This window comes from Dinoroseobacter sp. S375 (assembly GCF_049800775.1).
Taxonomy (GTDB): Bacteria; Pseudomonadota; Alphaproteobacteria; order Rhodobacterales; family Rhodobacteraceae; genus Dinoroseobacter.
The window spans coordinates 697990-753400 of sequence record NZ_JBNAFR010000001.1; the positions used below are offsets into that span (position 1 = coordinate 697990).

Annotated in this window: 57 protein-coding genes (1 of these 57 cut by a window edge); 15 read left to right on the forward strand and 42 right to left on the reverse strand. The window is 65.6% G+C overall.

The annotated features are described in order from the left end of the window. Positions 1–100: 100 nt before the first annotated feature. On the forward strand, positions 101–1492 hold the full coding sequence (lpdA, locus tag ACP150_RS03365; RefSeq protein ID WP_424965128.1) for a dihydrolipoyl dehydrogenase: 1392 nt from the start codon (positions 101–103) through the stop codon (positions 1490–1492). 101 nt (positions 1493–1593) lie between these two features. On the opposite strand, the gene ACP150_RS03370 is transcribed toward lpdA, so the two are convergent. Then, a complete protein-coding gene (locus ACP150_RS03370; protein ID WP_424965129.1) occupies positions 1594–3072 on the reverse strand; it encodes an NAD-dependent succinate-semialdehyde dehydrogenase in 1479 nt (492 codons plus the stop codon). 81 nt (positions 3073–3153) lie between these two features. On the opposite strand from ACP150_RS03370, the gene ACP150_RS03375 reads away from it, so the two are divergent. After that, positions 3154–3927, forward strand: a complete 774-nt coding sequence (locus ACP150_RS03375; protein ID WP_424965130.1) for an alpha/beta hydrolase — start codon at positions 3154–3156, stop codon at positions 3925–3927. Here ACP150_RS03375 and ACP150_RS03380 read toward each other — a convergent pair. From ACP150_RS03380 to ACP150_RS03425, 10 genes are all read right to left on the reverse strand, one after another. Further along, the gene (locus ACP150_RS03380; RefSeq protein ID WP_424965131.1) at positions 3924–4910 is read right to left on the reverse strand and encodes a P1 family peptidase; all 987 of its coding nucleotides are present in this window, start codon (positions 4908–4910) and stop codon (positions 3924–3926) included. The genes ACP150_RS03375 and ACP150_RS03380 overlap by 4 nt on opposite strands. Beyond that, positions 4907–5218 (reverse strand): hypothetical protein, encoded by a 312-nt coding sequence (locus ACP150_RS03385; RefSeq protein ID WP_424965132.1) that lies wholly within the window; start codon positions 5216–5218, stop codon positions 4907–4909. Before ACP150_RS03385 ends, ACP150_RS03380 begins: the two co-directional genes overlap by 4 nt. After that, positions 5215–5943 (reverse strand): glucose 1-dehydrogenase, encoded by a 729-nt coding sequence (locus tag ACP150_RS03390; protein WP_424965133.1) that lies wholly within the window; start codon positions 5941–5943, stop codon positions 5215–5217. Before ACP150_RS03390 ends, ACP150_RS03385 begins: the two co-directional genes overlap by 4 nt. 109 nt (positions 5944–6052) lie before the next feature. Beyond that, positions 6053–6517, reverse strand: coding sequence for an Hsp20 family protein (locus ACP150_RS03395; protein WP_424965134.1), 465 nt, complete (start codon positions 6515–6517; stop codon positions 6053–6055). 137 nt (positions 6518–6654) lie between these two features. Further along, complete coding sequence (locus ACP150_RS03400; protein WP_424965135.1) at positions 6655–7473, reverse strand: trypsin-like serine peptidase; 819 nt, start codon at positions 7471–7473, stop codon at positions 6655–6657. Between the two features lie 62 nt (positions 7474–7535). Further along, positions 7536–8840 (reverse strand): glycolate oxidase subunit GlcF, encoded by a 1305-nt coding sequence (glcF, locus tag ACP150_RS03405; protein ID WP_424965136.1) that lies wholly within the window; start codon positions 8838–8840, stop codon positions 7536–7538. 21 nt (positions 8841–8861) lie between these two features. Further along, complete coding sequence (locus tag ACP150_RS03410) at positions 8862–9998, reverse strand: FAD-binding protein (RefSeq protein ID WP_424965137.1); 1137 nt, start codon at positions 9996–9998, stop codon at positions 8862–8864. Positions 9999–10082: 84 nt separating this feature from the next. Further along, on the reverse strand, positions 10083–11531 hold the full coding sequence (locus ACP150_RS03415; protein WP_424965138.1) for an FAD-linked oxidase C-terminal domain-containing protein: 1449 nt from the start codon (positions 11529–11531) through the stop codon (positions 10083–10085). Between the two features lie 184 nt (positions 11532–11715). After that, complete coding sequence (locus tag ACP150_RS03420; RefSeq protein WP_424965139.1) at positions 11716–12183, reverse strand: DUF302 domain-containing protein; 468 nt, start codon at positions 12181–12183, stop codon at positions 11716–11718. Positions 12184–12361: 178 nt separating this feature from the next. Continuing rightward, positions 12362–14521, reverse strand: coding sequence for an esterase-like activity of phytase family protein (locus tag ACP150_RS03425; RefSeq protein ID WP_424965140.1), 2160 nt, complete (start codon positions 14519–14521; stop codon positions 12362–12364). A gap of 157 nt (positions 14522–14678) precedes the next feature. Here ACP150_RS03425 and ACP150_RS03430 point away from each other — a divergent pair, with 157 nt between their 5' ends. Continuing rightward, the gene (locus ACP150_RS03430; protein WP_424965141.1) at positions 14679–15053 is read left to right on the forward strand and encodes a hypothetical protein; all 375 of its coding nucleotides are present in this window, start codon (positions 14679–14681) and stop codon (positions 15051–15053) included. A gap of 94 nt (positions 15054–15147) precedes the next feature. Here the strand turns inward: ACP150_RS03430 and ACP150_RS03435 are convergent, their stop codons facing one another. Genes ACP150_RS03435 through ACP150_RS03450 form a run of 4 tightly spaced genes read right to left on the reverse strand, consistent with a single transcriptional unit; the run spans position 15148 to position 21903 of the window. Further along, positions 15148–17226: a hypothetical protein gene (locus ACP150_RS03435; protein WP_424965142.1), complete on the reverse strand. Its 2079-nt coding sequence runs from the start codon at positions 17224–17226 to the stop codon at positions 15148–15150. Beyond that, positions 17223–19997 (reverse strand): DUF4159 domain-containing protein, encoded by a 2775-nt coding sequence (locus ACP150_RS03440; protein ID WP_424965143.1) that lies wholly within the window; start codon positions 19995–19997, stop codon positions 17223–17225. The genes ACP150_RS03435 and ACP150_RS03440 overlap by 4 nt, the downstream gene beginning before the upstream one ends. Further along, positions 19997–20899 (reverse strand): DUF58 domain-containing protein, encoded by a 903-nt coding sequence (locus ACP150_RS03445; RefSeq protein ID WP_424965144.1) that lies wholly within the window; start codon positions 20897–20899, stop codon positions 19997–19999. Before ACP150_RS03445 ends, ACP150_RS03440 begins: the two co-directional genes overlap by 1 nt. Beyond that, positions 20896–21903 (reverse strand): AAA family ATPase, encoded by a 1008-nt coding sequence (locus tag ACP150_RS03450; RefSeq protein WP_424965145.1) that lies wholly within the window; start codon positions 21901–21903, stop codon positions 20896–20898. The genes ACP150_RS03445 and ACP150_RS03450 overlap by 4 nt, the downstream gene beginning before the upstream one ends. Positions 21904–21964: 61 nt before the next feature. On the opposite strand from ACP150_RS03450, the gene ACP150_RS03455 reads away from it, so the two are divergent. Further along, positions 21965–22570 carry a DUF1285 domain-containing protein gene (locus ACP150_RS03455; protein WP_424965146.1) on the forward strand — a complete coding sequence of 202 codons (606 nt, stop codon included), beginning with the start codon at positions 21965–21967 and terminating at the stop codon, positions 22568–22570. 19 nt (positions 22571–22589) lie between these two features. Here ACP150_RS03455 and ACP150_RS03460 read toward each other — a convergent pair whose 3' ends face one another. Next, entirely contained in the window at positions 22590–23291 is a 702-nt protein-coding gene (locus ACP150_RS03460) for a hypothetical protein (protein WP_424965147.1), read from the reverse strand. Between the two features lie 422 nt (positions 23292–23713). On the opposite strand from ACP150_RS03460, the gene ACP150_RS03465 reads away from it, so the two are divergent. Next, positions 23714–23941: a DUF2798 domain-containing protein gene (locus ACP150_RS03465; RefSeq protein WP_424965148.1), complete on the forward strand. Its 228-nt coding sequence runs from the start codon at positions 23714–23716 to the stop codon at positions 23939–23941. Here ACP150_RS03465 and ACP150_RS03470 read toward each other — a convergent pair. The 5 genes from ACP150_RS03470 to ACP150_RS03490 form a co-directional block, all read right to left on the reverse strand. Further along, positions 23938–24504 (reverse strand): YdeI/OmpD-associated family protein, encoded by a 567-nt coding sequence (locus tag ACP150_RS03470; RefSeq protein ID WP_424965149.1) that lies wholly within the window; start codon positions 24502–24504, stop codon positions 23938–23940. The genes ACP150_RS03465 and ACP150_RS03470 overlap by 4 nt on opposite strands. Then, the gene (locus ACP150_RS03475; RefSeq protein WP_424965150.1) at positions 24491–25027 is read right to left on the reverse strand and encodes a pseudouridine synthase; all 537 of its coding nucleotides are present in this window, start codon (positions 25025–25027) and stop codon (positions 24491–24493) included. The genes ACP150_RS03470 and ACP150_RS03475 overlap by 14 nt, the downstream gene beginning before the upstream one ends. A 10-nt stretch (positions 25028–25037) precedes the next feature. Further along, complete coding sequence (polA, locus tag ACP150_RS03480; protein WP_424965151.1) at positions 25038–27839, reverse strand: DNA polymerase I; 2802 nt, start codon at positions 27837–27839, stop codon at positions 25038–25040. Positions 27840–27916: 77 nt separating this feature from the next. Then, positions 27917–28582, reverse strand: coding sequence for a PAQR family membrane homeostasis protein TrhA (gene trhA / locus ACP150_RS03485; protein ID WP_424965152.1), 666 nt, complete (start codon positions 28580–28582; stop codon positions 27917–27919). Between the two features lie 176 nt (positions 28583–28758). Beyond that, a complete protein-coding gene (locus ACP150_RS03490) occupies positions 28759–28947 on the reverse strand; it encodes a zinc-finger domain-containing protein (RefSeq protein WP_424965153.1) in 189 nt (62 codons plus the stop codon). A gap of 128 nt (positions 28948–29075) precedes the next feature. Here ACP150_RS03490 and ACP150_RS03495 point away from each other — a divergent pair, with 128 nt between their 5' ends. Further along, positions 29076–30029 (forward strand): ABC transporter ATP-binding protein, encoded by a 954-nt coding sequence (locus ACP150_RS03495; protein WP_424965154.1) that lies wholly within the window; start codon positions 29076–29078, stop codon positions 30027–30029. Here the strand turns inward: ACP150_RS03495 and ACP150_RS03500 are convergent. After that, positions 30026–30802 carry an esterase/lipase family protein gene (locus tag ACP150_RS03500; RefSeq protein WP_424965155.1) on the reverse strand — a complete coding sequence of 259 codons (777 nt, stop codon included), beginning with the start codon at positions 30800–30802 and terminating at the stop codon, positions 30026–30028. The two genes, ACP150_RS03495 and ACP150_RS03500, sit on opposite strands and share 4 nt — an antisense overlap. A 75-nt stretch (positions 30803–30877) precedes the next feature. Here ACP150_RS03500 and ACP150_RS03505 point away from each other — a divergent pair, with 75 nt between their 5' ends. Then, a complete protein-coding gene (locus ACP150_RS03505; protein ID WP_424965156.1) occupies positions 30878–31327 on the forward strand; it encodes an NUDIX domain-containing protein in 450 nt (149 codons plus the stop codon). Here ACP150_RS03505 and ACP150_RS03510 read toward each other — a convergent pair. The 6 genes from ACP150_RS03510 to ACP150_RS03535 form a co-directional block, all read right to left on the reverse strand. Beyond that, on the reverse strand, positions 31324–32184 hold the full coding sequence (locus ACP150_RS03510; protein WP_424965157.1) for a DMT family transporter: 861 nt from the start codon (positions 32182–32184) through the stop codon (positions 31324–31326). The two genes, ACP150_RS03505 and ACP150_RS03510, sit on opposite strands and share 4 nt — an antisense overlap. A gap of 83 nt (positions 32185–32267) precedes the next feature. Beyond that, the gene (locus ACP150_RS03515; RefSeq protein WP_424965158.1) at positions 32268–33413 is read right to left on the reverse strand and encodes an alpha-D-ribose 1-methylphosphonate 5-triphosphate diphosphatase; all 1146 of its coding nucleotides are present in this window, start codon (positions 33411–33413) and stop codon (positions 32268–32270) included. Positions 33414–33479: 66 nt separating this feature from the next. Then, entirely contained in the window at positions 33480–34004 is a 525-nt protein-coding gene (locus ACP150_RS03520) for a GNAT family N-acetyltransferase (RefSeq protein WP_424965159.1), read from the reverse strand. A 161-nt stretch (positions 34005–34165) separates the two neighbouring features. Further along, positions 34166–35809, reverse strand: coding sequence for a chaperonin GroEL (groL, locus tag ACP150_RS03525; protein WP_424965160.1), 1644 nt, complete (start codon positions 35807–35809; stop codon positions 34166–34168). Between the two features lie 44 nt (positions 35810–35853). Continuing rightward, positions 35854–36141 carry a co-chaperone GroES gene (gene groES / locus ACP150_RS03530; RefSeq protein WP_424965161.1) on the reverse strand — a complete coding sequence of 96 codons (288 nt, stop codon included), beginning with the start codon at positions 36139–36141 and terminating at the stop codon, positions 35854–35856. A gap of 269 nt (positions 36142–36410) precedes the next feature. Continuing rightward, positions 36411–36851 carry a hypothetical protein gene (locus ACP150_RS03535; RefSeq protein WP_424965162.1) on the reverse strand — a complete coding sequence of 147 codons (441 nt, stop codon included), beginning with the start codon at positions 36849–36851 and terminating at the stop codon, positions 36411–36413. Positions 36852–36938: 87 nt separating this feature from the next. On the opposite strand from ACP150_RS03535, the gene ACP150_RS03540 reads away from it, so the two are divergent. Then, on the forward strand, positions 36939–37352 hold the full coding sequence (locus ACP150_RS03540; protein WP_424965163.1) for a MarR family winged helix-turn-helix transcriptional regulator: 414 nt from the start codon (positions 36939–36941) through the stop codon (positions 37350–37352). Positions 37353–37432: 80 nt separating this feature from the next. On the opposite strand, the gene cynS is transcribed toward ACP150_RS03540, so the two are convergent. From cynS to ACP150_RS03565, 5 genes are read right to left on the reverse strand one after another with little or no spacing between them, the layout of a single operon-like run. Then, positions 37433–37903, reverse strand: a complete 471-nt coding sequence (gene cynS, locus ACP150_RS03545) for a cyanase (protein WP_424965164.1) — start codon at positions 37901–37903, stop codon at positions 37433–37435. A gap of 27 nt (positions 37904–37930) precedes the next feature. After that, positions 37931–38410, reverse strand: a complete 480-nt coding sequence (locus ACP150_RS03550; protein WP_424965165.1) for a DUF1348 family protein — start codon at positions 38408–38410, stop codon at positions 37931–37933. 12 nt (positions 38411–38422) lie between these two features. Beyond that, entirely contained in the window at positions 38423–39328 is a 906-nt protein-coding gene (locus tag ACP150_RS03555; RefSeq protein ID WP_424965166.1) for an ABC transporter ATP-binding protein, read from the reverse strand. An 11-nt stretch (positions 39329–39339) separates the two neighbouring features. Next, entirely contained in the window at positions 39340–40173 is an 834-nt protein-coding gene (gene ntrB, locus ACP150_RS03560; RefSeq protein WP_424965167.1) for a nitrate ABC transporter permease, read from the reverse strand. Then, entirely contained in the window at positions 40173–41546 is a 1374-nt protein-coding gene (locus tag ACP150_RS03565) for a CmpA/NrtA family ABC transporter substrate-binding protein (RefSeq protein ID WP_424965168.1), read from the reverse strand. Before ACP150_RS03565 ends, ntrB begins: the two co-directional genes overlap by 1 nt. 193 nt (positions 41547–41739) lie before the next feature. Between ACP150_RS03565 and ACP150_RS03570 the strand changes: the two genes are divergently transcribed. Next, positions 41740–43593, forward strand: a complete 1854-nt coding sequence (locus tag ACP150_RS03570) for a sigma-54 interaction domain-containing protein (RefSeq protein WP_424965169.1) — start codon at positions 41740–41742, stop codon at positions 43591–43593. A 9-nt stretch (positions 43594–43602) separates the two neighbouring features. Here the strand turns inward: ACP150_RS03570 and ACP150_RS03575 are convergent, their stop codons facing one another. Continuing rightward, on the reverse strand, positions 43603–44286 hold the full coding sequence (locus ACP150_RS03575; protein WP_424965170.1) for a DUF2161 domain-containing phosphodiesterase: 684 nt from the start codon (positions 44284–44286) through the stop codon (positions 43603–43605). A 145-nt stretch (positions 44287–44431) separates the two neighbouring features. On the opposite strand from ACP150_RS03575, the gene ACP150_RS03580 reads away from it, so the two are divergent. Continuing rightward, positions 44432–45352, forward strand: coding sequence for a manganese-dependent inorganic pyrophosphatase (locus tag ACP150_RS03580; RefSeq protein WP_424965171.1), 921 nt, complete (start codon positions 44432–44434; stop codon positions 45350–45352). A gap of 125 nt (positions 45353–45477) precedes the next feature. Here the strand turns inward: ACP150_RS03580 and ACP150_RS03585 are convergent, their stop codons facing one another. Further along, the gene (locus ACP150_RS03585; RefSeq protein ID WP_424965172.1) at positions 45478–46149 is read right to left on the reverse strand and encodes a VPLPA-CTERM sorting domain-containing protein; all 672 of its coding nucleotides are present in this window, start codon (positions 46147–46149) and stop codon (positions 45478–45480) included. Between the two features lie 354 nt (positions 46150–46503). Between ACP150_RS03585 and ACP150_RS03590 the strand changes: the two genes are divergently transcribed. From ACP150_RS03590 to ACP150_RS03605, 4 genes are all read left to right on the forward strand, one after another. Beyond that, positions 46504–47376, forward strand: coding sequence for a TIGR01459 family HAD-type hydrolase (locus ACP150_RS03590; protein WP_424965173.1), 873 nt, complete (start codon positions 46504–46506; stop codon positions 47374–47376). A gap of 124 nt (positions 47377–47500) precedes the next feature. After that, positions 47501–47944 (forward strand): MaoC family dehydratase, encoded by a 444-nt coding sequence (locus ACP150_RS03595; protein WP_424965174.1) that lies wholly within the window; start codon positions 47501–47503, stop codon positions 47942–47944. A gap of 52 nt (positions 47945–47996) precedes the next feature. Continuing rightward, complete coding sequence (locus ACP150_RS03600) at positions 47997–48947, forward strand: bifunctional riboflavin kinase/FAD synthetase (RefSeq protein WP_424965423.1); 951 nt, start codon at positions 47997–47999, stop codon at positions 48945–48947. Positions 48948–49021: 74 nt separating this feature from the next. Further along, on the forward strand, positions 49022–49429 hold the full coding sequence (locus ACP150_RS03605; RefSeq protein WP_424965424.1) for a YcgN family cysteine cluster protein: 408 nt from the start codon (positions 49022–49024) through the stop codon (positions 49427–49429). Here ACP150_RS03605 and ACP150_RS03610 read toward each other — a convergent pair. Both ACP150_RS03610 and ACP150_RS03615 read right to left on the reverse strand, forming a co-directional pair. Next, a complete protein-coding gene (locus tag ACP150_RS03610) occupies positions 49402–50229 on the reverse strand; it encodes an alpha/beta fold hydrolase (RefSeq protein ID WP_424965175.1) in 828 nt (275 codons plus the stop codon). The two genes, ACP150_RS03605 and ACP150_RS03610, sit on opposite strands and share 28 nt — an antisense overlap. Next, on the reverse strand, positions 50229–50828 hold the full coding sequence (locus ACP150_RS03615) for a 2-hydroxychromene-2-carboxylate isomerase (RefSeq protein WP_424965176.1): 600 nt from the start codon (positions 50826–50828) through the stop codon (positions 50229–50231). The genes ACP150_RS03610 and ACP150_RS03615 overlap by 1 nt, the downstream gene beginning before the upstream one ends. 135 nt (positions 50829–50963) lie before the next feature. Here ACP150_RS03615 and ACP150_RS03620 point away from each other — a divergent pair, with 135 nt between their 5' ends. Next, positions 50964–51986, forward strand: a complete 1023-nt coding sequence (locus ACP150_RS03620; protein ID WP_424965177.1) for a ribose-phosphate pyrophosphokinase — start codon at positions 50964–50966, stop codon at positions 51984–51986. A 39-nt stretch (positions 51987–52025) separates the two neighbouring features. On the opposite strand, the gene ACP150_RS03625 is transcribed toward ACP150_RS03620, so the two are convergent. From ACP150_RS03625 to ACP150_RS03645, 5 genes are all read right to left on the reverse strand, one after another. Then, a complete protein-coding gene (locus ACP150_RS03625; protein ID WP_424965178.1) occupies positions 52026–52433 on the reverse strand; it encodes a DUF6228 family protein in 408 nt (135 codons plus the stop codon). Between the two features lie 39 nt (positions 52434–52472). Further along, on the reverse strand, positions 52473–52823 hold the full coding sequence (locus tag ACP150_RS03630; protein ID WP_424965179.1) for an H-type lectin domain-containing protein: 351 nt from the start codon (positions 52821–52823) through the stop codon (positions 52473–52475). Positions 52824–52956: 133 nt separating this feature from the next. After that, on the reverse strand, positions 52957–53352 hold the full coding sequence (locus ACP150_RS03635) for a F0F1 ATP synthase subunit epsilon (RefSeq protein ID WP_424965180.1): 396 nt from the start codon (positions 53350–53352) through the stop codon (positions 52957–52959). Between the two features lie 9 nt (positions 53353–53361). After that, a complete protein-coding gene (gene atpD / locus ACP150_RS03640) occupies positions 53362–54786 on the reverse strand; it encodes a F0F1 ATP synthase subunit beta (RefSeq protein WP_424965181.1) in 1425 nt (474 codons plus the stop codon). An 18-nt stretch (positions 54787–54804) separates the two neighbouring features. Next, a protein-coding gene (locus ACP150_RS03645; RefSeq protein ID WP_424965182.1) for a F0F1 ATP synthase subunit gamma crosses the window boundary here: on the reverse strand, positions 54805–55411 show its 3' portion. The gene runs 269 nt beyond the window's last position; the window shows 607 of its 876 coding nt (coding positions 270–876); the start codon falls outside the window, past its right edge; it ends in the stop codon at positions 54805–54807.

Genomic DNA, 55411 nt, shown 5'->3' on the forward strand with positions numbered 1-55411 from the left:
TCTCTTTTTTTTTCTTTTCCCCTTCTCCCGGGGGGGGGGGGCGCCGGGGCGGGGGCCCCCCCCCCCCAGGACCCCGCCCGCCCCATGAAAGGACCTCTCCATGGCAAGCTATGACGTTATCATCATCGGTTCCGGCCCTGGCGGCTATGTCTGCGCCATCCGTTGCGCGCAGCTCGGCCTGAAAACCGCCTGCGTCGAAGGGCGCGAAACTCTGGGGGGTACCTGCCTGAATGTGGGCTGCATCCCGTCCAAGGCGCTGCTCCATGCCTCCCACCAGCTGCACGAGGCAGAGCATAACTTTGCCAAGATGGGCCTCAAGGTCGCGCCCAAGGTCGACTGGAAACAGATGCTCACCTACAAGGACGATGTGATCGGCCAGAACACCAAGGGCGTCGAATTCCTGTTCAAGAAGAACAAGATCGACTGGCTCAAGGGCTGGGGCTCGATCCCCGAGGCTGGCAAGGTCAAGGTCGGCGACGAGGTCCATGAGGCCAAGCACATCATCATCGCCTCGGGCTCCGAGGCGGCCTCGATCCCGGGCGCCGAGGTGACCATCGACGAGAAGGTCGTCGTGACCTCCACCGGTGCGCTTGAACTGGGCAAGATCCCCAAGCGGATGGTCGTTGTCGGCGGCGGCGTGATCGGGCTGGAGCTCGGATCCGTCTATGCGCGCCTCGGCACCGAAGTGTCGGTCATCGAGTTCATGGATGGCATCACCCCGGGTCAGGACATGGAAGTGGCGCGCCAGTTCCAGAAGATCCTGACCAAGCAGGGGCTGAAATTCATCCTCGGCGCTGCCGTGCAGAAAGTGGCGGCCACCAAGACCAAGGCGACCGTCACCTACAAGATGCGCAAGGATGACAGCGAGGAGAGCCTCGAGGCCGATGTGGTGCTCGTCTCCACAGGTCGCAAGCCCTTTACAGAGGGGCTGGGCCTCGACGCGCTCGGCGTGCAGATGACCGATCGCGGCCAGATCGCCACCGATGGCAGCTACCGCACCAGCGTGGCCGGCATCTATGCGATCGGCGATGTGATCGATGGCCCGATGCTCGCGCACAAGGCCGAGGATGAAGGCATGGCCGTCGCCGAGATGATCGCCGGTCAGCACCCCCACGTGAACTATGATGTCATCCCGGGCGTGATCTACACCCATCCCGAGGTCGGCAGCGTCGGCAAGACCGAAGAGCAGCTCAAAGCCGAGGGCGTAGAGTACAAGGTCGGCAAGTTTTCCTTCATGGGGAACGGGCGGGCCAAGGCGAATTTCGCCGCCGAGGGCTTCGTGAAGCTGCTGGCGGATGCCAAGACGGATCGGATCCTCGGGGCCCATGTGATCGGTCCCATGGCAGGCGATCTGATCCACGAGGTTTGCGTGGCCATGGAATTTGGGGCCGCGGCCGAGGATTTGGCCCGGACCTGCCACGCGCATCCGACCTATTCCGAGGCCATGCGCGAGGCCGCCCTTGCCTGTGGCGACGGGGCGATCCACGCCTGAGCGACGCGCAAACCGACCAAAGACAAAGCCCCGCGCCATGGCGCGGGGCTTTGGATTTCTGGCCTCCGGCGGGGATATTTCCGGACTTAAGTCAGACCGGCTCAAACCGACAGGCAGATATACTTCATCTCGAGATACTCCTCGATCCCATGATGGGAGCCTTCGCGCCCCAGACCAGATTGCTTGATCCCACCAAAGGGCGCGCTCTCGGTCGAGATGATGCCCGTGTTCACGCCGACAATGCCGTATTCCAGTGCTTCGGACACCCGGGTGATCCGACCAACATCGCGGGCGTAGAAATAGCCTGCGAGGCCGAAGATCGTGTCATTGGCCATGGCGATGGCCTCCGCATCGGTCTCGAACCGGAAAAGCGGGGCGACCGGGCCAAAGGTCTCTTCCTGCGCGACCTTCATCTCCTGGGTGACCCCGGTGACCACGGTCGGCGTGAAGAATGTGCCGCCCAGCGGGTGCGGCTCGCCTCCGGTGATCACGTCACCACCCTTGGCACGCAGATCGTCCAGATGGTCCTGCACCTTTTCCACAGCGGGCATGTTGATGAGCGGGCCGATGGTCACCCCTTCCTCAAAGCCATCCCCGACCTGCAGCGCCTCGACCGCCTTGGCGAGTTTCTCGGCGAAGGCGTCATAGACCCCGTCCTGGACATAGATCCGGTTCGCGCAGACGCAGGTCTGCCCCGCATTGCGGAACTTGCAGGCCATGGCGCCCACCACCGCCGCATCCAGATCCGCGTCATCAAACACGATGAACGGCGCGTTGCCGCCCAACTCCATGGAGCATTTCTTGACCTGATCCGCCGCCTGCGCGAGCAGGATCCGCCCGACCTGGGTCGAGCCGGTGAAGGTCAGCTTGCGCACCGTATGGTTCTCGCAGAATTCCTTGCCGATGGCGGCGGAATCGTTGCTCGGCACCACCGCAAAGAGCCCTGCCGGGATGCCCGCGCGCTCTGCTAGCACCGCGAGTGCCAGCGCCGAGAGCGGCGTGTCCTCGGCGGGCTTCGAAATGAACGCACAGCCCGCCGCCAGCGCGGGGGCGGCCTTGCGGGTGATCATCGCCACGGGGAAATTCCAGGGCGTAATGGCACCCACCACCCCTACGGGCTGCTTGATCACCTGGATCCGCGCATCGGGCAGATGGGCCGGGATGGTCTCACCATAGATCCGCTTGGCCTCTTCAGCGAACCACTCGACAAAGGAGGCGCCATAGCCGATCTCGCCCTTGGCCTCGGCCAGGGGCTTGCCCATCTCGGCTGTCAGGATCCGCGCCAGATCCTCGGTGTTCTCGGTGATCAGGTCGAACCAGCGGCGCAGCACGTTGGCGCGGTCCTTGGCGGTGCGCGCGGCCCAAGCCTTTTGCACCGCATCCGCGGCGACGATGGCACGGGCGGTCTCGGCGCGGCCGAGATCAGCCACCTCGGCGATCAGATCGCCCCGGGCCGGGTTGCGCACGGGGAATGTCGCGCCATTGTCGGCCTCGATCCAGTCGCCGCCAATATAGGCGCGCGTTTCCAGCAATGTCGCATCGCTGAGCTGCCCGCGCAGATCAGTCACGGTATCAAGCATTCTGGACCCTCCCTCGTCACTTGTGCCAGACCAAGAGCTAGCCGCGCGACGCGGTAAGGACAAGAGCGAGGAGCAGAGCCGATGGATTGGAACGCCGCTTATGACAATGCCGGGTTCATCCCCGAGGCCGCCGGCTATCTGACCCGCTGGCCGGCGGAGGCGGCGGCGTTTCGGGAGACGGCGCAAGCGCGGCTCGACATCCCCTATGGCGATGAGCCGCGCGAGGCGTTCGACCTTTTCCTGCCCGAGGGGGCGCCCGAGGGGCTCGTGGTGTTCGTCCATGGCGGCTACTGGCGGCGGTTTGACCGGACGGACTGGTCGCATTTCGCCGCCGGCTCCCTCGCGCGGGGTTGGGCCGTGGCCATGCCGAGCTATCCGCTCTGCCCCGAGGTGACGATCCCCGAGATCACGGAGTGCACACGGCGCGCGATCGAGGCTGCAGCGGCCGAGGTTCCGGGGCCGATCCGCCTCACCGGGCATTCGGCGGGCGGGCATCTGGTCGCGCGCATGCCTGCCGCGGGCCTTGCGCCCGAGGTGCTGGCGCGGGTCGCGCGGATCCTGCCGATCTCGCCAGTGAGCGATCTGCGGCCTTTGCTGAAGATCGATCTGGTCGAGACCCTGCGGCTGACACAGGAGAGCGCCGCAGCCGAGAGCCCGCGCCTCGCGCCCGCGCCGGGCATCCCCGTGGATGTCTGGGTCGGGGCCGAGGAGCGCCCGGTGTTTCTCGATCAGGCGCGCTGGTTGGCCGAGGCCTGGAGCGCGCGCCATCACGTCGCCACGGGTCGGCACCATTTCGACGTGATCGATGATCTGCGCGCGCCGGACAGCCCCCTCATGGCCGCGCTATTCGCCTAGTCGCTCTGCTCGATCCAGCAGGGCAGCACATCCTCGGGCGCTGGTCGCGCCGCATGAACGCCCCGGGCAATGGCGCGCGCCAGACAGAGCGAGGCTGCGTGCCCCAGAAGCAACGGGTCGGACATCCGTGTGCCCAGCGAGGCCGCGAAGACCAGATCCCCGTCCATTGGCGTGTGCGAGGGCACAAGCGCACGGGCCATCCCGTCATGGGCCGCCACCGCCATGCGCGTCGCCTGGGCCTGGGACAGCGCGGCATCGGTGGCCACGATGGCGATGGTCGTCGCGGTCCGCGCCACGCCCTTGACCGGCGGCAGGGCGGTCGGATCCGCAGCGCCGGTCCCCAGCCCGCCGAACTCATCCCCGATCTCGAAAGCTGCGGCCCAGAAATGACGGCTGCCGGGGATCGTCGCTGAGCCCAGCGCGTTCACCGCCACCAGCGCCCCGACCGTCGCCCCATTGGGCAGCACCAGCGAGGCCGACCCGAGCCCGCCCTTCAGCGTCGCCGTCAGTGCCCCGGTCCCGGCCCCGACGCTGCCCAAGGCAAACTCCGGCGCAGCGGCCTCCAGCGCCTCGCGCCCGAGCCAGTTATAGGGGTTCATCATCCAGTCCTTGTCGCCGCCATTGAGCAGATCGAACAGGATCGCGGCGGGCACGATCGGCACGCGCTGTCCCCCGACATCGAACCCCCGCCCCTTGGCGCGCAGGGCGTCCGCCACGCCCGAGGCCGCATCGAGCCCGAGGGCCGAACCACCGGACAGGACCAGCGCATCCACCTGCTCCACCGTCTTGTCGGGGGCGAGCAGGTCCGTCTCGCGCGTGCCGGGCGCGCCGCCCATGACATGGACCCCGGCGACGAACGGCGCGGCGGCCGTCACCACCGTGACACCGGATTTCAGCCCGTCATCCTCGGCATTGCCCACCAGAAGTCCCGGAACATCCGTGATCAGGTTGCGCGCGCCCGGGCGCAGGGCCCCCGCACTCATGCCCGCCTCAGGGTGCCTTGGGCAAAGCCCAACGGGGTGAGGCGCGCGCTGCCCGGAAAGACGCCCGCATCGGGCATCAGGAGGACCAGCGTGTCGTCTTCATCCAGCGCCACCAGCAATCGCGTCACCGTCTCGGGTGGAAAGAACCCTTCGAGCCGCTTGCGGATCCCGCGATCCTGCAGCACCTCGATCTGGTCGAAATCGAGATTGGGCGCCTCGTCGAGCAGATGCGCAAAGACCAGCGGCTGGCTCTCGAAGGTGCCGGCAAACACCGCGATATCCGCGGGCAGGTCCTGCGGCGCGCTCATATGCAGCGCCCGCCATCGACTTCCATGGCGACACCCGTGATCATGCTGGCCTCATCCGAGCAGAGGAAGGCCGCCGCATTGCCCAGATCCTCGGGCTGCGAGAACCGGCCCAGCGGGATGGTCGACAGGAACTTGGCGCGCATCTCGGGCGTGTCCTCGCCCATGAAAGAGGCCAGCAACGGCGTCTCCCCGGCCACGGGGTTGAGCGCATTGACCCGGATGCCATGGGGGGCCAGCTCGACCGCCATGGCCTTGGTCGCCGTGATCATCCAGCCCTTGGAGGCGTTGTACCAGTTCAGGTTCGGACGCGGGCTGACCCCGGCGGTTGAGGCGATGTTGAGGATCGCGCCCGCCCCCCGCGCCTTCATGCCGGGCACGAAATGCCGCGCGGTCAGGTAGACGGATTTCGCATTCACCGCCAGCACCCGGTCGAACTCGGCTTCGGTCACCTCTTCCATCGGTTTCGGCAGATGGGTGATGCCCGCATTGTTCACGAAGATATCCGGCGCGGGATGGGCTGCGGCCAGTGCGGCGACACTGGTCCCATCGGCCACGTCCACCTCGGCAGCGATGCCCCCGAATTCCGCAGCCACGTCGCGCGCCGCCTGCAGATTGATATCCGCCACGATCACCGCAGCCCCTTCGGCCGCGAATTTCCGGACGATCCCGGCCCCGAAGCCGGAGCCTCCGCCGGTGACGATTGCGGTTTTTTCGGCCAAACGCATAGTGGTCCCTCCCCTTGGGACCAAGGTGCTCAGGAACCCGCGACCGCGCAAGCCGAAACGCAAAACGGGCGCGCAAATGCACGCCCGTTCGGTGTCGACTGGTCAGCCGTCAGGCGGCAACGGTGCCTTCCACGGCCTGCGCCGCGCGGCCGGAGCCGATGGCGATCCGGCGCGGTTTGAGGGCTTCGGGCACCTCGCGCTTGAGATCGATGTCGAGCATGCCGTTCACGAGGCTCGCCCCGGTCACACGGACATGGTCGGCCAGATGGAAGCGGCGCTCGAAGGCGCGGGTGGCGATGCCACGGTGGAGATAGCTGCGCTCAGCTTCGTCCTCGGGCTTCTTGGCGGTCACGACGAGGGCGTTCTCGCGCACCTCGATGCTCAGATCCTCTTCGCCGAAGCCCGCGGCCGCGATCGAGATGCGATAGGCATCCGCGTCGGTCTTTTCGATGTTGAACGGGGGGTAGCTCGGCTGGTTGCCGGCATCAGTCCGCATGACCCGGTCCACAAGATCGGCGAAGTGGTCAAAGCCGACGGTGGCGCGGTAGAGCGGGGACATATCAATAGATCGCATGGTCATCCTCCTGGAGCGATGTGCGTGGTTCAGGCCCCCCATCCGGGGCGACCCTGGTTGAAATACCGGACCCGTTTGGCGTCCGATGACATTGATCTGGGGATGTGGATTTGGGCTTTCAAGAGGGGTGCTGCGCCTCAAGGACGCAGAAATTTCGCCCCCGCCCCCTGCATGGCGCGGTCCCGCGTCAGGGTGCGGACCTTGGGGGCCTCGCGCTTGAAGACCCCGTCGGTCTCGGCCAGATGACCGCGCAGATCCTCGACCGCCGTCTCGACCTTGACCGCCAGGGCCACACGCTCCTGCTTGTAGAGCGATTTGGCCGAGATCACCGAAACCACCCGTGGCACCCCATTGAGCCAGGCCAGCACCGGTGCTCCGGAGGAGCCGAAATCCACATCGCAGGACAGGACCTGCACCGTATCCTCGCGCTCCAGCACACGGCAGGACGACTGCAGCGAGGGCACCTCCTCCCGGTCGCGGGCATAGGAGACCAGCGCCACCTCGTTGAGCCAGCGCGGGGTCTGGTCCACCACCAGCGGCGTGATGTTGGACTGCCGGATCGGCTGGGCCAGTTCCAGGATCGCCAGATCCGTGGCCACCCGGTGCAGGGTATCCGGCTCGCCGAAGATGTAATCGGGATGCACCGCCGCGCGGCGGATGCTGCGATAGGCCGCCGCCCGACCATTGCGTAGCCCGGGCTTGAAGGTGATGTCCTGCGCCCGCACCCGCTCACCGCTCTGCTTGTCATAGAGGCAATGGGCCGCCGTCAGCACGAGATCCATGCTCACCAGCGTGCCGGTGCAAAACCCCGTCCCGCCGATATCGAGCCGCCCGACCGCCTGATAGGCGCGCACGGCATCCGCCGTCTCCAGCGCCTCGAGCGGTTCGTCGGCCCGGGCGGTCCCGCCCAGAGCCACCAACAGGGCCAGACCACAGGCCTTCAGAAATGATGCCACACCAAACTCCGTCCTCGACCGACACAGGGTGGGCCCACCCTAATGCCGGTTTGGGGCGGAATTCAGGCAGCCTCCGCCGCGGTCAGGGCCCGCGGCTTGGGCCCCCCGGTCGCCCAATCGATCAGCTCGACCGTATGCACGATCGGGACCTGCGTGCCAGAGCCGATCTGCATCATGCAGCCGATATTGCCCGCGGCGATCAGATCCGGCGCCTTGGCCTCGAGCGTCTCGACCTTGCGCGCCTTGAGCTGGCCCGAAATCTCGGGCTGCATCAGGTTATAGGTCCCCGCCGAGCCACAACAGAGATGGCTGTTCTCCGGCTCGACCACCTTGAACCCGACCCGGCGCAGCAGGTCCTTGGGATAGGTCTTGATCTGCTGGCCATGCTGCAGTGAACAGGCCGCGTGATACGCAACCGTCAGCCCCTGGCTGAATTTCTCATGCTCGGGCACCTCGAGACTGATCAGAACCTCGGAGATGTCCTTGGCGATCCCGGCGACGGCCTCGGCTTCGGCAGCCAGCGGTTCATTGCGGAACATATGCCCGTAATCCTTGACCGTGGTGCCACAGCCCGAGGTGTTGATGACAATCGCATCGAGCCCCTCGCCCTGCATCTCGCGGTGCCAGGCCCGGATGTTATGGGCCGCCGTGGCATGGCTCTCGGCGGTCTTGCCCATATGGTGGGTGAGCGCCCCGCAGCAACCCTGACCCTCGGCGATCACCACCTCGCAGCCCAGCCGCCGCAGCACCCGGATGGTGGCATCGTTGATGTCGGTGTTCAGCGCCTTCTGGGCACAGCCCGTCATCAGCGCGACGCGCTTCTTGCGCGGCCCGATGGCCGGAAAGACCTGCGGGTCATCGTTGCTGCTGACCGGCGGGATGGTCTTGGGCGCCATCTCCAGCATGGCGCGCAACCGGGCATCGGGAACAAACCGCTTGAAGGGTTTGGCGATCTTCGCGCCCAGCATCGCCACCCGGAACCGCATCGGATAGGGCAGGATCCGCGCCAGGGTCCAGCGCAGGACGCGCTCGGTCAGGGGCCGCTTGTAGGTTTCTTCGATATACTCGCGCGCATGATCCACCAGATGCATGTAATTCACCCCCGAAGGGCAGGTGGTCATGCAGGCCAGACAGCTCAGACAGCGATCCACATGCTTGACGGTCTTCTCATCCGCCGGGCGCCCGGTCTCGAGCATGTCCTTGATCAGATAGATCCGCCCGCGCGGACTGTCGAGCTCATCGCCCAGCACCTGATAGGTCGGGCAGGTCGCCGTACAGAACCCGCAATGGACGCAATTGCGCAGGATGCCGTTGGAATGGGCCGTGGCCGGATCCTCGAGTTGCTCGGGGGTGAAATTGGTTTGCATGGTGCTTTCCCTGCTCTGCGGTCAGGCCATCAGGCCGGGGTTGAGGAGGCCCTTGGGGTCGAATTGCGCCCGCAGGCGGGTCTGGATCGCCGCAAGCGGGGCCGGTTCGGGCTGGAACACGGGCCGTGCCGCCCGGGTCTCCTCCCGGGCCCGGATCAGGGTCGCATGACCGTGGAACGGCTCCGCCCGAGCCGCAAGCTTGGCGCGCAGGTCGAGCCCGTCCGGCACCCGCGCCCAGATCAGCCCCCCTCCCCAGTCGTAGTAGACCGCTCCGCCAAGACCCGAGATCAGCGTACCCAGCGCCGGCCCGTCCGAAGGCTTGACCGAGATCCGCCAGATATCGCCCTCGGACCCGCTGAGCGGGGCGACGTCCCGCACAGCCTGCCAGAGCGCCGGTCCATCGCCCGACAGAGTAACCTCGCCATAACTCCCCAACAGCGCGCGCAGCTTGTCGCTGCGATAGCGCACCGAGGCTTCGAACCCCTCGATCCGCACGCAGGTTTCCGGCCCCGACGCCCCGGCAGGCAGATGCGCCGCGCCGGTCACCTCGTAAGGCGCGCCCAGCGCTGCCGACAAGGCCGCGACGGCGGCCGCGTCGGACAGGCCATGCACCACCAGCGTCGCCTCGGTCTCGGGCTGGGGCAGCACCTTGAAGCTCACCTCGGTCAACACCCCGAGCGTGCCATAGCTGCCCGCCATGAGCTTCACGAGATCATAGCCCGTGACATTCTTCATGACGCGCCCGCCATTCTTGATGACCTCGCCCTCGCCCGAGACAAAGCGCACCCCGATCAGGCTGTCGCGACAGGCTCCGGCCTGGATGCGGCGCGGGCCAGAGATATTTCCGGCCACTACGCCACCAATCGTCGGCGCGCCCTCTTGTCCAAAAAGCCCCCGGTGATCCATGGGCTCAAAAGGCAGGCGCTGACGCTCTGCCGCCAAAGCCGCCTCGATCTCGGCCACCGGCGTGCCCGCCTGCGCCACGACCGTCAGCGCGCCCGGCTCATAAAGCCCGATCCCCGACAGCGCGGCAGTGGACAGAACCTCCCCCGCCACGGGTTTCCCGATGGGTCGTGTCCCGCCCCCGCGCACGCGCAAGGGTGCCTCTGCAGCCGCAATCATTCCGGCCAATTCGGCCTCGCTCGTCGGTGCCAGCATGGGCCCGCCCCCTCATTGTTCTTGAAATACTCCGGGGTGAGGCGCGCATGCGCCGAGGGGCAGCGCCCCTTCCCCCTGCGGATCTCAGGCTGCGGCGTCCGGCTTCATGCGCCGCGCCTCGGTCACGTCCAGCGGAAACACCTTGGACGGGTTCAGCAACCAGGCCGGGTCGAACACGTCCTTGACCCGCAGCTGCATCTCCATATCCGAGCCGGTGAACTGGGTGTTCATCAGATCGCGCTTCTCGATCCCGACCCCGTGCTCCCCGGTCAGACAGCCGCCCACCTCGACGCAGAGCTTCAGGATCTCGGCCCCAAACGCCTCGCAGAGCTCCAGATCCCCCTCCTTGTTCGCATCAAAGAGGATCAGCGGATGCATGTTCCCATCCCCCGCATGAAACACATTGCCGACCTTCAGCCCGAACTCCTCGGACATCTCGCCGATCCGACGCAGCACGTAAGGCAGCTCCGAGACCGGGATGGTCCCGTCGAGGCACATGTAGTCATTGAGCTGCCCGATCGCGCCAAAGGCCGATTTCCGCCCCAGCCAGATCTTGGCGCTCTCTTCGGGCGACTGGCTCTGACGCAACTCCACCGGGTTATGCTTGCGCGCGATCTGCAGGATGACGCCCAACTGCTCATCGATCTCCGCCTGCGAGCCCTCGACCTCGACGATCAACAGCGCCTCGCAATCGGGATAGCCCGCCTTGGCGAAGTTTTCTGACGTCTCGATGCAGAGCTTGTCCATGAACTCGATCGCCACGGGCAAGACGCCCGCCTTGATGATGTCGGCGACACAGGCCCCGGCCACCTCGTTATCGTCAAAAGCGATCAGCGCCGGGCGCGCGCCCTCGGGCTTGCGCAGGATCCGCAGGGTCGCCTCGGTGACAACCCCCAGCTGCCCTTCGGAGCCGCAGATCACCCCCAGCAGGTCGAGCCCGCCCGCATCCAGATGCGCGCCGCCAATCTCGACCACGGTGCCATCCATCAGGACCATGGTCACACCCAGCAGGTTGTTCGTCGTCACCCCGTATTTCAGGCAATGGGCCCCGCCGGAATTCATGGCGATATTGCCCGCAATCGCACAGGCCAGCTGCGAGGACGGATCGGGCGCATAGAAGAAATCCTTTTCCTCGACGGCCCCGGTCACGCTCAGATTGGTGCGCCCGGATTGCACGCGGATGATCCGGTTCTCGTAATCGGTCTCGAGAACCTGGTTCAGCTTGGCCACCCCGAGGATCACGCTATCTGCCGTGGGCAGCGCACCGCCCGCCAGCGAGGTGCCCGAGCCGCGCGGCACGACGGGCACGCCCTCCGCATGGCAGATCTTGAGCACGGCAGCCACCTCCTCGGTCGTGGCAGGCAGAACGGCCGCGAGGGGCGGGCATTTATAAGCGGTGAGCGCGTCGCATTCATAAGCGCGCGTCTCATGGGGCTCGTGGATGACGGCGTCGGTCGGCAGAACCTCCTGCAAGAGCGCGACGATCCGGCTCTTCTTGGCCAGCACAGCCGCATCCGGCGTTGGCATCTCCATCAGATTTCCTCCTGATCCACGGGGCTCGCGCCCAATTGGTAATAATTTATAACCAATTTCCGCGATCCGGCAAGGTGTTTCTCATCTGATGCCCCAAAACGCAAACCGCGCGGAGGGGACCCCGCGCGGCTCGGTTCTCGTGATCCCCGCGGCACGCGCGCCGCGGGACAATCAATTTAAGGACTTACTCGGCTGTGGCCGCCTCGACCAGACCGCTGAGCATGGCGCTCATCCCGGCCTGGGCTTTCGCGGGCATCTCGAGCCCATGGCGCGCCATCACCGTCTCGGCCAGCCATTCACCGGAGTTATAGGCCACAAAGACCTCCCCTTCGCCGGTTTCATAGACAAGAGCGCGCAGGGGCAGATCGATGGCCAGCGTCGGCGCCTTCAGGAACATCGGCGTGCCCGCCTTGGGCACCCCGAAATAGAGAACCGTCGCCGCAGGCATCTGCAGATCAACGCCCGCTGCGGCCGCCTGATGGTCGATCTTGGCCAGCAGGGTCAGGTTCCGCGTCGCCATTTCGGCTTCGAGCTTGGCGATGGTCTCGGCGGCGGAATGGGCGCTCGGAACGGTGACGGGCGCGATGTCATCGGCCAGGGCGGGCCCGCCGAACCAGGCAAGGCAGAGGATCACGAGGGCGCGAATGGTCATGGGTCAGGTCTCCTTCAGGACTGTCTCTGAACCGACGCTATCGGCTCGGGCCCAGCGGCCACAACGGCCCCCACCGGAACGTGATCCAGCGTGGGCGAGCCCTTGCCGATGCGGCGTCTTTCCCATGAAAAAGGGGCACGTGTCGCCACGCGCCCCGGTCCTGAAAATGTCTTGTGGGTTAATGCGCCATTCCGATCGAGAGGAACAAGGTCTCGCCCGAATGGTCATCCACACCGTCATTGTCGGTGGAGATGAAAATCTCGCCCGCCTGCGTGATGGCCAGCCCCTCGACCTTGTCGAGCACATAGCCCCCCGTCGCGGTCAGATCCGGAAGCAGGTCGCGGACCAGCTCCTTGGATACGGTGGGGATGTCATCCCCGCCGAGCTTGCCGGGCACCATTTCGGCCACAGGCACCCGGTAAACCTTCTTGGTCACGGCCGCGCGCCCATGCTGGTTGTCGCGCTCGACGATGTAGACGTGATCGCCATGGGCGGTGATCTCGGACAGACCGACCCAACCCTCCGCCGGTGCCGCCTTGGGATAGAGCACCGCGCCCCAGTCGCCGGTTTCGAGATTGTAGGACACGAGCTTCACGTGATGCTCGGGATCATCCCGCCACTCGCGCTGCACCGCCATCCAGAGCGTCTCTCCAATCTTGGTGATCCCCTCGAAGCCAAAGCGCCGCTCCACCGCCATCAGTTCGGGCGGCAGGCCGATCTCGGCCTCGATCTCGCCATCCGCGCCGATGTGATAGAGCGCATGGGGCGTGACCCGGTCCGTGCGCCCTTCGGAGGCCACCCAGAACCCGCCTTCGCCATCCAGCGTGATGCCCTCCAGGTCCAGCTTCTGCGCCGGACGGCCCTTGCGCGTCACGGGCAGGGCCGAGGTGATCCGCGCCGGCGTGGTCGAGGCGTCGATGGTGTAGATGGTCGGCTGATAGCTGTAGAAGCTGTCATTCACCGCATAGATCGTGCTGCCTTCACCCGCGACCATGCCCGAAAGCGCGCCCCAACCGATCAGCTCATCCGCGCCAGCAGAGGTCAGATGCGGATAGGACGCGGGTGCGTCGGAATACTGGTAGAGCATCACATGGGCCCGGGCCGCCCCATCCTCGAGCCCGTCATACTCGTTCGCCGTCGCCAGCAGGCCGCGCGACGGGATCGCCACCGCGCCCTCGGGCGAGATCCCCGACGGCAAAAGCTGCGCCAGCACCGGCGCGGTCGGATCCGTCACGTCATAGACGCCCACGACCGAGGCCCGCTCGGCCATCACGAACACATAGGGCGTGCCGTCAAAGCTGCCGAACTCCATCCCCTCGGGCTCCACGCCCTTGGCGTCCGAACGCTTGTCCGGGTAATGGCCGATCTGCACGATGGCATGCTCAAGGGTCGCCCCGGTCTCGAAGAGCTCGGTACCGTCCTTGGCAAAGATCGTCATGCCGCGTGCGCCGCCATCCATGTCGCCTTCATTGGCGATGGCGAAATGGGTGGCGTCGATCCACTGGATCCCGTCCGGCTCGCGCAGACGGCCCGGCTGGCGCTCGGTGAAGATCAGCGCGCCGCGCTCGTCGGTGGTGTCAATCCTCTCAAGATCCACAGCCCCCGCCGAGAAATGCGACAGGATAGACCCATCGCGCGCCACCACGGCGATATGGTTGTTCTCCTGCAGGGTCACGACCGTCTCGCCTAGGCTGTTGATGTCGACGAACTCTGGCTCGGGATCCTCCCCGGCGATCTCCGCCAACCCGGTCAGGTCCGCACGGATCAGGCTGTCGCAATCAAGGCTGCCCTCCACCACATCGATCATCACCAGATCGCCCGCGGGCATCTGCGGCACGCGTCCGTCGCCCAGATCCTCGTCGCGCTCATTCTCGATCGCGATAGAGATGAAAGACCCGTCCGGCGCCTTGGCCGTGCTGTCGGGCTGCCCGCCCAGATCGCAGCGGGCAATCTCGGTCATGGTGGTCAGGTCGATGGCCTTCACCAGCCCCGAGGGCGCCGTATAGCTCTCGGAGGTGTTGATCCCCACGAACGCCGTGCTCCCGATGATCGAGACGGCGGTAGGCTCCCCGTCCATCGCCATGGTGCCCAGCGGTCTGGGGTTGGAAGGATCCGTGATATCGATTGCGCCGATCACCCCGGCGGGGCTGTCCGTATAGACCAGCGTCATGCCATCGGCGGTGGCATCGATGATCTCGGCAGAGGTTTCCTTCGGCACATCGCCGTCAAAATTCTCGGTGACCGGAAAGGACGCGATGCGGTTGAAATTCATATCGGCAGAGGCGGCACCTGCGACCAGGGCGAGGGCGGCGCTGCTCAGAAGACCAGTTTTTGTCATGACATTCCCCAAGGTTTGCGCCCCCGGGCATGCAACAGCTGTGTAACAGCCCCGCGTCAAAGCCATGTCACTTCTGTAAAAGCCGCACTGGCGCAGAAGTGACTGCCGCCGCACCACGCCTTGTGCAAAACTGGCGCGACGGGCAAAGGAGCACCCCATGACACGACATCCCCTTCGCGCGGCCCTCCTCGCTGCCGGCCTGAGCCTTGCAAGCGGCGCAGCACTTGCCAGCCCCTCGGTGATCGAGCGGGTGGAGGCGCAGCGCTCCGGCGACAGCTATCGGATCTCGGTCACTCTCAGCCATGCGGATACGGGCTGGGACCACTATGCCGATGGATGGGAGGTCCAGACCCCCGATGGCACGGTGATCGGCACCCGTGTCCTCTATCACCCCCATGTCAATGAACAGCCCTTCACCCGCAGCCTCAGCGGCGTGATCGTCCCGCCCGGCGTGACCGAACTTGTGATCCGCGCGCGCTGCAATGTGGACGGCTATACCGGCACGCCCTACCGGTTGCGCCTCACCAACTAGGGCCCCGCGCGGATCCGCGCGACGCCCGTTTCATTGTTCCAAAAATACTCACGGCGCGCGATCTGCCAGCCATGACCGCCGCAGGCAGCAGCGCTCAGCCCGGCGTGCTGCGCCGCCCTTCGCGCAGCCAGGCCGCAATGGTCAGAAGCGCCACCAGCGCGAGGAACAGCCAGGCCGCGATCAGCGGGCTGATCCGCAGATCCGTGGTCAGGGCCGCCTCGCGCGGGGTCAGGCCGATCCAGCCGCGCCCGGCCGCGTTGCGCCCCTCGCCCACATCCCGCAGGCGCGGCACGCCATTCTCCAGCGTCAGCACCCCGCCCCGCGTGGCAATCACCGCCGGGGCGAGCTTGTCGCCGCTGGCAAGGGTCTCTTCGAACTCGCGCGGCGCGGCGGGCCCGAGCGCCACAACGGCCTCCAGATCGCCCTCCGCAAGCCGATAGAGCCCCGGCTCCGCACCGGTGAATTCCGCGCTCCAGCGGCCGGGGGCGATCTCGGTCAGCGGCACCACGGTTTCCACCCCATCGGGGCCGACAATCGTCACCTCGCGCTCCCCATCAGTGAGCGCACGGCGCGTGATCGTCATGGTCTGCCCCTCGGCGGTCGCGGTCAACGCGTCCTCCTCAAGCTCGGGCTCTTTCATCATCCAATGGGCCAGACGGCGCAGCAATTCGAGCTGCGGCCCGCCCCCCTCATAGCCCCGCGACCAGAGCCAGGCGTGATCCGAGGCCAGCAGCGCCACGCGCCCCTCGCCCACGCGGTCCAGCAACAGTAATGGCCGGTCCCCGGGACCGGTCATCACCACATCGCCCGCCATGGGCTCCACCTCGATCAGGCGGAACCAGCGGCCCCAGGGGGTCTCCCCCTCTGCCAGGTCCGCGGGCGCGAGCCCCGCCGTCACCGGATGCCGGTCGCCCACATCGCTGATCGCGGGGGTGAAGCCCTCTTCGATGACCTGCGCCGTAGGCTCTCCGGGCAGGATATCGGCCAGCGGCGAGCGGTAGATCGAATTGGCAGACGCAAAATCAGGCCCCGCCGCCACCAGAACCGCCCCGCCGGATTCCACATATTGCGCGATATTGGCGAGATAGATCTGCGGCAGGATTCCGCGCCGCCGATACCGGTCGAAGATGATCAGGTCGAAATCATCGATCTTCTCGAGAAAGAGCTCGCGGGTCGGAAAAGCAATCAGCGACAGTTCCGAGACCGGCACGCCATCCTGCTTTTCAGGCGGGCGCAGGATCGTGAAATGCACCAGATCCACCGCCGAATCCGACTTCAGAAGGTTGCGCCATGTCCGCTCGCCCGCATGGGGCTCGCCCGAGACCAGCAGCACCCGCAGCCGGTCGCGCACGCCGTTGATCTGCACCACGGCCGCGTTGTTGCGGTCGGTCAGCTCGCCCTCCGCCTCGGGCACCGAGAGCTGCACGACATTCATCCCGCCATGCTCCAGCATCAGCGGCACGGTGATGTCGCGCCCCACCGGCACGTCCACGGCAAAGCCCTCGCCGCCATCGATTGCAATCTGCAACGAGACCTGCCCCCGGGCGGCTTGCGGGACATCGCCCTGATCCTCGATGCTGAGCGTCAGCTCCACCTCTTCGCCCAAGATTCCGAAGGCAGGTGCGGTCTTGACCACGAGGCGGCGATCCCAATCGCCCTCCCGCCCGGTCAGCAGCAGGTGCAGCGGCGCCGGCAGGGTCGGCATCGGGCCCAGATCATGGACCTGCCCGTCGCTGAGAAGGATCGTCCCCGCCAGTCGCGCCTGAGGGATTTCCGTCAGCGCCTCGGTCAACGCACCGGTCAGCAGCGTGCCCGCATTGCCCGGCCCGTCGCCCACGCGCACCACTCGCAGCTCGGTGTTGGAGCGCGCCTCGATTTCCGCCGAGAGCTCGGCCAGCGCCGCCTCGGTCTGCTCCGCCCGGTTCGAGATCCGCTGGCTGGCCGTGTCATCCACCACCACCAGCACGATATCCGTCAGCGGGCTGCGATCCTCCTCCTGCAGGGACGGGTTGGCGAGCGCCACAAGCAGGGCAGCCGCCGCTAGCCCCCGGATCCACGCGCCCAACAGGCCGCGCGCCCCGGCAAAGAGGAGCAGGCCCGCCATGAGCACCGTCAGCACCGCCAGCGCGACCCAAGGCAGGTAGGGGTCGAAGATCACAGTCCCCGTGGTCATTGGCCGAGCCTTTCCAGCAGAGCAGGCACATGGACCTGATCGGATTTATAGTTCCCGGTCAGCACATGCATGATCAGGTTCACGCCAAACCGATAGGCCAGCTCGCGCTGCTGACGCCCCGAGAAGCCGCGCCCGATGGGCACCATGGCGCGCCCGTTTTCATCCGTGGCCCAGGCCGCCGCCCAGTCATTGCCGCCGATCACCACCGGGGTCACACCGTCATTGAGGTTGCGGAAGGGCATCCCCTCGACCTGCTCGGCATCCGGCGGGGCTGCCTCGACCCAAAGGGTCCGCCCCTGATGGCGCCCCGGGAAATCCTGCAGCAGGTAGAAGGTCCGCGTCAGCACATGATCCGCCGGCAGCGGCTCCAGCGGGGGCACATCCAGAGGGGCCGCGAGCGCGCGCAGAGTGCGCATGCCCTGACTGTCATTCCCGAAGCGCGAGACATCCGCATCGCGCGTGTCGAACAGGATCATGCCGCCACCGCGCAGATACCGGTTCAGCTTGGCATAGGCCTCGGCAGAGGGCAGCGGCTGACGGTCGGTCACGGGCCAGTAGAGGAACGGGAAGAAGGCGAGCTCATCGGTTTCGAGATCCACGGTGATCGGCTCGGCGGGTTCGATCGAGGTGCGCTGGGTCAGCACACGCGACAGACCGCGCAACCCGGCCAGCGCCGTGGCGTCGAGCTGGGTATCGCCTGTCCGCACATGGGCAAGGACAACTGCGCTCGTGGCCTCGAGGGCCAGCACGTCATCCGGGACGCCCTGAGCCTGCCCTGGCGCCGGGGTCATGGCCAGCAGGGCCGCAAGGATTAGCGCCGCGGGGGCCGCGCGGTGGCTCTGGCGCAAACGGCCCGAGAGCCAGAGCGCGGCCAGAATATCCAGCGCCAGCAGCATGAGCGCCGCCGTCAGAAGCCACCCGGCCAGCGGCTGATCCTGCTGCGCCTCCATGCCCTCGACCGTGATCGAGGCGGGCCAGACCGCCGGGGCCAGCGCGGCCTCCGGACCCAGAACATTGCGCGCCAGACGGCGGTCGCCGCCCGCATAAAGCCCCGGGGGCACATCCGCGCTGAGCGGGGCCTCGGCGAGGTCTTCGCCCGGAATGCCCGCAAGCTGCCCGGCATCCTCCAGCGTGCCATAGGGCCCGAGCACCTGCTCGGCGACCCATGTGGTGCCCGAAAGCGCCTCGGCGGTCAGCGCTGCGGGGCGCGACGACACGGCCAGACGCTCCAGCATCTGCACGAAAAGCCCCGAGAGCGGCAGGCTCGACCATTCCGCATTCGCGGTCACATGGATCAGCACCACCTGGCCCTGTCCCAAAGCCTTGCGCGTGACCAGCGGCGTGCCATCGGTCAGCGCCGCGATCACCCGGTCCGGCAAGCTGGGGTCCGGCTGGGCCATGACCTGTGCGGTGACGGTGACATCCTCGGGCAGAGGCAGACCAAAGAAGGGGGAGGTTTCCGCAAAGGGCCGCAGGGATTTCGGCTCGCCCCAGCTCATGGCGCCGCCGACCGAGCGTCCGCCCGCGCGCAAGCGCACGGGCATCAGCGGATCCTCGGAGGTGCGCGAAACATCCGACGCGGCCAATCGCGGCCCGGCAAAGCGCAGCAGCAGCCCCCCGTTTTCAACCCATGCCTCAAGGCCCTCGGCCTCGCTCGGCGCGAGCTGGGCTACATCGGCCAGAATGATCACATCCGGGTTGGCGGGCAGCGCATCGACCAGCGGCACCTCAAGGATATCCGCCGTAGGCGTGAGCGCCCGGCGCAGGTAGTGCAGCGGCGTGAGCAGCTCCAGCCCCTCGCGGTCATCCCGACCGGAGAAGAGCGCGATCTCACGGCGGCGCAGGGCGTCATCGGCAAGGCTGACCGCGCCCGCCGTGGTCTGGCCGGGGATCTCGAAGCGGGTGATGCGGTTGCGCAGCTCCGGCGGCAGGTCGAAGGCGGCCTCGGCGGATGTAGCACCCGCCTCAAAAGTGATCTCGGAACGGCCCAATTCCCGCGTGATCCCGTTGGGCCCGGGGCCACGGGCGATCACCGTCAGCGCACGCTCGCCCGCAGCCGGGCTGCGCAGAACCTGCGCCGTGACATCGCCATCGCTGATCTGTGCCGGGGTCAGGCCGAACACGGCACGCGGGCTTTCGAACACCCGCACGGTGCCGCGCGCCTCCAAAGCGGCGAGCACATCTGCGCGCCCCTCCCAGTCGAGCCCGTCGGACATCCAGAAGGTGTCGAACGCCCCCTCGACCGCCGCGAGCCAGTCCAGAACCTCCGCGCCGTGGACCGGCCAGGGTTGCGGCTGCACGCCTGGCAGGCGCGCGCGTTCGGCTTCGGGGGCACCGAAGGCGATCTCCGCAGGTGGCAGGTCGGTCAGTGTCACCAGTGCCACCGGGCGTCCGTCGCGGGCCGCTTCGGACAAAAGCGCCTCGAGCCGGTCCTGCCGCGCGGACCAGTCCCGCGCCGAAGCCCAGCTCGCATCCGCCGCGATGAGCAGCGGGCCGTTGCCCGGTGTGCGCTCATCCGGGTTCAGGATCGGCCCGGCAAAGCCGAGGATCATCGCCGCCACCGCCAGCGCCCGCAGCAAGAGCAGCCACCAAGGCGTCTTGTCGGTCTCGCTCTCGGGGTCGTTCAGCCCCAGCAGCAGCGCGACGCCCGGAAACCGCCGCGTGATCGGCGCCGGGGGCACCGCCCGCAGGATCAACCACAGGATCGGCAGCGCCAGCAGAAGCAGCAACAGCCCGGGAGAGGCAAAGGCGATGGGTCCGAGGGAAAACATCAGCGCACCTGCTCCAACGCGTGATAGAGCCAGAGAAGCGGGTCCTCGGGCGGGTGGTCCGTATGGTGAATGTCGAGCCGCCAGCCCGTACGCCGGGCCAGCATATGCAGCCAGTCCTTGCGCTCGGCCAGCCGTTCCAGATAGGCCTCGCGCAGGCCTTTGGCCTTCAGCGTCTCGAACCGGATCGCGCCCGACATGCTCTCGAAGACGGTGCGCCCGTCATAGGGAAACGCCTCTTCATCCGGGTCGAGAACCATCACCAGCGCGCCCTTGACGCCCCGGTCGGCCGCCGTGGTCAGGGCCTTTTCGATCGGCGCGGTCTCGCCCAGAAAATCCGACAGGAACGCCGCCCTCGCGCCCGAGGGCATCACGCGGGGCACCGGCACGCCGTAATCCTCGGGATCCTTGGGATCCATAAGCGCGGCCGCCAGCCGGATAAGCTGAGTGTTCCCGGCCTTGGGCGGCTCCGGCAGGGTCATCAGACCCACGCGCTCACCCGCGCGCACCGCGAGGATCGCCAGCGCCATGCCAATGGTCTGGGCCCGGCGCAGTTTCGAGGGGCGATTGCGCCCGCCGGTAAAGCCCATGGATTGCGCATCATCGACCCAGAGCATCAGGCTCTGCGCCGCCTGCCATTCCTTTTCGCGCACGAAGGGGCTGTCGGCCCGCGCCGAGCGGCGCCAGTCGATGGCGCGCACGCCGTCTCCGGCCTCGGCAGGGCGGTATTGCCAGAACTCATCGCCCATACCTGCCCGTTTACGCCCGTGATTGCCGAGCATGATCGAGGCCGCCAGATGCTCTGCCGCCACCATGAGCGGTGGCAGGCTGCCCGAGACGGTCTCGGAGCGGTGGCGCAGGCTGTCAGGAGTGTGGAGCGCCTCGGAAAATCCGGATCGGCTCACGCGGCCTGCTCAATCCGGGTGACCCCGTGGGTGACGCTGTCGATCACCTCTTCGAGCACCACGCCCTCGGCGCGTGCCGCAAAGCTGAGCGCCATGCGGTGGGACAGGATCGGACGCGCCAGAGCCGCCACATCCTCGGCAGAGGGTGCAAGCCGGCCATCCAGCAGGGCGCGCGCCCGAACGCAGAGCATGAGCGATTGCGCAGCCCGGGGGCCCGGCCCCCAAGAGACCGAGCGTGACACGGCGTCATGGGCTTCGGGTTCATTCGGGCGGCAGGCCCGCACCAGATCGAGGATCATCTCGACCACCGCATCGCCCACGGGCATGCGCCGGACGACGTCCTGGGCGTGGATCAACTCAGGCCCGGTGAAGACCGGATGGGCCTTGGCGCTTTCCGAGCCGGTGGTCGCCATCAGGATCCCCTTTTCCGTCTCGCGATCCGGATAGTCCACATCGATCCGCAAGAGGAACCGGTCGAGCTGCGCCTCTGGCAGGGGGTAGGTCCCCTCCTGCTCGATCGGGTTCTGCGTGGCGAGCACATGGAACGGCGCGGGCAGCGGGCGTTCCTCACCCGCGATGCTCACATGCTTCTCCTGCATCGCCTGCAACAGCGCGGACTGGGTCCGCGGCGAGGCGCGGTTGATCTCGTCGGCCATCAGCAACTGGCAAAAGATCGGCCCCTCAAGAAACCGGAAGGAGCGCGCGCCATCGGCCGCCGTCTCCAGCACTTCGGAGCCGAGAATATCCGCAGGCATCAGGTCGGGCGTGAACTGCACCCGGTTGGCGCTCAGCCCCATCACCGTGCTCAGCGTGTCCACCAGCAGGGTCTTGCCCAGTCCCGGCAGGCCCATCAACAGAGCATGTCCACCCGACAACATTGCATTGAGGGACAAGTCCACAACCGTGGGTTGTCCGATGATCTGGGTCGCGATGCTGGCCTTGGCCTCGGCGAGTTTTTCACCCAGCGTCTCGATATCTTTCACCAGGGTGTCTGCGTCAGACATGTCCGCTCCTTGCCGTTGCCTTATATAGTCTCATTAAAGGGAAGTATGGCCCGTCTGACAAATGGCAAAAACTATGAGCGCACAAAACATCGTGACCCCGACCGCGGATGACCTCGCCGTCTCGGCTCAGGCCGCCTCGAAACAGGGGCCGCCGCCCGTGCATCTGTGGAACCCGCCCTTCTGCGGCAACCTGGATATCCACATCGCCCGGGATGGCAGCTGGTCCTATCAGGGCTCGCCGATCAGCCGGGCGCCGCTGGTGCGGCTCTTCTCGTCGATCCTGAAGCTGGAAGACGGCAAATACTATCTCGTCACCCCGGTCGAGAAAGTCGGGATCACGGTCGAGGACGCGCCCTTCGTGGCCACGGATTTCGAGGTCAGCGAGGAAGACGGCGCACAGGTGCTGACCTTCACCACCCAAGTGGGCGATACCAGCCGCGCCGGGGTCGAGAACCCGATCCGCGTCTCCCGCGACCCGGAGACGGGCGAGCCGGCGCCCTATATCCATATCCGCCGCGGGCTCGAGGCGCTGATCGACCGCAAGAGCTTCTATAGATTGGTGGAATTGGGCGAAACCGCCGAGATCGAAGGCACCGAATGGTTCGGTCTGCGCTCAGAGGGTGTGTTTTTCCCCATGATCCCGGCGGCGGAGTTGCAGGGCGTCTGACGCGCCCTGCCCTGTGGTGTCAGGCCGCGCGACGGCGGCTCAGGCCGAGCCCGCCCAGCGCGCAGAGCAGCAAGAGCCCGCTCATCGGCAAGGGGATGACCGCCGGTTGCGGCAACCCGCTCAGACTGCGCGTGGTGTCGCCGAAGCTGTCGATCTCGATCACGACCTCGCCCTCCCCCATCAGGTCGAAGGTATCCGCATCCGTCTTGAACAGGATCGTCTCAATGAGATCACTCTGAGTGTCGCGAGGATCCAGGTAAGTGACCGTGATGGTATCACCATCCGCCGACCGCTCGATCAGGGGCACGTAGGGATCGAAGTCGAGGATCCAGCCCACATCCACCTCAAAACCGGCAAAGCCGGAAACGCTGAACACACGCGCGCCATTCAGGAGCCCGGCGAGGCTGTCATCGATCGACCGGAAATCGTAGCCAAAGGTGGTATGGCCCGAGCTGGTCTCGAAGACGGCGAAATTGATCTGACCGGTCACGGTGTAGAGGTCATCGACGACCCCGCCCCCGCTGAACCCGTCGCGCTGCTCGGTCGCCGACACAGATCCCGAGGCGACTTGGGTCCCCAGAAAATCCGGGTCCCCGGCAACGACCTTGCCCGTATCGAAATAGGCCAGTTGATCGAGGGTTGTCCCCGGCAGCAAAGGCACGGCCTGAGCCGCACCAGCGGCCAGAAGTGCGCCAGAAAAAACAAGAGATTTCAAGAACATGAAATTGAACTCCGTAACTGAGAATACATCATACCGCAAAAGGTTAACACGACCTCGGCGACCTGCCTAGTCGCATTGGTGGATCACCTCAGACCCTAGCCACGGGCGTTGTGATCGGGGGAGTCGAGCAACATGGCCGGCCCAGATGCGGAGGAACCTGCTAGCATATCATGCACAGCGACGATGGCATGCGCGCGCTGTTTTCGCTGCGCAAGACGTCCATCGCGGCTGCGTCCGGGTCCACTGGCAGCTGCAAGGTTCGGAGGGGATGCTGAGCGCGGGTCTGTACCTCCCCTCGCCACCAATGGCGGCACGCGGTCGGTTTTTCGCCAAGGGATGGGCCCTTCGGTGACTTTGTCGCTGACGCGGCGGGGCGGACGCGTTAGACCCCGCGCATCTGCCCCTTGCGCGAGAGTGCTGCGATGCTGCCTGCCCGATTTGCCCCTTATCTCTTTGCCCTGATCCTGTCAGGCGTGATGTCGCTGATCGTGTCGGGCGTGGTGACCTTCAAGGCCCTCGGGATGCCGCCGGGCTTTGTCGGGCTCTGGTTGAACGCGTGGCTTTTTGCTTGGGCCGTGGCCTTCCCCAGCGCCCTGTTCGCAGGGCCGCTCGCGCGCAAGCTCGTGGCGCGCCTGACCACGCAGGGCTAGCGACGGAAGGGGCTCGGGCGCAGGCCTGCTGCCGCGCTTTGGGTCACATCCGAGATGCGTTTCGCACGGGTCGGCGCGGTTTTCGCAGTCTTGATCCATTCCAGCGTGCCGCGCTTGACTGAGCGGGGCCAAGCCTCCCAGACCGAGACAAGATCCCCCAGAGCCGCGTCCAGATCCTCGGGGCGCTCCAACCGCTCCACATCGTCAAGAAAGACCCACATGCCATTCGCCTCAGCCTGCGCGATCACCGCCTCGCCCGGGGGCTGCATGAGACCGGCGGCGCGCAGTCGCGCGACCTTCTCCTTGTTGACCCGCGACCAGGCGGATTTCGGATTGCGCGGGCTGATGCGCAGCTTGGCCCGGTCCGCGTCCACGCGCCCGGTGACGGAATCCACCCAGCCCCAGCAGAGCAGCTCGTCAATCGCCGCGTCATAGCTGAGATAGTGGTCCGTGTGCTTCTTGTAGGTGATCATCCAGACCGACGCCGTTTGCCCGTGATGGGCCGCGAGCCAGTCGCGCAGATCCGCGCGGCTGCGGATCTCGATCTCTTCAAGGCTGCTCATGGCGCCACTCACCGGGGGCCAGATCGTTCAGCTGCCACGCGCCGATCTGGGTTCGGACCAGGCGCAGGCAGGGCAGTCCCACAGCGGCACACATGCGCCGCACCTGCCGGTTCTTCCCTTCCGTGATCGTCAGCCGCAGCCAGGCATCGGGCACGGTTTTTCGGACGCGCACGGGCGGGTCCCGGGGCCAGAGCCAGTCCGGCTCCGGCACTTGCGCCACCTTGGCCGGGCGGGTCGGCCCATCCTTGAGGGTCACGCCCCGGCGCAGACGCTCCAACGCGTCGGGCCCGGGGGTTCCCTCGACCAGCGCGTAATAGGTCTTGGGCATCTTGGCGCGCGGTTGAGTGATCCGCGCCTGCAGCTTGCCATTGTCCGTCAGCAGGAGCAGCCCCTCGCTGTCGCGGTCCAGCCGCCCGGCCGCATAGACACCGGGCAGATCGATCCAGTCCTTCAACCCGCGCCACTGCCCCTCGGGTGTGAATTGCGACAGGACGTTCATCGGCTTGTTGAAGGCGATCAGCATGACGCGCGACCTAATGCGCCTCGGCCCAGCTCGCCCCCTGCCCTGCATCCACGGTCAGCGGCACGTCGAGCCGTACGACCGGCTCTGCCGCGCCCTCCATGATGTCGCGCACCACGGGGATGACCGTCTCCACAGCCTCCTCGGCGACCTCGAAGATCAGTTCGTCATGGACCTGCAAGAGCATCCGCGCGGGCAGATCGGCAATCGCGCCCGGCATACGCACCATGGCGCGGCGGATGATGTCCGCCGCCGTGCCCTGGATCGGCGCGTTGATCGCCGCGCGCTTGGCGAAGCCGGCCTGCGGTCCCCGCGCGCCGATCTCGGGCGTGTGAATCTTACGGCCGAACAGGGTCTGGACGAATTTGTTCTCTTTCGCGAAGGCGACCGTGTCGTCCATATAGGCGCGGATCCCCGGGAAACGCTCGAAATAGGTATCGATGAAGGCCTGCGCCTCGCTGCGCGGAATGCGCAGGTTCCGCGCGAGGCCGAAGCCCGAGATGCCGTAAATCACCCCGAAATTGATCGCCTTGGCCTGACGGCGGATCTCGGGTGTCATCTCGTCGAGCGGCACGTCGAACATCTCCGACGCGGTCATCGCATGAATGTCGAGCCCGTCGCGGAACGCGGTTTTCAGCGCGTCGATCCCGGCGATATGGGCGAGGATCCTGAGTTCGATCTGCGAATAGTCGAGACTGACCAGCACATTGCCCGGCTCGGCCACGAAAGCCTCGCGGATGCGCCGCCCCTCCTCAGAACGCACGGGGATGTTCTGCAGGTTCGGATCGGTCGAGGCCAGACGCCCGGTATTCGCACCGGCAATTGAGTAAGAGGTATGCACCCGACCGGTCTCGGGGTTGATATGGTCCTGCAGCGCGTCCGTATAGGTCGATTTCAGCTTGCTGAGCTGACGCCAGTCGAGCACCCGGCGCGGCAGGTCATGCTCGGTCGCCAGATCCTCAAGCACATCCGCCGGGGTCGAGTACTTGCCCGACTTGCCCTTTTTGCCGCCCTCGAACCCCATCTTTTCGAACAGGATATCGCCAAGCTGCGCAGGGCTGCCCACATTGAAGCTTTCGCCCGCAAGCTCGTGGATCTCCGCCTCAAGCCCGGCCATCTTCTGGGCAAAGGCATTGGACATCCGGCTGAGCGTATCGCGGTCGACCTTGATCCCATGCATCTCCATCTCGGCGAGGACCGGCACCATGGGCCGCTCCATCCGCTCGTAGACCTTGGTGACCTGCGCCACATGCAGGCGCGGCTTCAAAAGCTGCCAGAGCCGCAGAGTAATCTCGGCATCCTCGGCGGCGTATTTCGCGGCCTCGTCGATGGGGACGAAATCGAAAGTGATCGCGGATTTGCCCGTGCCCAGCAGGGTCTTGATCGGGATCGGTGTGTGGTCGAGATAGCGCTCGGACAAAGCGTCCATGCCGTGATTGTGCAGCCCCGCATGGAGCGCGTAGCTCAGCAGCATCGTGTCATCGATGGGCGCGACCGAGATCCCGTTCCGGGCCAGGATCTTGGCGTCATATTTCATGTTCTGGCCGATCTTGAGGATCGCGGGATCCTCCAGAACCGGCTTCAGAAGCGCGAGCGCCTCGTCGAAATCCATCTGGCCCTCGGCCAGCTTCGGCTCCGACGAGAACAGATCCGTCTCGCCCCCGCCATCCTTGTGGGTTAGGGGCAGATAGGCCGCCTTGCCCGGCTCCACGCAGAGGCAGATGCCCACCAGATCCGCGCGCATCTCGTTGAGCCCCGTGGTCTCGGTGTCCACCGCCACATAGCCACGGGCGTGGATCGTCTCGATCCACGCGGACAGCGCGGCGGCATCCCGAATGGTCTCATAGGCGCTGGGGTCGAGCGGGGGCAGGTCCACCGCGTCTGCCTCGGCAGACGCGGCCACGGGCTCGGGCACGGCAGGGGCCTCGACCCCCAGTGTCGCCGAGATCCGTTTTGTCAGCGTGCGGAACTCCATCTCAGCCAGAAAACCCAGCAGGGTCTCGGGCTCCGGATCGCGGACCTCCAGATCATCCAGTGTGAAGCCCAATTCCATCTCGCAATCGAGCTGCACGAGCTTCTTTGACAACTCGATCTGGGCGCGGTGCTCGATCAGGGTCTGGCGGCGCTTAGGCTGCTTGATCTCCTCGGCGCGGTCGAGCAGGTCTTCGAGCGAGCCATATTCGTTGATCAGCAGGGCAGCGGTTTTGATCCCGATCCCGGGCGCGCCGGGCACGTTGTCCACGGAATCCCCGGCGAGCGCCTGGACATCGACCACGCGCTCGGGTCCGACGCCGAATTTCTCGTGCACCCCGTCCACATCGATGGTCTTGTTCTTCATCGCGTCGAGCATCTCGACCCCGCCGCCCACGAGCTGCATCAGGTCCTTGTCGGAACTGATGATGGTGCAGCGCCCCCCGGCTTCGCGCGCCTGCACGGCCAGAGTGGCGATGATGTCATCGGCCTCGAACCCCTCCATCTCTTTGCAGGCGATGTTGAAGGCCTCGGTCGCGGTCCGGGTCAGGGGGATCTGCGGGCGCAGATCCTCGGGCATCGCCTCGCGATTGGCCTTGTACTGATCATAGAGGTCGTTGCGGAAGGTATGGCTGCCTTTGTCGAAGATCACCGCCACATGGGTCGGCGCGTCCGAGCCGGTATTGCCCTCCACATAGCGCTGCAGCATGTTGCAGAACCCCGACACCGCCCCGATGGGCAGGCCGTCGGATTTCCGCGTCAGCGGCGGCAGCGCGTGATAGGCGCGGAAAATGAACGCCGATCCGTCGATCAGATGCAGATGATGTCCCTTGCCAAATGCCATGGCCGCCCCCCAGGTCTCGCGTCGCGTTCCAAGCGATATAGCCTTGCACCGGGATTGGCGAGGGGTCAGCGGCCAGTTCAGGCCGGTGGCAGCGCGGTCTGGGTCATATGGATGAAAATCGCGATGAAATAGAGCACGCTCGCGGTGACCACGAAGCCATGCCAGATCGTGTTATGGAACCGCATGCGCGTGGCCAGCAAAAACGGCACCCCGACGGAATAGAGAAGCCCCCCCGCCACCATCAGCATCACCACCGGTCCCGAGAGTGTCGCCAGAAGCCCCTGCCCCCCCACGACAATCGCCCATCCGAGCCCGAGACAGAGCAACGCCGAGGGCAGCACCGAGCGATGGCGCCGCAGGCTCGACAGAACCACGCCAAAGGCCGCCCCGCTCCAGATCGCGGTGAGCAAGCCGAACCCCGTCCCCGACAGAAGCGCGAAGGGCGTATAGGTCCCGGCAATCTTGACGAAAATCGCCCCCTGATCGAGCGCGCGCAGCCGCACCACCCAGTCCGGGCGCGGCACGTGATTGTAGAGGAACGAGCAAAAGAGCATCGCGATCAGGCTGCCGCCATAGATCGCCAGCCCGGTGATCGGACCCGCGCCCAGCTTCCACACGGCGGCCAGGGTGATCAGCACGGGAACCGCCGCGAGGGCTGCCCCCAGCGCACCGAGATGCACCACCGCATCGCTGATGCGTTCGGCGCGGGTATAGGGCCGCTCGGGATCTCGGTAGTGAGTCATGGGGAAATCATAGCATGATTATCCCCTCACACCGGGTTAACCGCACGGAACCCGCCCCGGCGGCAGGGGTTTGCCCAGTCCGAACGGCCATGTCGCAGTAGTCAACGGCCCTCGGCCCGCACCAGCCCCGTTCGGAGGCCCGGCAGCACGCCAGCGGACCCAGCGCCCGGCAAGCCTCAGTCGATGGCGATCTTGCCTTCGAAATCCTTGTGGATGTAGCGCGCATCGCAATAGGGGCACTCGACCCAGCCATGCTCTTCGGGGATCTGGAGCCAGACGCGCGGATGGCCCAGCGCGCCCTCGCCCCCATCACAGGCGATCCGCCAATCGGTCACGATTTTGGTCTCGGGGACAGCGGTGGGCATGGGAGGGCTCCGTCGATAAGATCACAAAGTCTTGCCTCGGAGCGCGCGCACCCCTAGGTCGGGCGCATCATACGCCTTGTCCCGCCCCGAACAAGAGCTTGGGGCCCAGAGGCGCACGGGGGGACGCCATGTCACATCAAAGCTCCGCGGCGGCGATCGAGATCACCGGATTGCGCAAAACCTATGGCGCGGCCAATGGCCAGCCCCCCAAGGACGCGCTGAAGGGCGTGGATCTGACGATCCCGGCAGGGTCGATCTTTGGCCTGCTGGGGCCGAATGGGGCGGGCAAATCGACTCTGATCAACATCCTCGCCGGGCTCGTGCGCAAGACCGAAGGTCAGGTGCGGATCTGGGGGTTTGATCAGGATGTGAACCCGCGCCAAAGTCGGGCCGCGATCGGGGTGATGCCGCAAGAACTGAACCTGGATCCGTTCTTCACCCCGCGCGGCGCGCTCGACATGCAGAGCGGGCTCTACGGGGTGCCGCGCAGCGAGTGGCGCACCGATGAGATCCTCGCGCTGATCGGGCTGAGCGACAAGGCGGACGCCTATTCGCGCTCGCTTTCGGGGGGGATGCGGCGGCGGCTCTTGCTGGGCAAGGCGCTGGTCCATACGCCCCATGTGCTGGTTCTGGACGAGCCGACCGCCGGGGTCGATATCGAACTGCGCCAGATGCTGTGGCGCAATGTGCGCAAGCTCAACGAGGAGGGGATGACGATCATCCTGACAACCCATTACCTCGAAGAGGCCGAAGAGATGTGCGACGAGATCGCGATCATCAACCACGGCGAAAAGATCGCCCAGGACAAGACAGCGAACCTGCTGGGGCGGCTCGATGCCAAGACGCTTGTGATCACACCCGAGGCGCCCGTTTCAGGCCCGCTGCCAGAGATCCCGGGCGTGCAGGGGCAGATCCGCCCGGACGGCACGCTCTGCTTTGCCTATCGGCGCGGGCAGATCTCGGTCGAGACGATCCTCGAGGCCGTGCGCCATGCACAGATCCATATTCGCGAGCTGGCCACGGAAGAGCCCGATCTCGAAGATGTCTTCGTGGCGCTCACGCGCAGCGCGGACGCGGCCTAGTCGGCCCCGGTCTCGCGCCCCTCGAGCCGGGCTGCCAGATCCGAAGCGTTGAAGAGCCGCCGCACCGCCTCGGCATAATCCATCTCAGGCGCGAAGGCGCCCGTCTCGAGAAAAGCGACCGATTGGGCGATCACCTTGGGATCGTTCATCATCAGCGTATGGGTCACCGGCAAGGTGATGTGATCGGCCATGCCCGCCACCCGGGTCCGCGCGACCGAGACCTTGCCGTCATCCTCGCCGGGCAGGACCTGTGAAAAGAGCGGGTTGAGGCTGCTCGTGCCGGCGATCACGCCCGTCTCGAAGGGCACCGGCCCGAGCCGGTTGGGCACCGAGTCCGGCCCCGTCCCGAGCTGGCGCCCTGCGGGTCCGTTCACCCACTGGAACAGCGCCCAGTCGCCCAGTTCATCCACGAGTTCCGATCCCTGATTGGGCGGGCCCAGCATCACCACGCGGCCGATCCCCTCGGGCCCGGCCTCCGCCGCATGGGCCCGCAACAGGATCCCGCCCATGGAATGGGCCACCACATCGGCAGCGCGGGGCGCGCAGCCCGCCAGTGCTTCGGGGACGACCCGCGCCGCGAGGGTTTCCACCGTCGCCTCGGTGGAGGCATAATCCGGCGTGATCACCTTGTGACCCAGCCCGCTGAGGACGACCTCCATCACCGTGAAAGACGCATCGCTGCGCGCCAGCCCATGCAGCAGGACGATACAGGCCGCGCTGGCAGGTTGGGACAGAAGGGTGCAAGACAGGGCAGCAAGGATCAGGGCACGCATGGTCGCAGGTTATCCGCCCGGCCCGGCCAAGGCGATAGGCTTGCCAAGGACGGGACGCAACGACACTGTGGCAGGATGCCCCCAAGCTCCCCCAGACTGGCCGTGCGCGCCCTGATCCTCGACGCGCAGCAGCGTCTCTTGCTGGTGAATGCCTATCCGGGTGGGCGCAGCGACCTGTGGTGCGCGCCCGGTGGCGGGGTGGAGCGGGGCAGCTCTCTGCCCGAGAACCTGATCCGCGAAGTGCATGAGGAGACCGGCCTGCGCATCGCCGTGGGTGCGCCCTGTCTGGTCAACGAGTTCCACGATCCCGCGGGCAGCTTTCATCAGGTGGATCTGTACTTTCGCGCGACGATCACTGCCGGTCAGATCGACCCGGATTGGCGCGACCCCGAGGGTATCGTGACCGAGCGACGTTTCGTGACCCGGGCCGAGATGGCCGCCTTGCGCGTGAAACCCGACAGCCTCGCCGAGGCCGCCTGGGGCACGGGCGTGCTCTATGATCCGCTGGAGCCGATTGTCCGCTAGCCCTTGCGCAGGGAGATCGCCACGCCGCCCAGCACCAGCAGCGTCGCGAGCCCGGTGAGCCATGTCACCGCCTCGCCCAGCAGGATCAGCCCGCCCAATGCGGCGATGACCGGCACGGTGAGCTGCGCCACCGCCGCCCGCGTTGCCCCGAGCGAGGGCAGCACCGCGTACCACAGCGCATAGCCCAGCCCCGAGGTCAGAGCCCCCGAGACCACCGCCAGCACCACGCCCGGCAGCGTGAGCGGATCGGAGCTTGCCCAGACCAGCCAGGCCAAAAGGCCCAGTGGCAAGGCCAGCAGGAAGTTCGCCGCCGTATCCGCCAGCGGCGCGCGACTGCCCCGCCCGTGCAGCGAATAGATCCCCCAGCCCACTGCCGCGATCATCATCAGCCCAAGTCCCAGCGGGTCCGGTCGCCCCACCGCCCCCGGCCACAGCAAGAGCGCAAGCCCGGCCAGCGCCATTCCCGCGCCCAGCCAGCGGGCCAAGGGCACGGTGTCGCGCGCCAGAAGCGCACCGGCGAACATGGTGATCTGCACCCCGCCAAAGAGGATGAGCGCCCCGAGCCCCGCATCCAGACTGAGATAGGCAAAGGAAAAGCCCAGCATATAGGCGGTCAGGCTCAGCACCCCGATCCAGCGCCCGGGCGAGGTCAGCCCCAGCGGTCCGCGTCGCCGCGCGAGCACCACCAGCATGAGCGCGCCTGCCGCGAGCCGGATCGCGGCAAAGGCCGCTGGGCCGATCCCCGCCTCGGCCAGCGCGGCCCGGTTCAGCAGGGAATTGGCGGCGAAGGCCGTCATGGTCAGGGCAACAAGCGCAAAAAGGCGGGGGCCGGAAAGCGGGGCAGTGGCAGACGTCATGGGCCAGCCAGATCACGGGGCGGCGCGGCGGGCAAGGCCGGATCACGGGCCGCCGTGCAACTCCGCGTGAAACCGGGCCGCGCCTAGCCCAGCAACCGCTCGGCGAAGGCCCCCCCGAGAAACGAGACTACACCGCCGGAAAAGCTCGCCGCGACCTGACCCGTCGCCTGCTCCAGCACCACGAGATCGGCGCGCTGGCCCGGGGCCAATGTCCCGCGATCCGAAAGGCCGAGCATCTCGGCCGGGCGCGCGCTGACCCGGTCCCAGACCGGGGCGAGGGCCGGGCTCACCCCACCGGCGAGATCCAATGCCGCGGCCTTCAGCGAGGGGTAGTGGTAGTCCGAGACCAGCGCATCGCAGAGCCCATCGGCGATCAGGTCCCGGGCCGAGACATTGCCCGCGTGGGATGCGCCGCGCATCACGTTGGGTGCGCCGAGAATGATCGGATCGCCCTGCGCGCGGGCGGCCTGTGCGGCCTCTGCGGTCTCGGGAAACTCGGCAATGCGCACCCCCATGGCCCGGGCCGCGTGACGATCGGCGGCGCTGTGATCATCGTGGCTGCCCAGGGTCACCCCCCGGGCGACCAGCGCGCGGGACAAGGCGGCGAGCCGCGTGGGGACTTCGGCGCTGCGGGCGTGGAGCTCTTGCATCAGCCGCAGATGGGCCTCCGGGTTGCGCCCGCTCTTGAGCGCCTGCCCGGTCAGGCGCGGCGGGCGGCGGCCCTCGGCCAACCGCTGATGCGGCAGGTGATCATTGAAGACCACATAGCGGATCCCCGTCTCGGCGATGAAGGCCTCCACTGCGGGGAAATCGTCGATCATATGGGTCTCGAGCCGCAGCTGGATCTGCATATCCGTGCGCAGGCGGTCGCGGGTCGCGGTCAGGGCGCGGACCAGCTCACGCGCGAAGTCGGGGCTGCGCATCCCGCCTTCCCAGGACCAGAACTGGGCGAGGATCGCCGTGGTGATGCCCGCTGCCGCCAACTCGGCATCAAGCGCGAGCAAGCCCTCTTCGGTCGTGCGCAGCGCGCCCCGGCGCGGGGCCAGATGCCGCTCGAACCCGTCCCCATGCAGATCGATTAACCCGGGCAGGAGCGCGTAGCCCTCCAGATCAACCTCCCGCAGGTCGGGGGCGTCCGACAGGATCCGCCCGTCCGAGATCGCGAGCGTTTCAAGCGCACCCGCGCGCGGATCGAGGATCAGACCGTTATGGAACCGAAGCGACAACATGGGCGGGGTGATGCGCCGGGCAGACGGCGGGTGCAAGCCCCCTCGCCCGGGACGCGGCGGCGGGTCTCAGGACCGGCTGTCGCCCAGCCCCCGGAAGAATGCCGTGGGATAGCGCACATCAAACCGCTCACCGCCCAGCCCGGGCTGGAAGGGCAGCAGCATCAGATTGTTGCGCGGATAGGCGGTGGACAGACGCGACGCACCTTTCACCGAGAAGCCGAAACGCTCGTAATAGGAGGGATCGCCCAGCACGAGGATCGCGGGTACGTGGCGCTGGCGCAGCATGTCGATCCCCTCGCGCACGAGGGCCGCGCCCACACCCTGTCTCCGCTTGTCCGAACGCACCGTCAGCGGGGCCAGCGCGATCCAGCCCTCGGGCGTAATGAGACGCGGAAAGGCGATATGACCGATCACATGGCCCTTCTCGATCGCGACCAGTTCAAGCTCCATCGCGGACTCGTCGCGCAGCGCCTGCAACAGGCGCGACTCGCCCGGCCCCTCGAAGCTCGTATCCACCAGAATCGACACCGCACGGTGGTCGTCGGCCCGGATTGGCCGGTATTCGATCGGAGGCGGCGCATTGATGTTCATCGCCTCACTCTGCGCGGGATTTGGCCGAGAGGCCAAGCCTTTTTCCGGCCCTGTTGCCGTTTCCGCGACAATTTCAGTCGCGCCCCGCAGAGGCGCAGAGCCGCAAACGCAAAAAGGGGACCCGAAGGCCCCCTCTCGCATCTCGTTGTGAGCCGGGTGGCTTACATCATGCCGCCCATGCCGCCCATGTCGGGCATGCCGCCGCCGGCTGCTGCGCCTTCCTTGGCGGGCAGGTCGGCAACCATGGCCTCGGTGGTGATCAGCAGACCCGCGATGGAGGCTGCGTCTTCCAGAGCGGTCCGCACAACCTTGGCCGGGTCGATCACACCGAAGGCAAACAGGTCGCCATACTCTTCGGTCTGAGCGTTGAAGCCAAAGGCGGTGTCGTCGCTTTCGCGGACCTTGCCGGCCACGACAGCGCCGTCCACACCGGCGTTTTCGGCGATCTGGCGCAGGGGCGCTTCGATGGCCTTCTTGACGATCGCGATGCCTGCGTCTTGGTCGGAGTTCGCACCGGACAGACCGTCAAGCGCCTTGGCCGCCTGCACGAGGGCCACGCCACCGCCGACGACAACGCCTTCTTGCACAGCTGCGCGGGTCGCGTTCAGAGCATCGTCCACACGGTCCTTGCGCTCTTTCACTTCGACCTCGGTCATGCCGCCAACGCGGATGACAGCCACACCACCGGCGAGCTTGGCCACACGTTCCTGCAGCTTCTCACGGTCGTAGTCGGACGTGGTCTCTTCGATCTGGTTACGGATCTGAGCGACGCGCGCTTCGATCTCGGCCTTGGCGCCTGCACCGTCGACGATGGTGGTCTCGTCCTTGGTAATGGAGACGCGCTTGGCGGTGCCCAGCATGTCGATGGTCACGTTCTCGAGCTTCATGCCCAGATCTTCGGAGATCACCTGGCCGCCGGTCAGGATCGCGATGTCCTGCAGCATGGCCTTGCGGCGATCACCGAAACCCGGTGCCTTGACGGCTGCGATCTTCAGACCGCCGCGCAGCTTGTTGACCACGAGGGTCGCCAGCGCTTCGCCTTCCACATCCTCAGCAATGATGAGGAGCGGCTTGCCGGACTGGATCACCGACTCGAGGAGCGGCACCATCGGCTGCAGCGACGAGAGCTTCTTCTCGTGCAGCAGGATGATCGCGTCTTCCAGCTCGGTGGTCATCTTGTCGGGGTTGGTCACGAAGTAGGGGCTCAGGTAGCCACGGTCGAACTGCATGCCTTCGACAACATCGGTCTCGGTCTCGAGGCCCTTGTTCTCTTCGACGGTGATGACACCCTCGTTGCCGACCTTCTGCATCGCGTCGGCGATCTGGTTGCCGATCTCGGCTTCGCCATTGGCGGAGATGGTGCCGACCTGCGCAACCTCGGCGCTGTCTGCAACTTCGCGGGACGCGGCCTTGATGGACTCGACGATCTTGGTGGTCGCCATGTCGACGCCGCGCTTGAGGTCCATCGGGTTCATGCCAGCGGCAACCGACTTCATGCCTTCCTTGACGATGGCCTGAGCCAGCACGGTGGCGGTGGTGGTGCCGTCGCCAGCTTCGTCATTGGTGCGGGAAGCAACTTCCTTCACCATCTGCGCGCCCATGTTCTCGAACTTGTCTTCCAGCTCGATCTCTTTGGCGACAGACACACCGTCCTTGGTGATGCGCGGCGCGCCGAAGGACTTGTCCAGAACCACGTTGCGGCCTTTCGGGCCGAGGGTCACCTTCACAGCGTCGGCGAGAATGTTCACGCCTTTGAGCATGCGGTTGCGGGCGTCGGTATCAAACTTGACGTCTTTAGCAGCCATTGTTTTCGCTCCTATAGAATTTCGTTGAGGGGGTCAGCGGCGGCTCAGGAAATGATCCCGAGGATGTCGCTTTCCTTCATGATCAGCAGGTCTTTGCCGTCGACGGACACCTCGGTGCCGGACCACTTGCCGAACAGGATCTTGTCGCCTTCCTTGACGTCCATGGCGATCCGGTCGCCATCTTCGTCCTTGGCGCCTGCGCCCACGGCCACAACCAAGCCCTCGGCCGGCTTTTCCTTGGCGCTGTCGGGGATGATCAGCCCGCCTGCGGTTTTCTCTTCGCTCTCAACGCGCTCGACCAGTACACGGTCGTGTAGCGGAGTGAATGCCATATCTGAGGCTCCTTCGCTCAGTGTTTCTCCCTGGCCCTTTCGGGCCGTTAGCACTCATCTGTGGCGAGTGCTAACGCAGCGTAGGTAGAGATGGCTCACGGGGGTGTCAACGGGAATCAGGGGAAAAAATGACGCCGGGAAACCGACAGACAAGCACAAGGCACGCGCACCTCGCGGGGGAGGCCGCGTGCCGTTGGTCTCGCCGTATGTGAGGATCGCACCCGGCACAATCAAGGCCGGCCCCCGCAGGGATGTTTACGACTGACGCGTCAGCCCGCCGGTTCCTGACGGCGCCAGACGGGCCAGCTCAGCAGGATCGCGCTGCCCGAGATAAGGGTCATGAGCGTGCCGGGGAAAAAATGCACGAAGCCCGGCAGATCCATGAAGAAGAAATACCCCAGATCCGCCAACCCGCCGATCAGGGCCGTCACCCAAAGTGCCGTCTGGTTGCCACGCCAGATCAGGAGGCCGCCAATCACCGTCGCCACGCCGAACCAGCCAAGGTTCCAGCCATGCTGGTTCAGGATCCCCCCGACCGCCGGATGGTACTCTGCCTGCAAAAGCTCAGGCGCAACCGCGTCCGCGACAGCCTGAAAACCGCCGCTGGCGTCACTGCCCAGCACGATCCCTCCGGCGAGGGCATGTACCGCCCCCCAGATGACCCAGAGCACGGCAATGATCTTTGGCAGGGGCAGATTGGCAGCAGTCATGGGGACCTCATTCGGAACTGGCGCGGCATATTAGTGGACAATGTCTACCTTTATTGAAGCAGTGGACAATGTCAACTAAGCAAAGTCATGGCTGATACAGACCTTGCCCTGTCCGTGGATCGCTTCATGCGCCGGATCCACAGCGCCCTGCAGGCGCGGGCCGCCGAATTCGACACCGAAAATGTGGGGCCCGCCGGGGGCATGTTGCTGCTGACACTGGCGGAGATGGGCCAGCCCGAGATCCACGAGCTGACCGCGCGCTTTGCCCGGGACAAATCGCAGATGACCCGCGTCATCGGGATGCTGGAGACCAAGGGCCTCGTGACCAAGCGCCCCTCCCAGCGCGATCAGCGCGCCAGCGTGGTTCTGCTGACGCCCAAGGGTCACAGGGTCGTCGCAGAACTGAGCACCGCGCTGGCCGAGGCGATCGAAACCCTTGTCGCACCGCTAAACACCGATGAGCGGCAGGTGCTCAAGACGTTGATGGCGCGGATCGCCTGAGCGCCGCGCCATCCACTAAAGACAAAGGCCGCAGCGTCATCGCATACGCCGCGGCCTCTCCCCCCTCCCCCGTCGCCGAATTACCAGCTGTTATAACCGAGGAACTTGCCCGACATCTCGACCTTGACCCGGTCGCCCTTGGGATGCTCGACCCGTGTCACGGACATGTCGAAATCGATGGCGGACATGATGCCGTCGCCAAATTTCTCCTGGATGATCGCCTTGAGCGTGGGGCCGTAGACACCGACGATCTCGTAAAAGCGGTAGATGCAGGGATCGGTCGGCACGGCCTGTTCCCAGATCTTGGTCGGGCTTTCGGCGAGCACGCTGGCCGCCTCCTGCGGCAGGCCCATCACCGAGACCATGGCTTCGGCCTTGTCTGCCGGAAACGCGTTCATTCCCATGGCCGCCGAATGGGTCCAGATCGGAGACATGTCGATCTTCGCGGCGATCTCCTCCCAGGTCAGTCCGGCCTGCTTCTTGGCCGACAGGATCATCGCGGTGACGTCTTCCTTGGTCATCATTTCCGACATTGAAACGGTATCCTTCATGGTGGTCTTCCTATCTCTGGGCCCGGATCACAGGCCGAGCTCTGTCAGGCCCGGATGGTCGTCAGGGCGCGGCCCGGGCGCGGGCCAGTGAAACAGCCGATCCGCCTCAGCGATCGGCACGTCGTTGATCGAAGCGTGGCGCACAGCCATGTAGCCATGGGCGTCGAACTGCCAGTTCTCGTTGCCATGGGCGCGGAACCACTGGCCGGTCTCGTCATGCCATTCGTAGCAAAAGCGCACGGCGATCCGGTCCGCGCTGTGGCACCAGATCTCCTTGATCAGGCGGTAGCCGTTCTCGGTCTGCCATTTCCGGGTCAAAAAGGCCTCGACCTCGGCCCGGCCATTGAGAAATTCCGACCGGTTGCGCCAGCGCGTGTCCGGCGTATAGGCCAGCGCGACCTTGGCCGGGTCACGCCCGTTCCAGGCATTCTCGGCCATGCGGACCTTCTTGACCGCGTCCTCGTAGGAAAACGGCGGCACGGGCGGGCGCGGAGCGTCCTGGGTCATCAGCCCCTCCTCTCAGTTCGGGACCGCCCGCAGTCGGGGCTCTTCATCGGCGGGTTCCGCCGCCGTCTCGGTGGTGTCGATGCGCACCGGCGTCGGCATCTGCAAGCCGCGTGTCGCGGGCTGCCCGGCAAGCTTGGCCGAGCGCTGCCCGAGGAACTGCACCAGATGGTTGCGGATCGCGTAGTAATTCGGATGCTCGACAATCTCGGTGCGCTTGCGCGGACGCGGGATCGTGATCTCGACGCTTTCGGCGACCTGGGCCATGGGCCCATTGGTCATCAGCAGGATCCGGTCCGCGAGCAGAATGGCCTCGTCGATATCATGGGTGATCATGAAGACCGTCTGGTCCGTATCGCTCCAGACCTTGATCAGCTCGTCCTGGATCGTGCCCCGTGTCAGGGCGTCCAACGCTCCGAAGGGCTCGTCGAGCAACAGCAGCTTGGGCTCATTGGCAAAAGCACGTGCGATGGACACCCGCTGGCGCATGCCCCCCGACAGCTGGCTCGGCTTGCGGTGGATCGCATCGCCGGTCAGGCCGACCTTTTCCAGGAACTTGATCGAGTGGTCGATCACCTGCGGCTTGGACCAGTCCGGAAACCGGGCGCTGACCCCGAAGGTGACGTTCTTGAGCGCCGAGAGCCAAGGCAGAAGCGAGTAGTTCTGGAACACCACGCCGCGGTCGAGGGAGGGGCCGCGCACGACCGCCCCATCCATTTTCACCACCCCGCTGGTCGGCTCGGCGAGCCCCGCGAGGATGTTCATGATCGTCGACTTGCCGCAGCCGGAATGGCCGAGGATGCAGACGAACTCCCCCTTCTCGATCCCGAAACTGGCATTTTCGAAGACCGAAAAGGTCCCGCCATTGCCGTCCGGATAGGTCTGGGTCAGCTGCTCGATGCTGAGAAATGCATGTGCCATGGTCTGCCTCGTTATTCTGAATACGCGACGACGCGCTGGAGCATGCCGAACACCGCGTCCAGCAGCATGCCGACAATGCCGATCATGAGGATCGAGAAGATCACCGAGGTCAGGTCGAGATTGTTCCACTCGTTCCAGACGTAGTAGCCAATCCCTGTGCCCCCCACGAGCATCTCGGCGGCCACGATCACCAGCCAAGCGATCCCGATAGAGATGCGCATGCCGGTCACGATGGTCGGCGCGGCGGCAGGCAGGATCACCGTGAAGGCGGTCTTGAGCGCGCCCAACTCATGGGTCCGGGCCACATTGACCCAATCCTCGCGCACCCCGGCCACGCCGAAGGCGGTGTTGATCAGCATTGGCCAGATCGAGCAGATGAAGATCACGAAGATCGCACTTGCCTCACTGTCCTGAATGATGAAGAGCGCCAGCGGCATCCAGGCGAGCGGCGAAATCGGGCGCAGCACCTGAATGAACGGGTTGAGCGCCTTGTAGGCCACCGACGACATCCCGATGAGAAAGCCCAGCGGGATCGCCACCATCGCGGCGAGGAAATAGCCGCTCAGCACCCGGTAAATCGAATACCCGATCTGGATGCCGATCCCCTTGTCATTGGGCCCGGCATCGTAAAACGGGTTCGAGAGCTGCTCCCACGCCTTTTCCAGAACCTGACTGGGGGGCGGCACGCCCGCCTTGGGCTGCCCCCCGCCGGTGAGGAGCTCATACTCGGTGAGCTCCCCGACCGCTTTCGGCGCCGGGATCGACATCTCCCAGATCAGGCACCCCACCACCAGAAGCAGGATGGACAGGATGGCCGCCTTGCGGTTGTCCGACAGGGTGCCCATCAGTCCGCCTTGATCGCGAAGCTGTCCACATAGGCCTCGGGCTCGGCCGGATCGAAGGTCTTGCCCATGATCGTGTGGGACTTGTAGGTGATGTCCGGCGCGTCGTAGCCGAGGTCTTCCATGACCTTCTTGGCGTCGGCGGCAAGATAGACCTGCTCGGCCACGCCCCTGTAGTCCACATCGCCCTCGATATAGCCCCAGCGCTTCATCTGGGTCAGGATCCAGACGCCCATGGAATGCCATGGGAAGGGGTCGAAATCGATCCGGTCGGGGACGCGTTTCACCTCGCCCAGACCATCGGCATAGGTCCCGGTCAGAACCTGCTGGATCACGGTCACCGGCTGGTTGAGGTAGTTAGTCGGCGCAATGGCCTCCGAGATCTCGACCCGGTTGTCAGGGTTGGATGCGTATTGCGTGGCGTCGATGATCGACTTGAGCAACGCGCCATAGGTGTTCGGCAGCTCCTCGGCAAAGGACAGCGGCGCGGCAAAGGCGCAGCAGGGATGCCCCTCCCAGATCTCCTTGGTGAGGATATGGATGAAGCCGATGCCCTCGAAGACCGCGCGCTGGTTGAACGGATCCGGCGAGAGGTAGCCGTCGAGGTTCCCGGCGCGCAGGTTGGCCACCATCTCGGGCGGCGGCACCACGCGGATCTGGATGTCCACATCAGGGTCCAGACCGAATTCGGCCACGTAGTAGCGCAGCAGGAAGTTGTGCATCGAGTATTCGAAAGGCACGCCAAAGGTGAACCCTTTCCACTGGGACGGGTCGCGCTTGTCCATATGCTCGTTGGACAGAACGATGGCCTGGCCGTTGATGTTCTCGACCGCGGGCATGATGTAGGGCTCGGCCACCGACCCCGCGCCGAGGGTCATGGCCAGCGGCATCGGCGTCAGCATATGGCTCGCGTCATACTCGCCCGACAGGGACTTGTCGCGCGCCACGGCCCAGCCGGCGGTCTTGATGACCTGCGCGTTCAGCCCGTAGCGCTCATAGAACCCTAGCGGCTGCGCCATGATGATCGGCGTGGCACAGGTGATCGGCACGAAGCCGATATTCAGGTCGGTCTTCTCGGGCGGCCCGAGATCGTCGAGGATCGCAGCCTTGGCCTTGTCCAGCGGGAACACCGAGGCCAGCGCGGCGGCGGCCGTTGTCCCGCCGACCATCCCCATGAAGGACCGGCGACTGACATCGCTCTGGCCGAAGACCGAGCGGACGATCGCGTTTTCGACCGCGCTTTCAAGCATCTCTTCGCTGGACATGGAGGCCACGTGCTCGGACGCCGTGGCCGAGCAGGTATGGCAGGTGCACCCCTGACCATGGCGCAGATCGCTGTCTTTCGAGAATGGATTGCCTAGGCTTTTCACAGTCATGCCGACCCTCACTGATCATGTTTGATCCAAGCCTGTCACAGGGCCCACCCCCTGCGTAGACGGGTTCGCGCAGTGACCAAAAATCGCAAAGCTCTGAATTTGATGGCTATTTATTAAGCAGCTCTCACGAAATTTCGTAATTTACGACGGTTCGTATCTGGCCGCCCCAAACGCGCGCCCCAACTCTCGGGTCATGGACGGCGATTCTGACTTCTTCATCTCCCTGCATGACCACCCCTTTCCGGCGGCGGTGCTCGATGTCCGCCTGCAACGGCTGACGGCGGCCAATGCCGGGGCGGATGCCCTGTTCGGGACCGAGCTGGCGCGGGCCGGGCTGGACCCCTTCCTGAACTCCCCCGGGACCGAGTTCGCGGTCTTTCTGGAGGCGGTCGAGCATTTCGGCGCCTATATCGGGACGGCCCTCTCCTTCGTGAATGCGGCGGGCGACGCGCTGCGGCTGCAGCTCCATGGCAGCGCGCTCAGCAATCGCCAGATCCTGCTCAGCTTTCTCGATCTCGACGCCCAGGCCCGGCGCAACGAGCGTGCCGAGCTCGAGGCCCAGCACCGCGCGGGGCTGACCCAATGGCAGAATATCTATGGGTTTTTCCGCGAGATCGAGGCCCAGAACCAGCTGATCCTCGATGCGGCGGGCGAAGGGATCTACGGCATCGATGCCGAGGGGCGCGCGACCTTTGTGAACCGCGCCGCTCAGGACATGCTGGGCTGGCAGGCCAAGGACCTGATCGGCAAGGAGCTGCATTCGATCATCCATCACCACCACCTGAACGGAGAGCATTTCCCGGCCCATACCTGCCCGATCTACGATTCCTTCCGCCGCGACCGGACCGTGCGGATCGAGGACGACGCCTTCTGGCGCAAGGACGGCAAGCCGATCTTCGTGGAATACGTCTCGACCCCGATCTACGATCATGGGGTGCTGGCGGGCGCGGTGGTGATCTTTCGCGACATCACCGAGCGCAAGGAAAACGAGGCGCGCCTGCGCACCGCCCTCGCGGAGGTCGAGACCCTGCGCGAACAGCTCGAGCAGGAGAATGACTACCTGTTGACCGAGATCCGCAATGTCCGCTCCCATGCGGGGATCGTGGGCGAAGCCCCCTCCACCAAGGCGCTGAACACGCAGATCGGTCTGGCCGCCGAGACCAAGGCCAACGCGCTGGTCAGCGGCCCGCCCGGCGCGGGCAAGTCCCTGACCGTCACCGCCATCCACGAGGCCAGCGACCGCGCCAAGCGCCCGTTGGTGCGGGTGAACTGCTCGGATGTGTCGGCCCGCGAGCTGGAGATCGACCTCTTCGGCATCCGGCGCGGCAGTGCGCGGGGTGTGACGCGCGACATCGTCGGCAAGCTCGCCCTCGCGAACCACGCAACGCTGCACCTGATCGAGGTGTCGGACATGCCCAAGGAGCTACAGGCCAAGCTGGTGACGGTCCTGACCGAGAAACGGGTGCGGCGGATCGGGGACAGCACAGATATCCCCGTGGATCTGGTGGTGATCGCCACCACCGCACGCGATCTGGCCGCCGAGGTGAAGGCCGGACGCTTCCGGCAGGACCTGTTCTTCGAGCTCAGCGTCTTTCCGATCACCTGCCCGCCCCTGCGCGACCGGCGCGAGGATATCCCCCATCTGGCCAAGCACTTTATCGACCGCGCGGTGAAACGGCTGCGGGTGCCGCCGGTGCGCCTGACCAAGGGCAATATCGATGCGCTTTTGGCCTATGACTGGCCCGGCAATGTCCGCGAGTTCGAAAGCGTGATCGAACGCTCGCTGATCCTCGCCCAGGGCGGCAAGCTGCGCTTTGACTTCGAGATCGGCGAGGCTCCGGCCTCGAATGGCGATGAGACCATCCTGACCGACGCGGACCTGCGCCGGATGGAGCGCGAGAACCTGGTGCGCTGCCTGCGCCGCGCCAAGGGCAAGGTGTCGGGTCTGGGGGGGGCCGCGCGCCTGCTCGATCTTGCACCGACCACGGTCTATTCGCGGATCAAGAGCCTCAAGATCGCGGATGAGGAGTGGCAGCAGGGCGGCTGAGCGGTCCTGCTAGCCGTCATCGGACGGCGCGCTTTCCCAGCTATAGGCCCAGTGGACCAGCCCCGCGCGCCCCGCCTCGGTGAGGCCATAGACCCCCTTCTCGACCTTCTCGAACCACGCATAATGGTTGTCCCGCATCAGGCGGGTCGCCCCGGCCACCCCGGTCGCCTTGGCGACATCCTGCCCGCGCGCGGGTCCCTGCTCGGCCAGATACGCGGCACAGCGCAGGGCGTCCTGCCGGTAGGCCGTGACAATCCCGTGGCGCGTGGCCCCGCCCGCATTCGGGTCGCCCTCCAGCCGCTGGAACTCCCGCAGCAGGCGCGCCTGCTTGGCCTTCACCTTGCGCGGAGCATAGGGCCCGGGATCGCACTGCACCTCGGCGCGCCCGTCCTCGCGCACGGTGATCAGCCCCAGCCCGAGGCGCCGACAGAGGCTCAGATTGTCCTTCAGACTGCGTTTCGCGGTCCGCCCCTTGGGTTTCGGCACGGCGATATAGACCGTCTCGCTCAGCCGCAGCCGCGCGACGGCCTGATGATAAAGGCTGAGGGAGAACCCGGTTTTCAGCTCGACCAGCACCGGCGGCTCGTCGCCCCGGATCGCGACCACGTCCACCGCGCCCACCTCGCCCTTGACCACATAGCCCTGCGCCTCCAGCAGGGTCTTGATCGGGGGGTAGAGCTCGGTCTCGCGCATAACCGCACCCTACCCGGCTGAGCGCCCGGCGCCACCCCGCCGCGCTGCATCGCGGCGTCCAAATGCCGCCCATTCGCCCCGGTGACACTGGGCGGGCACGCTTCTATAAGGCGCGCAAAGATCCTCCCACAGACGGAAACACGCCATGACGATCCAAGTATTCGGCCATAAATCCCCTGACACCGATTCCACCGGCTCGCCCCTGATCTGGGCCTGGTATCTCTCCGAGATCAAAGGCACCCCGGCCGAGGCCGTGCTGCTCGGCGCGCCCAATACCGAGGCCGCCTTCGTGGTGGACCGCTGGGGCTTTGAGACCCCCGCCATCATCGAGGATGTGGCCGAGGACGCGCCGGTTGTCATCGTGGACACCAACAACCCCGCCGAGCTGCCCGCCAGCATCAACAGCGCCGACATCCAGCAGATCATCGACCACCACAAGCTGGTTGGCGGGCTGGAAACCAAGGGTCCGATCGACATCACGATCCGCCCCGTGGCCTGCACCGCCACCATCATGTACGACCTGATGGGTGCGGACGCCGCCAAGATGCCCGAGAATATCAAGGGCGCGATGCTGTCCTGCATCATCTCGGACACGCTGGAATTCCGCTCGCCGACCACCACGGATCGCGACCGCGAAGTCGTCGCCGCCCTCGCCGGTGAGCTGGGGATCTCTGTGCCCGATTACGCCGCCGAGATGTTCGCCGCGAAATCCGATGTCTCGGCCTTCTCCGATGCCGAGCTGCTGCGGATGGATTCCAAGGAATACGCCGTCGAAGGCACCAAGTTCCGGGTCTCGGTTCTCGAGACCACCTCCCCCGCGACCGTGCTCGACCGCAAGGCGTCTCTGATCGAGAGCATGACCACCGTCGCCGCCGAGGACGGGGTCGATCAAGTGCTGCTCTTCGTGGTGGACATCCTGAACGAGGAATCCACGCTGCTGGTGCCCAATGATCTGGTCAAGACCGTCGCCGCCAAGAGCTTTGACGTCGAAGCCAGCGGCGACGCCGTGGTCCTGCCCGGCGTGGTCAGCCGCAAGAAGCAGATCATCCCGAACCTCAAGGTCTGATTACCGGCCCATATCGACGAACAAAGGGGACGCCGCGCGCGTCCCATTTTTGCTGTCCGGGTCCTAAAACGACGAAGGGCTGCCCTTTCGGACAGCCCTTGCCAAGAGGGTCATGCGCAGGTGTGTCAGGATTGCGCGCGACGCCGACGGAGTGCCGCGAGGCCTCCGAGACCAGCAGCCAGAAGCGGCAGACCAGCCGGCAGCGGGATCGGGGTGGCCCCAACCTCAAGTACCGACGGATCCCCGTTCGTGGCCACGTAAAGCAGGCCAAACTCGCCGCCGTCGAACCCGGCGACGGAGGTGGTGCGCACACCGTTCGGACCGTTGAAGCCGTCGACCAGCACGCCATCGTCGAAGATGTTCATGCCATCATCGTGGCGCACGTCGAAGTCATGGGCGCCAACGCCAGCCTTAGTGAAGTAGAAGAAGGTCGAGGTTGCCGAGCCAGCGCCGATATCGGGCTTGCTGAGCTGCAGATCGCCCACAGAGCTGTCCAGACCTGCGACGGAGCCACCAACACCCGTGTCGAGCCACATCTGGATCGTGGTGCTGTCGGTGCCGTCAAAAGTGCCGAAGCTGAGCTCACCGGTATAGGTGAAGGTGTCGGAGACCGACGCCACATTCGCCTGGGCTGCATTGAAGTTCGCCATGGTCGCCTGAGACTGAGCCGAGCTCAGGTTCTGCAGGTTCACGACCGTAACGTCGAAGGTGCCGCTCAGGGTGGCAGCGCTTGCCATGCTTCCCAGAACGACGGATGCCAGAGCGGCACCCAGAACACGTTTAATCATTACACTCATCCTGTAACTGGTTTTCCGTATAATTGGCCTAGCAATTGAATAGCGCTTAATTCAAATTAATTCCGTGACTATTTTCCATTAATATTAATGGGTTAACCATAGTTACAGTTTACCATTTTCCGGGTTTGCCGACAGGATCGGGAACGGTGCGGCCCGGAGCCCGGGACTGTCAACGGGATGCAGGGCAAGCCCGGCCTACACGGCCCAAAACCCGCGCAAACCGGACCGAAACGCGCAGGGCACGGCCTCCGGGACGGCCTTGCCCCTTGCGCCGCGCCACGATGACCGACACAAGTCCCGCAAAGCCTCGGACCCCGTGCGTCCCGCCCCATCGACCGATCAGGAGCTTCGCCCATGACCCGTATCGTGACCTCTCTCTCCGAGATATCGCATCAATATGACGCCCTGCTGGTGGACCTGTGGGGCTGTGTCCATAACGGGGTGACGGCCCATCCCGAGGCGGTGGCGGCACTGACCACGTATATGGAGGGCGGGGGCACGGTGCTCTTGCTGACGAACTCGCCCCGCCCCCGGGCCGGGGTGGAAAACCAGCTCGACAGTCTCGGGGTGCCGCCCAGCTGCTGGCACACCATCGCGACCTCCGGGGACAGTGCCCGGGCCGCGATGTTCCGCGGCGTCGTGGGCGAGAAGGTCTATTTCATCGGCGAGGATCACGACCAGCGCTTCTTTGACCCGATCAATGTGGTGAGCGACCCCGTGTCGATCCAGCAGGTGCCGCTGGCCGAGGCCGAGGGCATCGTCTGCACCGGCCCCTTCGACCCGATGGCGGACCCGGCCGAGAATCGCGCGGATTTCCTCTATGCCAAGCAAAAGGGGATGAAACTGCTCTGCGCGAATCCCGATATCGTCGTGGACCGGGGCGAACGGCGCGAATGGTGCGCGGGCGCCCTCGCCGCCCTCTATACCGAGATGGGGGGCGAGAGCCTCTATTTCGGCAAGCCGCACCCGCCGATCTATGACCTCGCCCGGGCGCGCCTGAGCGAGATGGGCAAGCATCCCTCGACGGACCGGCTCCTGGCGATCGGGGACGGGATCCATACGGATATCCAGGGGGCCCAGGGCGAAGACATCGATTCGCTCTTTATTACGGGGGGCTTGGCCGCGGCGGAAACCGGCACGACCGACCAGCCCGACCCTGCGAAACTGGACAGCTTTCTGGCCAAGGGACAGGTCACACCGACCTACGCCATCGGGAAACTTCGCTAGCGCGGGCGATCCGGGCGCGTAACAATGTTTCAACATATGCGCCCAGTTTGTCGCATTCTTTCTTTCGCGGTTGCAGAAAGGCTGCGTTTCGTCTATCCAGCGCCCAGCTAGACTGGAGTGAGAGATGTTGGACAACACCCCGCGCGGCACAATTTGTATCGAAGATATCGAGATCGGCATGTCCCGGTCTCTGCGCAAGATCATCTCGGATCGCGATATCGAGATGTTTGCCGAAGTCTCCACCGACCGGAATCCGGTGCATCTGGACGAAGAATACGCCCAGGACACCCGGTTCGAGGGTCGGATCGCCCATGGCATGCTGACCGCCAGCCTGATCTCGGCGGTGATCGGCGAGCAATTGCCCGGCCATGGCACGGTCTATCTCGGTCAGTCGCTGAAATTCATGGGCCCCGTGCGCCCGGGCGACATGGTCTTTGCAGAGGTCACCGTCACCGACATCAACTTCCCCAAGCGCCGGGTCTCGCTCGAGACCAAGTGCTTTGTGGATGACAAGGTCGTGCTCAAGGGCGACGCCCTGGTGATCGCGCCCAGCCGCAAGTTCGACTGACCCGTCGCCAGCGCTTGCGCGTCGTCGCGGCGCGGGCTACCTCAGGCCCATGATGAGGATCGTTCGAGACGCTGACTACGTGCTGCCAACCGATCGGGGCGCCTGCGCCGCGATCGGAAATTTCGATGGCGTGCATCTCGGACATCAAAGCGTGCTGGATCGCGCTCGGACCGAGGCTGCGGCCCTGTCGGCGCCGGTCGGCGTTCTGACATTCGAACCCCACCCGCGCGAGTTCTTTGCGCCCGACGCCCCGCCCTTTCGGCTGATGTCCGAGACGGCGCGCGCGCACCGGCTGGAAAAGCTCGGGGTGGATGTGCTCTATCAACTGCCCTTTGACGGCGATCTGGCCGGGCTGAGCGCCGAGCGGTTTGCCCGCGAGATCATCCATGACGCGCTGGGGCTCCGCCACGTGCTGGTGGGGTCCGATTTCTGCTTTGGCAAGGGGCGCGCGGGCACGGCCGAGATGCTCCGCGGCTTCGGGGCCGAGATGGGCTTCGGCGTCACGGTGGCCGAGCTTCTGCAGGATGCGGAAACCGTGGTCTCTTCGACCTCGATCCGCCGGGCGCTGTCCGAAGGACGGCCCGAGGACGCCGCGCGAATGCTCGGCCATTGGCACCGGATCGAGGGTCCGGTGATCCATGGCGAGAAACGGGGCCGGACCCTGGGCTATCCCACGGCGAACATGTCCATCGCCGGTCTGCACCCGCCGAAATTCGGCGTCTATGCGGTTCTGGTCAACGTGCTCGAAGGGCCCCATGAGGGACGGTATCACGGGGCGGCCTCCATGGGCGTGCGCCCGATGTTCGGCGAGAATGTCCCGAACCTCGAAACCTTCCTGTTCGACTTCAAGGGCGACCTCTATGACACGCCCCTCTCGGTGGCGCTGGTCTCGTTCCTGCGCCCGGAAGAGAACTTCGACGGGCTCGACGCGCTGATCACCCAGATGGATGCCGATTGTGCCCTCGCGCGCGAGATCCTCGCCCGGGCCGAGGCCGCCGCGTGAGCCGCCGCAAGGGGCGCAAGGGTCCGCCGACCCGCCTGCGCCGCCGCTTTTGGGAGACGGTTCCGCTCACCGAGATGAGCCAGGCCGAATGGGAGGCGCTCTGCGACGGGTGCGGCAAGTGCTGCCTGCTGAAGCTTGAGGACGCGGACACCGCGGAGGTGGCCTTCACCCGGGTCAGCTGCCGGTTGCTCGACACCGAAAGCTGCCGCTGCGGTCAATATGAGCTGCGCAAGCAGTTCGTGCCCGATTGCGTCGTGCTGACGCCGGAAACCATCGACACGGTCGCCTATTGGATGCCCGCAACCTGCGCCTACAAGCTGCTTTATGACGGCAAGCCGCTCTACCCTTGGCATCCGCTGATCTCGGGCCGGGCAGAGAGCGTTCATGAGGCCGGAATCTCGGTCGCGGGCTGGGCGATCCCGGAATTCGAGGTCGCCGAGGAAGAGCTCGAAGATTACCTGATCGAGCCCGAGGGCGAATAGCTTTCCGCCGTCAGGAAGCGCTCCAGCAGGGGCGCGATCTCGGCGGCATGGGTCAAAGGCAGCATATGTCCCGCCCCTTGGATCACATGCGCGGTCGCCTTTGGCAGCGATGCGGCCAGCCCCGCCTGTATCGCCGGGATGATCGCGGGCGACTGCGCCCCGGAGAGCAGCAGGGCCGGGCACCGGACCTGTCCCAGTCGCGGCACAAGACCGAACTGATCCGCGAGCATCGTCCGGTTCGAGCGCGGGATCATCGGGATCCGTGCGATCGCGTCGGCCTGCTGCGCCGGGCTCAGCCGCGACCAGGGCGCCCCGCCCCAGCGCGCAAGAAAGAGCGCCGCAGCACACGCCCAGTCTTCGGCGGCAAAGGCCGCGGTTTCGGCGGCACACTCCACTTCGAACGCCCGCAGGGCCTCCGGGTTCGACAGGCGCGCGGCGGCAAAGAGTACAGGCTCCGCCAGCACCAGCCGCCGCACCCGTGCCGGCGCCTCCAGCGCGAGGCGCAAGGCGACCGTGGCGCCGTAACTGTGCCCGACCAGATCCACCGGCCAGTCAAACCGTGCAAGAAGCGCCTGCGCGACCTCCAGAACATGGCTGTGGTCATCGCGTGCGGGATCCCACGGCCCCGAGCGGCCATGGCCCGGCATGTCGAAAGTCACGCAGCACCGGCCCGGCAGGTGAGAGATCAGAGGCTGCCAGCCCCGCGCCGAGCCGAGCGCGCAGTGCAGAAAGAGCGTGACCGGCCCGTCCCCCGTCACGCTCCAGGAGATTTCGGTCCCCGCAAGGGTCTCCTGCGGCACTAGAGGGTGCCGTCGAGATGCGCCTCCAGATCATCGAGCCGGTCCTGCCCCCAGAACCGCTGATCATCCTCGGTGATGAAGAAGGGCGCGCCGAAGACACCCCGGCTCACGGCTTCTTCGAGGTTGTTGGCATAGGTCTCCGCCCCGCTCAGGAGCCCGCTATCGGCGAGGCTCGGATCGAAGCCTGCCGCCGACAGACATTCCTTGATCACCGCGTCCTCGGCCACGTCTTTCTCCCCCGCCCAGCAGGCGGCGGTGATGCCGTTGACGAGCTTGCCCAGATCGCCCCCGCCAGCGGCCTGCGCCGCGATAATCGCATAGGAGCTCGGGGCCGGATTGGTGGGCCAGTGAGCCGGCTTGATGTTGAGCGGCAGCCCGGTCTTCTTGGCCTGACGCGCCAGTTCCTGCAGGCGGTATTCTTGCCGCGAGGGGTGCCGATCCCTGGGCGGTGTGCCCCCAGTTCGGCCGAACAACGCCATGATATCCAAGGGTTTGTAGACGATGGTCAGACCGTGCTTGGCCGCGATCTCTTCGACGCGGCCCCCGGTGAGATAGGTAAAGGGTGAGATTGTTGCGAAATAGTAGTCCAGCTGTGCCATTGATGCCCCCCGCAGCCTTGTCGGCGCCCGGATGGGGCGCTTGCCTAGGCAAGACCGTATGGCAGTGGTAAGCGGTGTCAACTCCACCACGAGGTGAGTCCCCCGGCAACAGGCCCGCAAAGGATCAAAGACCCGATGCCCGCACAAATCTCCCCGAAAATCATCTCCGGCAATGCCAATGTCCCCTTGGCGAAAGCCATCTCGCGCCGCATGTCCGCCTATCGCGGCATGGCGGTGGGTCTGGTCGACACCCGCGTGGAGCGGTTCAACGATGGCGAGATCTTCGTCGAGGTGTTCGAGAATGTGCGCGGCGAGGATATGTTCATCATCCAGTCCACGTCGAACCCGGCCAATGACAACCTGATGGAGCTTTTGATCATCTCCGACGCGCTGCGCCGCTCCTCGGCGAGCCGGATCACCGCGATCATCCCCTATTTCGGCTATGCCCGGCAGGACCGCCGCACCAAGGCGCGTACACCGATCACCGCCAAGCTGGTCGCGAACATGATGGTCGAAGCCGGGGTCGAGCGGATCCTGACCATGGATCTGCACGCGGCCCAGATCCAGGGCTTCTTCGACATCCCCGTGGACAACCTCTATGCCGCGCCGATCTTTGCGCTGGATGTGCTGCACCACTTCGCGGGCAAGCTCGAGAACGTCACCGTGGTCTCGCCCGATGTGGGCGGTGTGGCCCGCGCCCGCGAACTCGCCCAGCGGATCGGCTGTGGGCTGGCCATTGTGGACAAGCGCCGCTCGCAGCCGGGCGTCGTGGAAGAGATGACCGTGATCGGCGAGGTCGAGGGCAAGACCTGCATCATCGTGGACGACATCTGCGACACGGCCGGAACACTCTGCAAAGCGGCGGACCTGCTGATGAGCGAGGGCGCGACCGAGGTCCATTCCTACATCACCCATGGTGTGCTCTCGGGCCCGGCGGTGGACCGGATCACCAAATCCTCGATGAAGAGCCTCGTGATCACTGACTCGATTGCCGCCACCGAGCCCGTTAAGGCCGCCCACAACATCCGGATCGTGCCCACAGCCCCGGTATTCGCGCAGGCAATCCTGAACATCTGGAACGGGACAAGCGTGTCATCTCTTTTCGACACCGACACGCTGACACCGATCTATGAGGGCATGTACGCCAACGCGAGTTGAGCCCTGTGTGACGCGCCGGTGCAGCTATGGCCTCGGCGTCTACTCTGTACCGCGCGCGTTCATAAAACGATCGGCATGCTCCGCGTAGCGGGGCAAATGCCCGAAGTCGAGACGCATCGAGCCGGCCATCGACCAGGAGTTCGCATGCTCCTCCTTGAGCTCGATCTTCAGGGTCACGGTCCCAAATCCGTCGCAGGTCGCGGTCAGGTTCATGCCAAGTTCGAGCGGTCCCCACACCACCTCCCCCGTCCAGGGCGTCTCGAAGGCTGCGAGCTTCTGAAAGAAGTCAACGAAACTCCTGTCGGGGAGGTGGCAGTACAGGCTTACTCTCTTGACCGCCTTGAGCCCCGGTTGTTCGACCGTGACGTGAAACGCGTCTTTTGATCTGCCCCAAAACGTAAGGGAAGACGGCGGGTCCGACCCATTCAAGACGAAGATTGACTGCAAGGTCACGCCTCCTTTGCGCTCGGCGATCACAGACTGAGATCAATCGACCTGCCACTGGTCATCGGAGATCAGCTCGCCAATTGCGAGCCACGTCGCGTGGAGACGAGCGACCCGGCTATCGCCCCAAGTTCGGAACACGAGGTCGAACCCCTGCGCAGTGACGGCGTCGGCCTGCAGATCCGCGCGTTGGTTGGCACCGTGATCCATATCCCAGAGCGCCAGCCCCACATGGACCACCGGCACCGCGCTGAACGGGCCCGAGAAGGTCACGGAACGGCGCACCTCGCGCTGCCCTTCGCCGGTCCACATCTCGCCGCCATCCTCGAAATCGGAAAACAGGGAGACGTAGCCTTGATCGACACCGATCAGGTGAGTGCGGAGTTTCTTCATGTCGGTGCTTTGCAGGGGACCATTGCCGCTGTTTTAGGCAGAGGGAGGCAAAGAGGCAAAGAAAAAGCCCCGCCGAAGCGGGGCCCTGTATTCTTTGCAGTGTTCTTCAGGTACCGGGCTGGGCGCGCAGGCCTCAGACCATATCCTCGAGCAGGCGCACGAAATCGGACACGACCTTTTCGGCCACGTCCTTGTGCTCTCCCTCGGCCTCGGCGGCCTTGGCACGCGCAGCTTCGAGATGCTCTTCAATGGCGGCGCGGGACTCCGCGCCGGCGGGATAGGCCCGCTCGGCCAGCACGGTCGTGCCGGTCGGGCTGATCTCGGCAAAGCCACCGGTCACCACATAGGCCGACGTCCCCTCGGGGCCGTTGACCTGCAGCAGGCCGGGGCGCAGCGTCGTGATGGTCGGCGCATGATCGGCCATGGCCGTCATATCGCCGTCCGCCCCGGGCAGCTGCACCTCGGTCACCTCAAGCGACGCAAGGCGCCGCTCGGGGGACACGAGGTCGAATTGCAGGGTGTTTGCCATGATGACCCCTTACGCCGCGTCTGCGGCCATGCGCTCGGCTTTGGCGATCACCTCGTCAATGCCGCCCACCATGTAGAAGGCACCTTCCGGCAGGTGGTCGTACTCGCCCGCCACAACGGCCTTGAAGGACGCGATGGTGTCTTCGAGCGGCACCTGCACCCCGTCGGAGCCGGTGAACACTTTCGCCACGTCGAAGGGCTGCGAAAGGAAACGCTGGATTTTCCGGGCGCGGGCCACGGTCAGCTTGTCCTCTTCGGACAGTTCGTCCATCCCGAGAATGGCGATGATGTCCTGCAGCGACTTGTAGCGCTGAAGGATCCCCTGAACCTCACGGGCCACGCCGTAATGCTCTTCGCCGACGATGGCCGGGTCCATGAGACGCGAGGTGGAGTCGAGCGGGTCCACAGCCGGGTAGATCCCAAGTTCGGAGATCGCACGCGACAGAACGGTCGTGGCGTCGAGGTGGGCAAAGGACGTGGCCGGCGCGGGGTCGGTCAGGTCGTCCGCAGGCACGTAGACGGCCTGCACCGAGGTGATCGAGCCGGACTTCGTGGAGGTAATCCGTTCCTGCATGGCGCCCATATCGGTGGCCAGTGTCGGCTGGTAGCCCACAGCGGAAGGAATACGGCCCAGAAGCGCCGACACCTCGGACCCCGCCTGCGTAAAGCGGAAGATGTTGTCCACGAAGAACAGAACGTCGGTCCCGGACTGGTCGCGGAACTGCTCGGCCAGGGTCAGACCGGTCAGAGCCACACGCATCCGGGCTCCCGGAGGCTCGTTCATCTGACCGTAAACCAGGGCCACCTGGCTCTTGGACAGGTCATCGGGGTTGATGACTTTGGATTCGATCATCTCGTGGTAGAGGTCGTTGCCCTCACGGGTCCGTTCCCCCACGCCCGCGAACACCGAGAAACCCGAGTGCACTTTGGCGATGTTGTTGATCAGTTCCATGATGAGAACCGTCTTGCCCACGCCGGCACCGCCGAAGAGGCCAATCTTGCCGCCCTTGGCATAAGGTGCGAGCAGGTCGATCACCTTGATGCCCGTGGCGAGCACGGCGCTCTCAGTGGACTGCTCGTTGAACTCAGGCGCGTCCGCGTGGATCGAGCGGGTCTCGGTCGCTTCGACCGGGCCACCTTCGTCCACGGGCTCACCCACAACGTTCAGGATCCGGCCGAGGGTCGCGTTGCCCACGGGGATCGTGATCGGGCCGCCCGTGTCCTCAACCGCCTGCCCGCGTACGAGGCCTTCGGTTGCGTCCATGGCGATCGCGCGCACGGTGTTTTCGCCGAGGTGCTGGGCCACTTCGAGGACCAGCCGCTTTCCGTTATTGTCCGTCGTCAGAGAGTTCAGGATTTCCGGCAGGGCATCCTCGAACTGCACGTCGACAACGGCGCCGATCACCTGAGTGATTTTGCCTTTAGCATTTGCCATTTGATGTCTCCGGTTCCGTTAGAGCGCCTCGGCGCCCGAAATGATTTCGATAAGCTCGTTGGTGATGACGGCCTGACGCGAGCGGTTGAACTCGATGGTCAGTTTGTCGATCATCTCGCCGGCATTGCGCGTCGCGTTGTCCATGGCGCTCATGCGAGCCCCCTGTTCGGACGCGCCGTTCTCCAGCAGAGCTGCGAAAATTTGCGTTGCGACCCCGCGCGGCAGAAGATCGGCCAGAATGGCCTCTTCGGACGGCTCGTAGTCATAGAGCGTGGCATCTCCGCCCTCTTCAGGGGCATCGAAGGAGGCCGGGATGATCTGCTGCGCGGTCGGGATCTGGCTGATCACCGACTGGAATTGCGCATAGAAGATCGTCGCGACATCGAACTCTTCGGCGTCGAAGCGGGACAGCAGGTCCTGCGCGATATCGGCAGCATTGTCGTAGCCGATCCGCTTGACCTCGGAGAGATCCACGTGACCGACGAAATACTCGCCCAGATCGCGCTTGATCGCCTCGCGGCCCTTCTTGCCGACGGTCAGGATCTTGACCGTCTTGCCCGCTGCGATGAGCTCCTGTGCATGGGTCCGGGCGAGCTTGGCAATGGACGAGTTGAACCCGCCGCAC

Coding starts and splice junctions, on each gene's coding strand:
- ACP150_RS03500 (WP_424965155.1), bottom strand. CDS start 30,802: ATGCGTGCCCTGATCCTTGCTGCCCTGTCTTGCACCCTTCTGTCCCAA.
- ACP150_RS03505 (WP_424965156.1), top strand. CDS start 30,878: ATGCCCCCAAGCTCCCCCAGACTGGCCGTGCGCGCCCTGATCCTCGAC.
- ACP150_RS03570 (WP_424965169.1), top strand. CDS start 41,740: ATGGACGGCGATTCTGACTTCTTCATCTCCCTGCATGACCACCCCTTT.
- ACP150_RS03390 (WP_424965133.1), bottom strand. CDS start 5,943: ATGCGTTTGGCCGAAAAAACCGCAATCGTCACCGGCGGAGGCTCCGGC.
- ACP150_RS03475 (WP_424965150.1), bottom strand. CDS start 25,027: ATGCTGATCGCCTTCAACAAGCCGATGAACGTCCTGTCGCAATTCACA.
- ACP150_RS03630 (WP_424965179.1), bottom strand. CDS start 52,823: ATGAAGAAACTCCGCACTCACCTGATCGGTGTCGATCAAGGCTACGTC.
- ACP150_RS03585 (WP_424965172.1), bottom strand. CDS start 46,149: ATGAGTGTAATGATTAAACGTGTTCTGGGTGCCGCTCTGGCATCCGTC.
- ACP150_RS03635 (WP_424965180.1), bottom strand. CDS start 53,352: ATGGCAAACACCCTGCAATTCGACCTCGTGTCCCCCGAGCGGCGCCTT.
- ACP150_RS03580 (WP_424965171.1), top strand. CDS start 44,432: ATGACGATCCAAGTATTCGGCCATAAATCCCCTGACACCGATTCCACC.
- ACP150_RS03450 (WP_424965145.1), bottom strand. CDS start 21,903: ATGTCTGACGCAGACACCCTGGTGAAAGATATCGAGACGCTGGGTGAA.
- ACP150_RS03440 (WP_424965143.1), bottom strand. CDS start 19,997: ATGTTTTCCCTCGGACCCATCGCCTTTGCCTCTCCCGGGCTGTTGCTG.
- ACP150_RS03465 (WP_424965148.1), top strand. CDS start 23,714: ATGCTGCCTGCCCGATTTGCCCCTTATCTCTTTGCCCTGATCCTGTCA.
- groES (WP_424965161.1), bottom strand. CDS start 36,141: ATGGCATTCACTCCGCTACACGACCGTGTACTGGTCGAGCGCGTTGAG.
- groL (WP_424965160.1), bottom strand. CDS start 35,809: ATGGCTGCTAAAGACGTCAAGTTTGATACCGACGCCCGCAACCGCATG.
- ACP150_RS03550 (WP_424965165.1), bottom strand. CDS start 38,410: ATGACCCAGGACGCTCCGCGCCCGCCCGTGCCGCCGTTTTCCTACGAG.
- ACP150_RS03490 (WP_424965153.1), bottom strand. CDS start 28,947: ATGCCCACCGCTGTCCCCGAGACCAAAATCGTGACCGATTGGCGGATC.
- ACP150_RS03380 (WP_424965131.1), bottom strand. CDS start 4,910: ATGAGTGCGGGGGCCCTGCGCCCGGGCGCGCGCAACCTGATCACGGAT.
- ACP150_RS03615 (WP_424965176.1), bottom strand. CDS start 50,828: ATGGCACAGCTGGACTACTATTTCGCAACAATCTCACCCTTTACCTAT.
- ACP150_RS03460 (WP_424965147.1), bottom strand. CDS start 23,291: ATGTTCTTGAAATCTCTTGTTTTTTCTGGCGCACTTCTGGCCGCTGGT.
- lpdA (WP_424965128.1), top strand. CDS start 101: ATGGCAAGCTATGACGTTATCATCATCGGTTCCGGCCCTGGCGGCTAT.
- polA (WP_424965151.1), bottom strand. CDS start 27,839: ATGGCATTTGGCAAGGGACATCATCTGCATCTGATCGACGGATCGGCG.
- ACP150_RS03425 (WP_424965140.1), bottom strand. CDS start 14,521: ATGACAAAAACTGGTCTTCTGAGCAGCGCCGCCCTCGCCCTGGTCGCA.
- ACP150_RS03420 (WP_424965139.1), bottom strand. CDS start 12,183: ATGACCATTCGCGCCCTCGTGATCCTCTGCCTTGCCTGGTTCGGCGGG.
- ACP150_RS03470 (WP_424965149.1), bottom strand. CDS start 24,504: ATGAGCAGCCTTGAAGAGATCGAGATCCGCAGCCGCGCGGATCTGCGC.
- ACP150_RS03455 (WP_424965146.1), top strand. CDS start 21,965: ATGGCAAAAACTATGAGCGCACAAAACATCGTGACCCCGACCGCGGAT.
- ACP150_RS03435 (WP_424965142.1), bottom strand. CDS start 17,226: ATGACCACGGGGACTGTGATCTTCGACCCCTACCTGCCTTGGGTCGCG.
- ACP150_RS03620 (WP_424965177.1), top strand. CDS start 50,964: ATGCCCGCACAAATCTCCCCGAAAATCATCTCCGGCAATGCCAATGTC.
- atpD (WP_424965181.1), bottom strand. CDS start 54,786: ATGGCAAATGCTAAAGGCAAAATCACTCAGGTGATCGGCGCCGTTGTC.
- cynS (WP_424965164.1), bottom strand. CDS start 37,903: ATGAAGGATACCGTTTCAATGTCGGAAATGATGACCAAGGAAGACGTC.
- ACP150_RS03535 (WP_424965162.1), bottom strand. CDS start 36,851: ATGACTGCTGCCAATCTGCCCCTGCCAAAGATCATTGCCGTGCTCTGG.
- ACP150_RS03370 (WP_424965129.1), bottom strand. CDS start 3,072: ATGCTTGATACCGTGACTGATCTGCGCGGGCAGCTCAGCGATGCGACA.
- ACP150_RS03510 (WP_424965157.1), bottom strand. CDS start 32,184: ATGACGTCTGCCACTGCCCCGCTTTCCGGCCCCCGCCTTTTTGCGCTT.
- trhA (WP_424965152.1), bottom strand. CDS start 28,582: ATGACTCACTACCGAGATCCCGAGCGGCCCTATACCCGCGCCGAACGC.
- ACP150_RS03395 (WP_424965134.1), bottom strand. CDS start 6,517: ATGCGATCTATTGATATGTCCCCGCTCTACCGCGCCACCGTCGGCTTT.
- ACP150_RS03375 (WP_424965130.1), top strand. CDS start 3,154: ATGGATTGGAACGCCGCTTATGACAATGCCGGGTTCATCCCCGAGGCC.
- ACP150_RS03555 (WP_424965166.1), bottom strand. CDS start 39,328: ATGGCACATGCATTTCTCAGCATCGAGCAGCTGACCCAGACCTATCCG.
- ACP150_RS03415 (WP_424965138.1), bottom strand. CDS start 11,531: ATGGAGATGCCAACGCCGGATGCGGCTGTGCTGGCCAAGAAGAGCCGG.
- ACP150_RS03515 (WP_424965158.1), bottom strand. CDS start 33,413: ATGTTGTCGCTTCGGTTCCATAACGGTCTGATCCTCGATCCGCGCGCG.
- glcF (WP_424965136.1), bottom strand. CDS start 8,840: ATGCAAACCAATTTCACCCCCGAGCAACTCGAGGATCCGGCCACGGCC.
- ACP150_RS03575 (WP_424965170.1), bottom strand. CDS start 44,286: ATGCGCGAGACCGAGCTCTACCCCCCGATCAAGACCCTGCTGGAGGCG.
- ACP150_RS03590 (WP_424965173.1), top strand. CDS start 46,504: ATGACCCGTATCGTGACCTCTCTCTCCGAGATATCGCATCAATATGAC.
- ACP150_RS03600 (WP_424965423.1), top strand. CDS start 47,997: ATGAGGATCGTTCGAGACGCTGACTACGTGCTGCCAACCGATCGGGGC.
- ACP150_RS03605 (WP_424965424.1), top strand. CDS start 49,022: ATGAGCCAGGCCGAATGGGAGGCGCTCTGCGACGGGTGCGGCAAGTGC.
- ntrB (WP_424965167.1), bottom strand. CDS start 40,173: ATGGGCACCCTGTCGGACAACCGCAAGGCGGCCATCCTGTCCATCCTG.
- ACP150_RS03495 (WP_424965154.1), top strand. CDS start 29,076: ATGTCACATCAAAGCTCCGCGGCGGCGATCGAGATCACCGGATTGCGC.
- ACP150_RS03385 (WP_424965132.1), bottom strand. CDS start 5,218: ATGAGCGCGCCGCAGGACCTGCCCGCGGATATCGCGGTGTTTGCCGGC.
- ACP150_RS03520 (WP_424965159.1), bottom strand. CDS start 34,004: ATGAACATCAATGCGCCGCCTCCGATCGAATACCGGCCAATCCGGGCC.
- ACP150_RS03565 (WP_424965168.1), bottom strand. CDS start 41,546: ATGACTGTGAAAAGCCTAGGCAATCCATTCTCGAAAGACAGCGATCTG.
- ACP150_RS03540 (WP_424965163.1), top strand. CDS start 36,939: ATGGCTGATACAGACCTTGCCCTGTCCGTGGATCGCTTCATGCGCCGG.
- ACP150_RS03410 (WP_424965137.1), bottom strand. CDS start 9,998: ATGCTGGCACCGACGAGCGAGGCCGAATTGGCCGGAATGATTGCGGCT.
- ACP150_RS03430 (WP_424965141.1), top strand. CDS start 14,679: ATGACACGACATCCCCTTCGCGCGGCCCTCCTCGCTGCCGGCCTGAGC.
- ACP150_RS03595 (WP_424965174.1), top strand. CDS start 47,501: ATGTTGGACAACACCCCGCGCGGCACAATTTGTATCGAAGATATCGAG.